Raw genomic sequence first — 57671 nt, forward strand, 5'->3', positions numbered from 1 at the left:
TTGGCTGCTCATCGAGTAATGCTAAACAAGCTTGTGCGTATGCATTACTATCATCGGTGATGATGACACCATCAGATTGCTGGGCATTAATGCCGGCCATCGCCATAGTTGTTACCACAATAGCTTTATTAAGGGACATAGCTTCTAATACTTTATTTTGAATGCCACGAGCAATTTGTAATGGTGCAATAACACATTGAGCTTGCTCTATAAAAGGCCGTACATCATGTACACGACCCGTAACAACAATACCTTTCTTTTTAGCTAAAGCACTCACTTCACTACTTGGGTTACCACCAACAATACAAAAAATAGCATCGGGTTGCTTGGCTAAAACCGATGGCCAAACATATTCAACAAACCACAACACGGCATCAACATTTGCCCAATAATCCATAGCACCAGTAAAACTAATAAAGGGTACCTGAGGGACTAAGCGTTCTTCAGAAAATTTGGCTTTAGGGTTAAAAAAGTTAACATCTACACCATTGAGTAAACCGTGTACTTTGGCTTGCTGCGCTTGTGGCTGACTATCCCTAAAGAGTTGTGCTTCATCCGCTGAAACAAATAAGCTATGAGTAAATTGTGCGCTAATTGAGTTTTCTTCTTTCGCCAATAACTTATATTCACGATTAAAAAACCACTTAGCAATACCGGTTTTTTTATTCGCGTATTGACGCCATTTATCAGAATCGACATCAACAAAGTCAATCACACGCTCTAGTGACTCATATTCATCTCGCTGACCGCCCTTTCCTTGAACGTACTGCGCCATAGAAGATGAGTAAATAAAAACCTTGCTAATGTTATGCTCGGCAAGTGTTCTATTAGTCCATTGCTGCATACGTTTATCAAAATAATAAGGCAGAGTAATTGGCTGGTTCGTTATAAAGCCTGTTAAGCCTTTAATTTTTGCCAATGTTTTATGCTGATCTAAATGAAACACTGCAACACAATATTTAGCTAAGGTTGCCACATATTGCTTATCAAAAGGATCATCGATAAAACAGCCCAAATGCACATCATAATACTCACTTAATTTTTTTAGAATATTAAATGAACGTATCTTATCGCCCTTATTAGGCGGGAAAGGTATGCGATGACAAAGAAAAAGCAATGGCTCTTTTTTACTTGGGCTTACATCGAGTTGAACTGGCTGACTAGCAAGGGTCATGGACATTACCCCAAAAACTTAGATAAAAAAGGGCCTACTATTTGGCTTACTTTTAACGGTAATTTCTGCCAAAGCTGAATAAAGAACTTATATTTTGGATTGTTAGGACTTAAATTAGGTAATTCATCGGCATTAACTAGGTGGTAATAGTAATACAGTGACTTAGGCTGCATGCCCCAGTTTTTCTTATATTTGTAGGGGCCACTATCATTTTTACTGCGACCGAAGTCATACCATCTATAGCCTCTTCCTCTGGCATTACACATCACTTGGTAATACATATAGTCAGCACTTTTAAGGCCGCGGGCGCTATCGTTGCCACCACCATAATAAGGTAACACTTGCTCATTAAAATAAAAATTCATCACTGCACTTGATAGTTGCTTATCTTTATTTTTGATAACAGCGATATCAACATTTTCACCAAAAACATCAACTAAGTTATTAAAATAATCTTTACTAAATATAGGTGTACCTAAGTTGCGATAGCTGGTTGACAGTAGTTGATAAAAATCATGAAAATTCGCTTTTCCTTGTTGTAGGGAGAAACTCAGTTCATTTTTAAGGGAATGACGAATAACGGCACGCTGTTTCTTCTTAATATTTGCCAGGATTTGTTCATTGTCTTCGGCCAATTCACAAGCAAAAATACTATGCGCTTGTTTAAGCAATAACGCTGAATCTTGCTTTTCTTGATATCTTAATTCTAAATAATCAACGGAAAGCTTTTCGGCTAATTGGCAAGCCTCTTGTTCTAACTGACGTACAAGTGCTGGAGTATCGGCAATAGCTCCGCCATAAACACAAAAAGGCGTAGAGATGAGCGCGTGACCAAATAATTTACTTTTAACTTCTACTAATGGTAAAACACCGGCAATATTGCCATCAAGCTCTATAAACAAAAAATAACAATCATGGTTAAAGCTTTTTGAAATAACCTGTTGCCAGCCACTTAAATGAAAAAAGCTACCTTGCGAGTGGTTTTTGACATAGAGATCCCATCGTACAAAGTCAGCGGAGGTTAGCTGTTTAATTGCAACATTAGTAGTAGAAGCGGTATCAGTGCTGGTATTAAAAATAGTATTCAAGTGTCCATTCTCTTGTTATTTAGCTTTATGATTAATACCATAAAAGCCTTATCTCCGTTTAGCGCTTTCGCTATTTATCCAAGTAAACACTTTTCATTGTGTCCCATTGGTAATCCTCTAATAAACGCACGACCTTAGCTTCCATACGGGATAAATTTAAGTAGTGACGTAGTCTTGATTTAACTGAGGCGCCAGCTACCCGAGGTTGCTCTGGGTCTATCTCCCAAGGATGAAAGTAAAAGCTATAAGGCTGCTGCTCTGTACTTAAGTAGTTATCAATTCGCCTTTTAGATAAAAAGTAAGGATAAAGACGGAAATAACCGCCGCCACCTATGCCGGTATTACGATCGTTTTTACGTACTGTCGGTACAGGAATTTCTAAAATCCCTTCCGGACGCTGGTATTTGAAGCGTGGCCAATCAGGCACGCCATATAAATCATGTTCAATAGGATAGGTACTAGAGCTGTAGTCAAAACCCAACTCAGCCAGTATTTCATAAACCCAAATATTACTGTCGTTAAAGGAGAAGCTCGGCGCCCTATAGCCAATAATCCCTTGCCCTGAAGTATCTTCAAGTATTTGTTTGCTTTTACTAACATCAGCACGAAATTCATCGGGTGTCATGATCGTCGCACGTTGATGAGCAAAGCCGTGGCTAGCTAGCTCATGCCCTTGCTCAACAATGGCTTTAATTAAATTAGGACAGCGCTCTGCAACCCAACCTAGCGTAAAAAAAGTACACTTGGCTTGTTTTTGCTCAAATAACTCTAGTAAACGATAGGTATTACGCTCTACGCGCATTTCTAAGCTTTGCCAATCTGACTTATTAATAACCTTTTCAAAGGCAGAGACATGAAAGTAATCTTCTACATCAACAGTTAATACTTGTTTTTCTGGTAATTGACTGGCTTTATTTACTACTGACATCTTAATTAGCGCCCTTTGCCAAATAATACAATTTCAACGGTTCTAATTAATATTAGTAAATCCAACAAAAAACTACGGTGCTTAATGTAATAAAGGTCATACTTTAACTTTTCTAGTGAATCTGCCTCTGTTGCACCGTAAGGATATTTTAATTGTGCCCACCCCGTTAAACCCGGTTTAACATTATGACGTTCGTTATAATAAGGCAGATTTTTAATTAAGCCTTGCACAAATTGTGGCCGTTCAGGCCGTGGTCCAACAAAGCCCATATCGCCATGGAGTACATTCCAAATTTGTGGTAATTCATCAATACGGTATTTGCGCAAATATTGGCCAACTTTGGTAATACGACTATCATTTTCACTAGCCATTTGTGCGCCATGCTTTTCTGCATCTAAACGCATACTGCGAAATTTAATAATATTAAAGGGTTCGCCGTCTAAACCAACCCGCTCTTGCCGATAAAGTACTGGTGCATTAAAGCCTTCGGTGAGTTTCATACATAACACAGCAATAAGCATAATTGGCCAAGTAACTAACAATAAAACCACTGCCATTGCCGCATTAAAAATCCAATCTAAGGTATTGCGCAAGTGATTATTAGAAGCAAAGCCGTTGGAATAAATAACCCAACTTGGATAAATAAGGTTTACCGCTATTTGCCCTGTTTCACGTTCGATAAAATCTAATATTTCGGTTATTTCGATACCACGAATTTTACAAGCAAAAAGTTCATCAACGGGTAAATTATTACGGCGTTCATCATTGGCGACGACAATTTCGTCAATCTCATTGGCTAAGGAGTACTCCACCAATGACTCAGTTAGATTAATACGTGTTTCACGTTTAATTCCGTCAGGTGTATCCCCCACCATAACGATAAAACCATGGACGGTGAAGTCTTGCCTATCGACATCCCGTCGCATACGCTTTTCAATTATTGATGCTCGTTCACCCGTACCCAGCACTAAAATATTTCGTTTGCCAAAGCCAAAAAAATCGACCTTAAAGGTAAAATAGCGGAAGCAACTTATCAGGAAAACACTAACCAATGAGGCGATAGCCAATAATTCAATGGGCAGATGATAAGGCCCATAAAATGGGTTGATTATGGTTGCGGCAAAAAAAGCCACAGATACGCACATCAACATGCGACGGAAAATACCGCGAAAGCTTTCTCTCAGTTTTGAGTTATATAAACCTAATGCTAAAGCACTTAATTGATTAAGTAGCGCGAAGATAACCGCATATAGCAATAAGAAACCATCAGGAATCAACTGAAACTCAACAACTTTAAATAAGCCATTCAAATGAACCGCTAAAAACAGAGATCCTGCGAATAGGATCTGCTCTATGATAATTAAAGACTTACTTCCTGCTGATAAATCACGAAACTTCGAACTAGACATAACCGACTAGATTCCCTTTAATTGATAGCTGCTAAACTGCAAGTACCTTCCAACAAAAACAGCTCTAATTCTAACAAAAAACACACTAAAGTTAACGTTTAATTTACACTTGTGAATTTACGTTGTTAAACTAAGATAAAATATCATACAATTAATCATTGTTTTCTAATTAAATTGTATTTAATAAAAGGTGTAAATTATGGATAATCGCTTTGCCAACAACTTAAAAGTTGGCCTGCTATTGCTAGCAACTTTTCTTTCAGGCTGTAGTTCACACAGTACACTTCCTAGCGCAACCTTGCACTCATCAAATACTATTAATATAAATTCGTATAAATACTTAATCGGCTCAGGTGATGTGCTTAATATTTTTGTTTGGCGAAACCCCGAAGTATCCGGATCTTTTGTTGTTAGACCCGATGGCATGATTACCACATCGTTAGTTGAAGATATCAAGGTATCAGGTAAAACCCCAACTGAACTAGCCCGCTCAATTGAAGAAATATTAGCAACTTACCTGCGCGACCCTATTGTTACGGTTACAGTAGCAAATTTTGTCGGTCCTTTTAGTGAGCAAATCCGTGTTATCGGTGAAGCCGCGCAACCGCGGGCAATTAATTATACTCAGCACATGACTTTACTGGATGTTATGATCCAAGTTGGTGGTTTGACTGAGTTTGCCGATGGTAATGATGCGGTATTGATACGTATTGAAAATGGTAAGCAAAGGCAATATCAAGTTATGATAGATCAATTGCTTAAAGATGGAGAGATAAGTGCAAATGTTGATATGTTACCTGGTGATATTATTATCATTCCTGAGGCATGGTTTTAAAACTGTCATCATTAACAACATCTCAAATTAGCGGACAATTAAAGGGTAGTAATGCAAGAAATATTTGAAGAGATAATTGATTATCTAAAAGGAATTTGGTTAAAACGTCGTTATATCATCATAGCAACTTGGCTTATTTGTCCGCTTGGTTGGTATTTCGTTTCATCTATGCCCGATGTATATGAATCAGAAGCAAGGGTTTATGTTGATACACAATCATTATTACGTCCTTTATTACGTGGTTTAACAGTTGAAACTAATCCGAATACTCAAATTCGCCTAATGGTGAAAACGCTATTAAGCCGCCCTAATTTAGAACGCATATCGCGTATGACTGACCTTGATGTACAAGCGAGTAATAGTGAAGAATATGAGGAAATCATTAAATCGCTAAAAAATAACATAAAAATATCAGGGGTTGGACGAGAAAATATTTATACCCTGAGTATTGAAGATAAAGACCCCGAAATGGCGAGGAATATTGTTCGTGCAGCGTTAACTGTTTTTATTGAAAATACCTTAGGTGAAACTCGTAGTGACTCTGATAGTGCGCAAAAATTTATAAATACTCAAATTAGAGACTATGAAAACAGATTAGGTAATGCTGAAGCTAGACTCACTAGCTTTAAACAAAAGTATAGTGGGATCCTACCTAATCAGTCGGGCGGCTATTACATAAAGTTGAACAGCAGTAGGGAGCAATTAAAGTCTATTGAATTAGATATTCTGGAAAATAAAACGCGTTTAGCATCCGCTAACAAACAACTTACACAGTCGATAGTTACCAATCCCAACAGTGCTAATAAAATAAAAAGTGATAGCTCTATTCAAACCACTTACGATAACCGTATTACTGAGCTCGAAGTACAGCTTGATACCTTAAAACTACGTTATACAGACAGACATCCAGATGTCATTGAAGTAAGTCGAAATTTAGCGCACTTAAATAAATTACGCAGTGCTGAAATAGACAACTACCTCGAGCAAAATAGTGAAAATAGTGGCAGCTTAAACCGATTAAGTGCTAATCCGGTTATTCAAGAAGTACAAATACAAGTTAACCAATTGGAAAACTTGATTGCTTCGCTCAATGTCAGAGCTGATAATTACCGCCAGCGTATTATTGAACTTGAAAGTAGTGTACATACTATACCTGAAATAGAAGCTGAATTAGTAGCCCTCAACCGTGGTTACTCTATTACCAAAGAAAAGTACGAACAATTATTATCACGTAAAGAAACCGCACAACTAGCGCAACAAGCCGATGAAACAACAGATAAGATTCAATTTCGTACCTTAGATCCACCGCGTATTGCAAGTAAACCCTCAGGGCCAAAGCGGTTTGTTTTATTTGGTGTGGTCACAGTGTTAGGCTTTGCGGTTGGTATTGGTTTATCTTTATTAATGAGCCTATTAAACCCAGTAGCAACCTCGACAGCTCAATTATCAAAAGCCACCGGAGTGCCTATTTTTGGGGTAATCTCAGCCAATGAAAACTTAGGTTTACATAAATGGCATCAAAAGAAAACCATGCTTTTTGTCTGTTCTAACCTGTTATTACTATCAATGTTAGTGATTTTTGTTAGTTATTTTTTATTTCCTGACCTCGTACAGGCTCCATTGAAAAGGATCTTTTAGCCATGAGTACCATTGAAAAAGCCCTGGCTAAACAAAAATTAGCTCAGCAAGAAAAAGTTACTAACATCACTGAACATGAAGTGGTAAATGAGGCTCTTGTTCCAAAGACAACTAGCACGTCAGTTCCTGTAACAAGCGAAACAGTGAACAGCAAAGAGAACTGTAATAAAGATAAAATCATTTTAAATGGTGATAGGTTAAATGAGCGCGGATTTATTTATAGTCCCGATAGCGCTCATCATATTCAAGAAGAATTTCGCCATATTAAACGAAAATTGCTAAACAATGCTTTTGGCTTAGCATCAAAAACACTACACAATAGTAACTTGATTATGGTGACCAGCTCTCATCCTAATGAAGGAAAAACCTATATCGCCATTAACTTAGCATTAAGTATTGCCCTAGAGCAGGATAAGACCGTACTGCTAATTGATGCTGATGTACTAAGGCCTAGTTTGCACAGAGAATTAGAATTTGATAGTAAAAAAGGTTTACTCGAATACTTATTAGCTGAGGTGACATCGCTTTCTGATATTATTTACAGTACTAATATTGAAAACTTAAAACTAATTCCTGCCGGTAAGCCACACCATTTAACCAATGAGTTATTGGCCAGTGAGCGTATGGAGAGCTTAGCAAAAGAACTAGCTGAACGTTACCCCGACCGAATAGTTATTTTTGACTGTCCGCCAATCCTCGGCGTTACAGAAACGCCAGTATTATCCGATCTTGTTGGCCAAGCGCTTATAGTGGTTGAAGAATCAAAAACTAAAACAGATGATGTTAAAACAGCGGTGAGTCAATTAAATAACGATATTGCTATAGGCTTAGTAATGAATAAAACCATTAGATCTAAAAAGGATATCTATGGCTATTATGGATATGGCTATGGCAGAAAAAACCAGTAAAATTCTGTCACCAATACATTGCATCTCTCTAGCTGGCTTGTTTTTATCCGCCAACTCATTAGCAGGTGAATGGCGCTTTGATCCCAGTCTAGGACTCACCGAAACCTATACTGATAATATTGAGCTGAATCAGTTAGATAAACAAACGAGTCTAGTGAGTCAGTTCATTATTGCTGCGGATGCTAACTTTAGCTCAAGAAAATTACAATTTTCATTTGCTGGTACAGAAACGCTGGTGGGCTATAGCCATGATAGTGAGCTTAATGATGACTATCAAACCTTATCGACTAGCGCATCCTATGCGCTATGGAATGATCAATTACACGTTAATGGTAGTTCATCCATTACTAACGTCAGTAAAAATGATACTAGTAATAGCTTAGCTGACTTAGTTTCTGGTGATACGGTTCAGCAACTGAGTCACTCAGCAGGCTTGCAGTTTAATAGTGCTAACAGCGATTACTCACTCTTTTCCTCTTTATCCTACAGCATCACCGACACTGAGGATGATATAGGTGAAAGTAATGGTTATTCCGCGTTAATAACTAGTGAAAATGGTAATGCTGCCCGTTATATTTTCTGGCAGGTCGATGGTTCCTTCTCAAATAGAGAAAATGGCGATTTTACCAGTGAAAACTATCAGATAGAAACTAAAATCGGCGCTATTACCCCCTATAAACTAAACCCATTTGTCCGTTTTTATAATGAGCGAGTTACCGGCACGTTAGCAGGTAGTAATCCTGATGCTATCCCGTCTTGGGGGCCTGGCATACGTTACCAAGTAGCCAAGCACTTTCTTATTGACCTATCGTATAACTATGTCCGTGATGACACTCAGGCCAGTGATGATTACGTCGCTGCTGATATTGATTGGCAACTGTCTGCCCGGACATCTCTAAAAGCTGGCTATTCAAAGCGCTTTTTTGGTGATTCTTATACGTTAGACTTTTCACATAGAAGCAAACGGCTAAGTAATAGTATTTCTTACCATGAAACCATTGAAGTGTTCGATCGTAATAACTTTCAAGAAGGAAATAACATACCTTTAGGTGGCACTAGCGAAAAAGAATCAGAGCTTGTTGAAGATAATTCGTTTAGTTTAAATAAACGTCTAGCATGGCAATCTAAATTAACCCTAGCTCGTACTACTTTTAGCCTAGATTTAGCTAACCGCGAGCGAGAAAGTTTAAGTAGCGGTGTGATAGATGACTATCTTGAAGCACGTTTTAGCATTACTCGTCGTATGAGCCCTAGAAGTGACGTTACTGTTTATCTTGATTACAGGAAAAATATTTTTGACAAAGATAGACCTGAAGGTCCTCGACAAGAGGATACCTATAAAACATTTTCGACAACTTATAATAGAAGCTTAGCGTCATCTCTCTATGCATTTATAACCTTACAATACCTTGACAGACAATCAAATTTTGAACGCTACACTTACACTGAAGCCCGTGCTTCCATTAATTTAACAAAAGATTTCTAATATGTATGAAAGTTACTATGGCTTTAGTGAACGGCCTTTCCAGCTAAGTCCTGATCCTCGGTTTTTCTTTGCCACCAGCCATCATCAACGGGCATTATCATATTTACAATACGGCTTAGATCAAGGCGAGGGCTTTATTGTTATCACTGGCCCTATTGGCACAGGGAAAACAACGATTGCCCGTAATTTATTAGCCAATATTGCTGATGAAAATATTGTCGCGGCTCAATTGGTTACCACAAATTTATCTCCTAATGAGTTACTTGAGCTTGTTGCTGCTGAGTTTAAAATCACAGTCACTGGTAACAGTAAGGCTGATACACTACGAAGTATTGAGCAGTTTCTTATCGGCTTAAATAAGCAAGGAAAGCGTGCTTTATTACTTGTTGATGAAGCACAAAACTTGCCGGCAGAAACAGTTGAAGAGCTACGTATGCTCTCTAACTTCCAACTAGATAATAAGCCGCTTATTCAAAGCTTCTTACTGGGTCAAGAAGAATTAAAAACCATCATTTCTGCACCTGACATGGAGCAATTTAGACAGCGTATTATTGCCTCGGCTCATTTAAAACCACTTAGCGCTGAAGAAGTAAAAGATTATATTAATCATAGGTTAGCGCAGGCCAATTGTAATAAAGAAGCTTTATTTTCTGATGATGCCTTTCAGCTTATTTTTGAAAAAACGCTCGGCGTACCGAGAAAAATAAATATTTTTGTTGATAGGCTACTATTATTCGGCTTCCTCGAAGAGTTGAGTCACATTAATTGTAAAGTCATTAATGAGGTAGCGAAGGAAATGTCTGTTGAATTAACTGGCTCCCTTAATGGCGCAACCCTAGAAAATGAAAGTAAGCCCTTTGTCATCAACTCAACTGAACACGTTGAGAATATAAAAAATGTTTTACGAGAAGTAGAAGAAATATTAGAAGGCTCGATTCAACAAAAAGTTAAAATGACCCGCTATATAGATAAGCTTTTAAAACAAAAGAGCCGTGAATTCGCCGAACTACAAAGTAAGGCCACTGATAATAAGTAATTATCCGTGGCTAATTTTATTTCCATAAATATTAATAACTTAAGTATTAATGGCAATTTTGTATTTTTCAATTAATGAATACAGCGTCGGCCTAGTTATTCCCAATAACTCCGACGTTTTAGACATATTTCCTTCCGTCAAAGCATAAGCCTTTTGTATAGCGATAGTTTCTGCTTGCTCACGAACCGCACGTAGATTTAGCGACAGTTCATACTCAGCATTTTCTTTATCAAAAAAGCCTAAATCAAACGCAGTCACTTGGCTACCTGTACTCATGATAACCGATGATTTTACTTTGTTTTGTAATTCTCGAATATTACCCGGCCACTTATGATGTCTCAGACCATATAAGGCGTCATCGGCAAATGATTTAACACTACGCTTATACTCGCCAGCGTATTGCTGTAAAAAGAAGTTAGCTAAAATAAGCACATCTTCTTCTCGATCACGCAGTGGTGGAATATTCAGAGTGATTTCAGTAATACGGTAAAAAAGATCTTCACGAAAGGTTTTCTCCGCCACCATACTTTCTAGGTTTTGGTTGGTTGCACAAATAACACGAACATCAACCGGTATTTCTTTACGACCGCCTAAGCGCTCTATGATTTTTTCTTGTAAAAAACGTAACAATTTAGCTTGTAAGTGATAAGGCATATCACCTATTTCATCTAAAAATAACGTCCCGCCTTGAGCACATTCTATTTTTCCTAAAGTGGTTTTGTGAGCCCCCGTAAAAGCACCTTTTTCAAAGCCAAACAATTCACTTTCTAATAAATTTTCAGGGATAGAAGCACAGTTAATGGCAATAAAAGGTTTATCACTACGATCACTCACTTTATGAATAGCTTTGGCGGCGACCTCTTTACCGGTACCACTTTCACCCAGTAATAACGCGGTGATTTGAGTAGGAGCAATACGTTGCACCATAAGGCGTAATCTATCAATACTTTCACTACTACCAATAATACCTGTGTCACAGCCCACTATTGATTTCATACTGCGGTTATCTGTTTCTATGGTAGCTAAGCTAAAAGCACGTGAAACAATGACATTAATAACATCGCCATCAACAGGTTTTTGATAAAAATCATAAGCGCCCATTTCTATGGCTTTAAGGGCATTGGTTCGGTCATCATTACCGGTAATAACAATAACTTTAGTATGTGGAGCAAGCGCTAGTATCTGTCTTAATGTTGCCAAGCCTTCGCTGGCATTGGCGGGGTCTGGTGGTAAGCCTAAATCTAAAGTGACTACTTTAGGTTCATGGCGTCTCACGGCGGCAATAGCACTCTCACGGGTATCCGCTAATACCACATCGTAATCAGCTAGGCTCCATTTCAATTGTTTTTGTATTCCGAGATCATCATCAACAATCAGTAACTTTTCCATCGCAATGCTATTTCCTTTATTTTTAAATATCTATAATTGTTAAAGCGCTTTACAGGGTATAATTATTTTAAAATTACTACCTTCATTTTCCTGGCTGGTTACCTGCATGGTGCCGTCCACGCTCTCAATGAATTGTTTCGCTTCATAAACACCAATGCCCATACCTGCATTACCCTTAGTAGTATCAAAGGGCTTAAATAGGCGATTAGCGATGAAATCTACTGACATACCACAACCGTTATCAATAATTTCAATATGTAACTCACTTGCCATCATCTGTGCAATTATCTTAACCCAGCCATTATCGTTTGTCGCTTCTTGTGCGTTTTGTAATAGATGATTTAATACTGAAGAAAGTGTCTCTTCATCAATAGAGATCCTACTATCAAGGGATAATTGCACGCTAATATGCGGCATCTGTACATTACGTTGCTCCACTACCGCCATGATTAACGCCTGTATATCGGTATTTTTCTTGCTTGACTCCACCAGTTGTTTATTGCGCAACTGGGTCAGTACTTTATCTAGCCGCCCTGTTGCCGAGGCAACCGTTTCAAAGACATCATCAATAAAAGCAGGGTTATCTCGATGGCGTTTCGCATTACTATTAATTAACGACAGTTGCGCTTGAATATTTTTTAAGTCATGCACTAAAAAAGCTGACATACGATTAAAAGCGTCAAACTGCTTAGACTCAGCTATACGTTCATTGGCTTCATTAAGTGACAGGTAGTTACTTAATTGTCTAGAGATGGAAAAAAGTAAGTCCCGGTCTTCCCAATTTAATAACCCTTGCTCTGCTGGCATGGCCAATAAGAAAAAGCCATACACTGATTTATTCATAAAAATGGGAATAATTATATCAATGTGCTTTTGTCGACATAATTGTGCATCTAACGATAAGTCAGGGTAGCTTTGCTCAACAACAGCTAGCTCTCGGACATCAATAATCCAACCATGTTGTTGACAAAATTCATCAACGGTAACTAAACAGTTTAAATCCTCTTGTTCAAGTCGATAGTTTTGTTGGTAAAGGCACTGATAATTACCACTCGATACTTTTTTAACTAATGCCCCTTGCTCGATATTCAAAGATGAACAAATAATATGAGTAGCGGTATGATAGTAATCATCACTTTCGCCAATTTCGAGCTGCTCTATTGATTTAAGCCACTCAATTCGATAATCATATTTATTAGCAAAAAAGTGTTTGGTGATAAAGACCTTAACTTCTCGACGTAATCTCTCAGTAATTAATAGTGCAGCTAAAACACTACCACCTAAAAGAATAAAGGCGATACTAATTACATCCCCCCAAGTACCACCAAAAAAGTTAATCGCATAGCCAGCTATGGCTAATAACAATAAGTATACCCCTGAAATTAATAACATAGAGCTATAGAAAACCATTTCACGGGAGACAAAAACATCCACTGACCAGTCTTTTATCCGTCGAGTACTGACCAATATTAACGGCATACCTAACGCAGTAATGAAGCCTCGGGCATACCAGTAAGAAAAGTCTAATTGGTTAACCATGGCTGCCTGAGCAAAAAGTACAAAATCAAACACTGTTGCCATACCTAAGGCTATGATCAATGACCATAGAGCCCATTTTACTTTAACTTCGGCATTTCTATATAACTGTTCAAGTAAGACCAGTAGCCACAAATTAAGTAATAAAAATAATGAGAATAAAAGCTTAACGCTATCTGGAATAAATAATGCAGCTCCCCAGCAGAGTGTTGATAAGCCAGCCCAAATTTGTAGGTACTGCTTGATTTTCGGGTCAGTAACAAAGGCTTTAACTGAGGTGATATTGGCTTGTGTGCAAAGAATTAACAGCGACCAAGCCGCTAATTTAAAAGTTTCTATGCCGAGAACAATAAGTAATGAAAAACCTTGTGTGGGTTGTAGTGCGGCGCTGAGCGATGATGAAAAAACTAAAAGTGAGGCTAATAAGACTAAACCACCAGCGAGGATTTTATTTCGTGCCGCTAACAGTAATAAAATAAAAACAGCATAAGCACAAGCTGCTAAAAAATAGCCTGAAGTACCAATTATTTCCATATATATTTACCTGAATTTTTAGCTGCGGTATTAATTAGTCACTGTATTGTATTCGGAGAAAACTAACAACTAGCCATAGTGATGCCTTTGCCGGATTGACAATGATTATATATGAATTTACTTTTTTTTTTAGCTTTCTTAATTACCCTTTAACAACAAAGCAACTTAGCTCTATAGCTTCGGCTCTACCTCCTTGGTAAACAGCTCAGTTAAAATTGGTACCAACAAGAAACTAGAAATAGCAGAAATACATAAACCAGAAATTAACACCACACCGAGTGGTTGCCATAAACCGCCACCAAATAAAGTTAATGGAATTAAACCACCTATAGTCGTTAACGTGGTTAGCAATATAGGCGTAAAACGCACCGCACTAGCCTGTAATATTGCTGAGTGTTTATCTAAACCAGAGCGTAAATTAGCATTGGTGGTATCAATCAAAATAATGGCATTGTTTACCACAATACCAAATAAACTAATCAAACCAACAAAAGCCATCATAGAGAAAGATAATCCGGTTAAATATAAGCCGATAATAGAGCCAGCCATGGCAAATGGAATTGAGCTAAAAATAATCAGCGGCTGTAAAATAGATTTAAACTGCAACACTAATACCGCAAATATCCCCATCGCAGTTATCAGCATGACTTGTGTTAAACCAGCGAAGGTTTTTTGTCGTGATTCTTCTTCTCCGCCTAAAGTAAAGTACATGCCTTTAGGTAAGTCATACAGCTCAAGGTAAGCCACTAATTCATTGGTGATGTCACCGACAGAATATCCAGTTTCAACATCTGCTGATACTTTGGCCATGCGTAACTTTTGGTAATGAAAAAAGTCACTGCCACCTTTTTTTAGCTCCATGGTCGCTAATTGTTCAAGCGGGATAGCTACACCTTGATTATTGCTAATTTCTATTGCCGAAAAACTCTCAATGCTGGGGTTTTCTCGACGAATCATAATAGGGTAGTCTTCACCATTATTATCATTAAACTGACCTATGGCAGTGCCCGATAGAATGGTACTAATGGTATTATCTAATCGTTCAATACTAACGCCACTGAGTGAGGCCTGTTGATAGTCAATAGTAAGCACTAACTCGGTATTTGCCATACCAATAGGATTATCAATATTTACTACTCCTGATAACTGTCGCATTTTCGCCGCTAAATCATTAGCAACTTGCTCTAAATCAGGCAAAGATTCACTTAACAGCCGAATAGCAATAACTTGGTCGGTCACGGGTCCTTGAGTAAACTCTTTAACGGTGATTTCCGCCTGTTGCCAGTAAGAAAAATCATCACGTAGATTTTTTACTAAGGCGGTTACTTCATCCACTTGATAAGCTTTTAACACTAACAATGCTTGGCCAAAACGAATCATGCCTCGTTTCGGCACTTCATTATAATAAATACGCGGGTTAGCATTACCAATATTAAGTGCTACTTTATCAACTAAAGTATACTGCTTAACATGCTGACGTACTTGCTGAAGAACCTCATCGGTATAGGCTAGCGATGAATTTGCCGGTGTTGTGACATTAATTAGCAGCATAGGTTTTTCAGCTTTAGGGAATAAGCTAACACCTACTTGGCCAAACAGAGAAAACATGGCCATTAAAGCAGCCAAACTAACAATAACAACGGCTATTTTGTGCCGTATTAATACCTTTAAAGTATTGCTATAAGTTTTTTCAGCAAATTGATTGGCATAATGTTGTAAGGTTTGTATTTTCAGCGCTTTAGGCTTAGCTCCTTTATCAATAACAACCAGTAGTTTACTGGCTAGAAGAGGCGTTAAGGTTAATGCCACGAATAACGAGGCAAGTAGTACTAACACTACAGTTACCGGCATTGAGCGAATAAAATCGCCGGTATTACTTTGGATCATCAGCATAGGTAAAAAAGCCAACATGGTAGTAATTGTGCCACTGGCTATGGCCCAAGCAACTTTACTGGTGCCACTTGCTGCCGCTTGCTTGATATCTTTACCAAGTTTCTTTTCTCTATGAATACTCTCAGTAACCACGATTGCGTTATCAACCAACAAGCCTAAAGCTATTATTAAACCGACTATGGACATTTGTTGTAAGCCATAACCACTAAAATCCAACCAACCTATAGCCATCAAAAATGAAATGGGGATAGCAAGTATCACCACTAACGCTTCTCGGAAGCCTAAAAACAATAAGGCCATCAAACCTACAATAATTAGCCCTTGTGTTAAGTTATCAAAAAAACCATTTACACGAACGTTAACACTGTCGGCTTGTTGAAATAATTTGGCCAATTTTATTCCACTAGGTAAATTCTGTTGAAACAGCTCTATTTCTTGGTTTATTTGTTCGGTTAAAACAAATATATTGGTTTTCTCTCGCTGCTCCACCGTGATAAATATCGCTGGTATATCATCAAAATAAGCTAAATAGCTCGGCTCTGCGCTAGCAAAACTGACACTAGCAATATCTTTGACTTTTAATATACCATTGGCATTAGCAATATTACTGCTACTAATAATAGTATTTTCAATATCAACCAGTTGGGTGAAATTTCCACTGGCTTTGACATTAAACCGCCGAGTACCCGCATCAACAAAGCCAGGGGTAATGTTCAATGCTCGGCCTTGCAGGATTTGATTAATATCAATAAGCGCTAAGCCATAATATTTCAATAACGCCAGATCAATATCTATTGCCACTATTTGCCGTGGATAGCCCCATATACTTGCCTTACGCACACTGGCTATGGTTTCAAGTCGTTTTTCTAGTAACTTAGCATGCAACTCCATGGTTTTATAATCAGTTGGCTCTGACCACAAAGCCAACTGCATTATGGCCACACTGCTTGGTGTTGCTTTTAAGACTAATAATTCCGCAATACCGCTAGGTAAGTTAGGCCTTACCGTTGATACCGCCTGCTTAACTTTATTAAATGCCGCTTCGGCATCTGTGCCATAAAGAAAGTCTATGGTGATCCTTACCGCGCCATTATGGATTTTGGCTTCAATTTTTTTAATATTTTCAATATCAGCAATTTCTTGTTCCAAAGGATCAACCACTAATGTTTCAATATCACTGGGTGAAGCGCCTGGATAAACCACTTCAATTAAGGTAACCGGTAAATCAAACTGTGGATCTTCTGAGCGAGGCATATTTAAATAGGAAAGCACACCAACCAAAACCAGTAACAATATAATAGTTATAGTGAACGGGGCATTATCTATCGCTAATCTAGGGAGTTTCATCTGCTAATACCCTTATTGATATTGTGCTTCATCTACCGACGGCTCTTTCGCCAAAGTCAGCTGTTGCCAGCCTCGAGTAACAATAGTTAAGGGTAGGGAGCTTTGCTTAGCGGACAAATAGATATATTCATTTGAGAGCTGCTTAATGACAAACGCCTGCTGTTGATAACCTTCAGCTTCAGTCGAATTACTAACTAGCACCATAATTAAGGCCCGACCTTGGCTATCAACACTATTAAGCGCCTCAATAGGTAAACGATAAGCAAGGATGTCGGTAGTAATGTCAGTTATGACATGGGCTAGTTGACCGACAATAATTTGATTGGCGGCTATATCTTCTAACAGTACTTCAATAGTAAACAAATGACTTTTTTGATCGGCAATAGCCGGAATTTTGCTGACAGTGCCCGAGGATACTCCAAATTGCGCTAAATTGACCTTCATATTTTGCTTTAATGTAACTAAATTAACTTCCGCTGCGGTTAGCGCCACACGAACCACTAAGTTGTTTTTTATAGCAGCTATTTGTAATGCACTTTGGTTTGGGTTTTGTAACTCACCTAACTCGGTAAATCGGTTTAATACTACGCCATCAAAAGGAGCTAACAATTGCGCTTTAGCGAGGTTATATAAAGCCACTTTATGGCTGGCACGTGTCGTTATCAATAACGTTTTAGCATCATCTAATGCTTGCTGAGAGCTCAAGTTTTTACTCAGTAAAGTATTTATGCGCTTAACATCTCGCTTTGCTTGTAATAAATGCGCATAACTAGAGTGTTTATCCGCTATTAGCTCAGCAGTATCAAGTTGTGCAAGCAATTGACCTTTACTAAATCTTTCACCTTCATCAATGTTAAGTTCTTCCAAGTAACCACTGCTTTTAAAAGATAGGTTTAGCGTTCGCTTAAAGGCTAACTTACCGGTACGGTTAATATGCTTAACAATAGGCTCAACTTTAAGGGTTTTAGTTTCAATCGCTTGCCCATAAACAGGCGTCATTAATGACGTACTGACGATAAACAAACTTATCAGTAACATTGGGGCTATTCGTGATGAAAGTAACCCGAAAATACGTGGTTTCATTTTGGTAATACAACCGAAAGTTTAATAGGGTATTCATAACTTTAGGCAGTTTTTTAACTAAAGTACATAAGTTTTATAAATATAGGGGATTAGTGATAAGTAAAGCTAACGACTAATGAGATATTTTCGACAACTTAACTAGACAAGCATATTGATAAATTATAGTATTTGCCGCGCATTCCTTGAGGTAATATTAAACTTAGTATATTCCTCAACAAACCACCCGTAGCTCAGCTGGATAGAGCGCGCCCCTCCGGAGGGCGAGGTCACAGGTTCGACTCCTGTCGGGTGGACCATTTATTTAAAGTAAAAACCTTGCTGATTGCTTTAATAGTCAATACTTCATTGAGCTGAAAACTAAATACTTGGCAATGCCCAGCATATATCCCTTATCTTAAAATTGTCCAATTCTAGGTCTATCATCCTAAATTTATTGCTATAAAGGATGACTTAAACGCTTTATATCCACTTTGTAAAAATCTAATTGAGTAAATACTATTTTTTTCATTCGGTATATAAGTCATTGATACCAAGCTTTGTATTGTTCCCATAGGCTACTTTACGATTGGAGTAATAGCTTGAGTGTCAAAGTTATAAAAATGAAATTGGTGTGAGTTAGCGTAATAATGTTGAAAGAAAATTAATAACTAAGATACTCTTTGGCAATAGTCATCATTTTCTTCGACATATATTTGGGCTTGGGCAATAGAGCCAAAATAATAGTTAAGTAATTTGCTACGTTTATCGCGAATAGTGATAGGGATATCGAGTTGTTGAACAACATCAAGCCAGGTTTTAACGAGAGTTAATGGCGGTAGTTCTTGCATAATTTCATCCTTGAAAGTAATAACAATAGATACTTTACGTTAAAAATTTGTTAATTCAAAGCTGGTATCTGCTATTTGTCACTTTTTATACACTTTCATTTTAAAGCACTGTTGAAAATAATATCTTAAACTAGCATAAACACTCAGCTGATAAGCACGAAGCTCAGAGCCAAAAGTATATTCATTATTTGGTACATCCGCGCTAACAGAGATAAGCTGAGAGGCCAACCACGTTAGCACAGTGATAATATAATGCTGACGATAAAGATATACACCAGCCTTCTGATAGGGCGCTTGAGTGGCAAGTTCATGGTAATCATCAGTGTTATTGCTACCAGCACCATTATAGTGGTACTCGATCATCACAATAACATATTCATTTAACGCATAGCCTGAGGGTAGGGTATTAGCCGAAATACCTGCTAGAGTTTTGTGAACGAAATAGTTCATCCATTTTTTCAGTAATACTGCGGCATCGTCATCGGCTAACTAAGTAAAAAAAACAGTGAAGATAGCCCTGATATAAGCAACTTCAACATAGAATAATCCCTAAGAGTATTTACTATACCCATAATACTTCAAGATTCTAGTTTGATGCTCAAGGCGCATTTTTTTTATTAAGAGTGGTTTTCTTAAAAACATATTATACGTTATTGTTTTCTGTATGGAGATAACCATTCTATTCAATCAACGCCTTGCCTAAAGGTGTTTATTAAACAATATATTTAACACAAAAAAAACCAGCACTAGGCTGGTTTCTAATATTGGAAATTTAACGATATAACATTAATTAATTTTAGCTAAAATATCTTCAAGCTTTTCTAAATTAGCATAAGAAATAACTAATTTTCCTTTGCCTTTTTTATTGTGACTAATAGCGACTTTAGCGCCAAGTTTGTCTGCTAAGACTTGTTCCAACTCTACGGTCTCAATGGCTTTTTCAACTTTTTCTTTTATCGCAACTGGATTTTGAATCTTCTTAATTAGGCTCTCGGTTTCTCTTACCGTTAACTCTTTAGTCGCTACTATTTGTGCTGCTGACGTTTGCTCATCACCTTCCAATGCTAATAAAGCACGGGCATGGCCCATATCAATATCACCATTTTCCAAAAAGGTTTTTACTTCTTCGTTTAAGTTATTTAAACGCAATAAGTTACTGACTGTAGTGCGTGATTTACCAATGGCTAAAGCAACTTCCTGATGGGTTAAATCAAACTCAGTTAATAAGCGTTCTAACGCGATAGCTTCTTCCATGGCATTAAGATCTTCACGCTGAATATTCTCAATTAAGGCTATCGCTACTGCTGATTCATCCGGTACGTTTTTAATTAAACAAGGGACAATATCAAGCTGAGCCAATTTAGCGGCACGCCAGCGACGTTCACCAGCAATAATTTCATATTGATCATCTGCAACTAAACGCACAACAATTGGTTGAATAATGCCTTGTGCTTGAATCGATAATGATAATTCTTCTAAGGCCGTATCCGACATATCACGACGCGGTTGATATTTACCGGGAACAAGTGAGGTGATGGCAATTTTTTGAAACTCATTATCGCTGGTGATTACCTTTGGACTTTCTTGCGCTGTATCTGTTGGTGCAGCTGGAATCGCTGTTGATAATAAAGCATCAAGTCCGCGACCTAAGCGACTAACGCCTTTACGTTTTGCTGTACTCATAATTTTCCTTTGCGCTAATTGGCGACACTGGCGGTAGCTTTCTGAGCTTTTTTCGCTGCATCATTTTTACGTAACACTTCACCAGCTAGGGCTAAATAGGCTTTAGCGCCGGTTGATGATTTATCATAATACATAGCTGGCGTTCCAAAACTCGGAGCTTCAGCTAAACGAACATTTCGAGGGATAACACTACGATAAACTTTATCACCAAAATGGCGTTTTAATTGCTCAGATACATCATTTGCTAAACGATTACGTGGATCATACATAGTGCGAAGTATGCCCTCAATATGTAATTTATCATTCACTACGGACGTTAACTTAGTGATGGTATCCATTAGGGCTGTTAAGCCTTCTAACGCATAGTACTCACATTGCATTGGCACTAAAACAGAGTCAGCAGCCGTCATAGCATTAACTGTCAGCATATTTAGTGATGGCGGGCAGTCAATAATAATAAAATCATAGTAGTCTTTTACTGGCGCTAGGGCGCTTTTTAATCGCTGTTCTCGGGCAAAAACACCCATCAATTTGATTTCTGCGGCAGTAACATCGGCATTGGCTGAAATTAAATGATAAAGACCTGAGGTTTCTTTAATGACAACCTGTTCAACACTCTGCTCTTCAACCAGTAATTCATAACAGGTGGCATGAACATTGTACTTATCAACACCACTGGCCATGGTGGCATTGCCTTGCGGATCTAAATCAATTAATAAAACTTTGCGTTTTGTCGCCGCCAACGAGGCAGCCAAATTAACCGCGGTTGTAGTTTTACCCACACCACCTTTTTGGTTTGCAATTGCTATTATTTTTCCCACAAGCGCCTCTATTTATATTTTGTTGCTAGTGCAATTTCTTCAAGACCAGTACATGGCGTTCACCAACCAAGTCAGGTACGATAATTTTATGACTGTCTACTAAAGTAATATTTTCAGGTAATTGGCTGATCTCATCCTGAGGATATTGGCCTTTCAGTGCAAAAAATCGTCCTTGCTCCGTGGTTATTAAATGCTGGCACCAGCTTACCATATCATTAAGAGAAGAAAAGGCGCGACTCAAGACACCATCAAAAGGCTGCTCGCCTTGATAGTCTTCAACTCTTGCCTTCACTGGTGTAACATTAGTGAGCTTTAACTGAAAAACCGCTTGTCTAAGAAAGGTAATACGCTTGCCTAAACTGTCTAATAAGACAAAATTTCTTTCTGGATACAAAATAGCCAGTGGTATGCCCGGTAAACCAGGACCAGTACCAACATCGATAAAGTTTTCACCAATAAGTACTTCACCGACCATTAAGCTATCCATAATATGTTTGATTAACATATCACTAGGATCGCGAACTGAAGTAAGGTTGTAGGCTTTATTCCATTTGTTGAGTAGCTCAACGTATTGAATAAGTAAATCGATTTGCTGTTGAGAGACGACAAGCTGCGTTTTACTGATCAGTGTCGTTAATTGTTGTGTTAAATTCATTTTTATTTAGACCAGCTGACTAATTTAAAAAGTTAGTCAGCTGGCCCCTAGCTATTGCTTTTAGCCTAATTTGCGTAAAAGACCGTGTTTTTTTAAGTAAACTAATAATAACGAAATTGCCGCCGGAGTAATACCAGAAATTCGCGAAGCTTTACCAATAGTTTCCGGACGAGCATCTGTTAGCTTAGCAACAACCTCATTAGAAAGGCCTGAAATTTGCTTATAATCAAAATCTATTGGAATCAAAGTATCTTCATTACGCTTTTTCTTGGCTATTTCGTCTAGTTGACGATCAATATAGCCAGCATATTTTGTTTGAATCTCAATCTGCTCAGACGCTTGTTTATCAGCTGCTGCCGGACCTAAACCTTCAATTTTCATCAGATCGTCATATTTTACTTCTGGACGACGGATCAAATCTTCTAAACTGGCTTCTTTACTCATCGGCGATTTTAACAAGGCATTGATCTGATCAATATTCTGATGATCCTTTTGAATCCAGGTAGATCGTAAACGTTGACGCTCAAGCTCAATATTTTCCATTTTTTCATTAAATCGTTGCCAACGAGCATCATCAACTAAACCGACTTTACGACCTAACTCGGTTAAGCGAATATCAGCATTGTCTTCACGCAACAATAAACGGTATTCAGCACGCGAGGTAAACATGCGATACGGTTCTTTAGTGCCTAAGGTCGCTAAATCATCAATTAATACACCCACGTAAGCTTGGTCACGACCGAGAATAAATTCATCACGCTCTTTCACTCTATTGGCAGCATTGGTTGCGGCAATAAGCCCTTGAGCGGCAGCTTCTTCATAGCCGGTAGTACCATTAATTTGACCGGCAAAATATAAGTTTTGTACAAACTTACTTTCTAAACTCTGTTTTAAATCACGAGGATCGAAGTAGTCATACTCTATGGCGTAACCCGGACGGGTAATAAAAGCGTTTTCAAAGCCCTTAATTGAACGTACTAAATCAATTTGCACGTCAAAAGGTAAGCTGGTTGAAATACCATTTGGGTAGACTTCATGGGTAGTTAAGCCTTCAGGCTCAACAAATATTTGATGTGAGTTTTTATCAGCAAAACGAGTGATCTTGTCTTCAATTGATGGACAGTACCTTGGGCCAACACCTTCAATTACGCCGGTATACATAGGCGATCTATCTAGACCATCTCGAATAATCTGATGTGTTTTCTCGTTGGTATGAGTAATATAACAGGATATTTGCTCAGGATGATCCTCGCGAGATCCCATAAAAGAAAAAACAGGACGTGGTGTATCACCAGGTTGCTCTTCCATCACTGAAAAATCTAATGATCTTGCATCAAGCCTTGGTGGAGTGCCTGTTTTTAAACGATCCATTCTAAACGGCATATCACGCATTTTTTCTGCGAGATTAACACTGGCAGGATCACCTGCTCGACCACCTTGATAATTATTTAAACCAATATGAATCAGTCCTGAAAGGAAAGTACCAACGGTAAGTACCACTGTTTTGGCTTTAAATTTAAGACCCATTTGTGTCGATATACCAACAACACGATCGTTTTCAAGGATCAAGTCATCACAAGGTTGTTGGAAAATAGTTAAATTCTCTTGGTTTTCCAATACGTTTCGAACATATGATCGATATAAAATTCGATCCGCCTGAGCACGAGTGGCTCTCACTGCTGGACCCTTACTTGAATTTAAGGTTCTAAATTGAATGGCGCTATGATCAATGGCCGTTGCCATTAAACCACCGAGAGCATCAATTTCTTTAACAAGATGCCCTTTGCCAATACCACCAATGGCTGGATTACAAGACATTTGGCCTAGAGTGTCAATGTTATGAGTTAACAGCAACGTTTTGCAGCCCATACGTGCTGCCGCAAGTGAGGCTTCGGTTCCCGCATGACCACCACCAACAACGATTACGTCATAAGACTCTTGATACCACATAAAATCACAATCCTGCTTGGTTAAAATTAGTTAAAGTTTTTATTTAAAAGCGCATGGCAAAATTTGCATCACTCAAAAATTATGGAACGTATTTTAACGCTTTTTTCTCTTCATGGATACGATCAAATTCGTAAAAAGATCGGGGTGGATCTTTAATATATATAAAGAGATCTTTATAAAGATCTTATTATTATTACTTATTATGATCATCTTTTTCTGTGGGTAAGTACTTTTTTCTTATATTTATTAATGAGTAACACCAATGATAACCTTGTGATCAAGCTTTGATCAACAGGCAAATAAGCTTTGATCAAAAGTGCTAGTTATCCACAGGTATATTAAAATCCAATTTAATCCACTGAATAATAATAGAAAAATAACCGGTTATTCACTGTTTTATCCACAATGGTAAAAAATAAGATCGTAAACTGTTAATAACTTATGGGTAACTGATCGTACTAGATCGAAAGTAGATCTTTATTTGTACGGATCCACTGCGGAGCAAGCTCTTCTGGATCAATGTCTTCAGACATATCGAAGGTTTTAATGGGTGTTATTTCTATGCAACCTTTTGAAATCATTAGTTTTGATATTTCAATCGCAGCTTTGCAGAAAGTATCATAGCTAGAATCTCCGATCCCTATGGTCAAAAAACTAACCGTGGATAGATCTTGATCACAATTACTTAGATCACTGGCAAATTGCTTGATGTTGTCAGGGTAGTCACCAGCACCATGTGTTGAGGTACAAATGATCCAAAGAGGGTTTTTGTCGGAATTACTGTGTTTTTTTTGTTCGTTAATGCTCGGGAAAGTATTATTGAGGATGCTTTTAAGATCAGGTTTAAGGTGAATATCAACCTTATGATCAAGATCATTTAGGGTTTCTTCACAGGCTTCAGCAACATATTCTGTGCCACCAAGCATACTGCCAACAATGATTTGAATGGAGCTCATAGGGGTCTCTTTATAGCGATAATATATAGGCAGTTATTGTATTACTTCAGCACAGATAAACAATAATCAATGTATAGATAAGCTTAAATAGTAGGGAAAGTAGGGCACTTAAACCGCTATTTTGTGCATTTTTTAGTGTGCTATAGGCTGTTATAACCCGTTATTACTGCCAAAAAGGCCGTAAATAACGGGATAAATCATTATTATTAAGCGCTTCAATAGCGATAATACGGACTATATAATTATTATATATGAAAGAAATTATGTGCAGTTATCGAGTCGCAGGTAAGATCCCAAAGGGCGAATACCTAATAAAAGGTAAAGTCTTACAGACTGCGTTATTGATTTTGATAAGGACGCTGTATGGAAGCAGCTTAAGAGATAATGCAGGAGCATATTCACCTGAATAGCCATGATCAAAATCTATGCCTTGCTTCTAAGCCTTTTAAAGCTCGCTGAATGGGAAGAGACTTATTGAAATTGGTATAAATAACGGACGGTTTATTGCTGGACGGATAGATATTTTGCCATTACTAACAGTAATTAGTTAGTCAGTGAGAACAGGGGGATTGAGTTGCGTTGAAGTCTAGGAGGAGTAGTAGAGGAAAATAATACCTCTACTACTAAACAAATAAGTCCATTATTTACCAATACAAAAAGAGCTGAAAATTTTACCTAGCAAATCATCACTGGTGAATTCACCAGTGATTTGATCCAACTCTTGCTGACAAATACGCAACTCTTCTGCCAATATCTCACCGGCAACGTAAGATTCAAGTTGCTCTAATCCGACAAGTAAATGTTGATGAGTATTCTCTAGCGCTACTAAATGGCGTCTTCTTGCCATAAAGCCACCTTCGGTACTACCTTGGTAACCCATAATCGTTTTTAAGTGCTCTTTTAGGCTGTTAACGCCATCACCAGTTTTAGCTGATAAGGTAATTATGGCGTGCTGCGTGCCATCGGTATCGGTAAACTCGCTAAAACCTGTTTCAGTATTATTCACGTCGGCTTTATTTCTGATCAGCGTAAGCCCCGTGTTTTCTGGTAGTTTGGCAAAAAACTCAGGATAGTAATCTTTTATATCTTGTTCATCTTCTAAGACACTATGATCTTCACTAGCATCAACCATTAATAACACGCGATCAGCTTTTTCTATTTCTTGCCAAGCTCGCTCAATGCCTATTTTCTCAACCACATCATCACTATCTCGTAATCCTGCGGTGTCGATAATATGTAATGGCATGCCATCAATATGAATTTGCTCGGCCAACACATCACGGGTAGTACCGGCAATATCGGTAACTATCGCTGTTTGTTTACCACTTAAGGCATTTAGTAAACTTGATTTACCGGCATTTGGACGACCGGCAATCACTACGCGCATACCCTCACGAATAATACTGCCTTGTTGTGCTTGCTTACGAACATCTTCTACCTTGCTGATAATAGTCTTTAAATCAGTAACTATTTTTTTATCGGCAAGAAAGTCAATTTCTTCTTCCGGAAAGTCTATGGCAGCTTCAACATACATGCGTAGGTGAATAATACTTTCAACCATTTCATGCACTAGTTTTGAAAAATCACCTTGTAAAGAGTGTAGGGCAGAGCGAGCTGCTTGCTCAGAACTAGAGTTAATTAAATCAGCGATGGCTTCAGCTTGAGTTAAATCAAGTTTGTCATTCAAAAAAGCTTGTTCGCTGAACTCTCCAGGCTTAGCCATAATGACTTTCGGAAGTGCAAGAATTGCTTTAAGTAGCATATCTAATATAACCGGACCACCATGACCTTGAAACTCAATAACATCTTCGCCGGTAAATGAATGTGGTGCTTTGAAAAACAGTGCTATACCTTGATCTAATATCTGTGTTGTATCAGATGAATTGCCATCTGTGAAGGGCAGGTATTCAGCTTTTCTGACCTCAGGTACTTTACCTAAAATAGCTTGCGCAACATTTTTGGCTTCCGGCCCAGATACTCTAATTATACCTACGCCACCACGGCCAGGTGCGGTTGCTTGAGCGGCGATTGTCGTTGTGTGAGAAATTGATGTCATGGCTAGGTAATTAATTTGAGCTGTTGAATACGGGTATTTTACTTTATTTCAAAATTAATACCAATTCTTGCTGAGTGGCAATTGATTTTAATGCTCTAAAATAAAAAAGGCGATTACTGTTAAACAGTAATCGCCTTTTTATTTATTAGTTTTTTTTTAAAAATACCGAGGTTAAGCAGCTTTTTCTGCTTTTTTCTTGGCTATGCCAGCAAAGATAATTTTCATTTGCGCAATTGAAATCAAGTTACTTACTAACCAATAAAGTACTAAACCTGATGGGAACCAAGCCATAAATATTGAGAATACTACCGGCATGTATTGCATGATTTTTTGCTGCATTGGATCTTGAATGGTCATCGGCTGCATTTTTTGCATAACATACATACTTGCACCCATTAGCACAGGTAATACAAAGTAAGGGTCCATTGCTGATAAATCTTGTATCCAGAAGAAAAACGGCGCATGACGTAGTTCAACACTTTCTAAGAATACCCAGTAAAGCGCTAAGAAAATTGGCATTTGTAGTAATAATGGTAAGCAACCGCCGGCAGGGTTTACCTTTTCCTTACGATACATTTCCATGGTGGCTTGTGACATCTTTTGTCTGTCATCGCCAAAGCGTTCTTTTAGCTGCGCCATTTTAGGTGCTAAATCGCGCATTTTAGCCATTGAGGTATATTGCGCTTTAGTTAATGGGTACATACCACCTTTTACAATTAAGGTGATGATAATAATAGCCACACCCCAGTTAGTAACAAAGCTCTGGATAGTTAGTAGTAACCAGAATAATGGTTGGCTGATCATAAATAAGAAACCATAATCTATGGTTAAGTCTAAGTTATCTGCTATTTTCTCTAGGACTTCTTGATCTTTAGGACCAACATAAAATATTGCAGAAGTTGAACCTTGTTGACCGGCATCAATAATAACGGCTGGAGCTTTAAAGCCGATTACCGCTTCAAAGTTGTTACTGTAACTGGTATAAATTTGGTTACTCTCTTCAGCCTTAGGCACCCAAGCAGAAACGAAGTAATGTTCAAGCATAGCAACCCAACCACCAACGGTTGCTTTAGTTAAGTTAGCGTCTTGAATATCATCAAAGTCATATTTCTCGTAACGCTCTTCAGTGGTTGAATAAGCAGCGCCACGGTAGGTTGGCAACATGCCACCACCAGTGTCGACCATGGTAGATTGCTTAAGTTGACCATACATTTGTACCGAGAGACTATTTGCTGTGTTGTTATCGATGATGTATTCAACATTAACGCTGTAGCTATTTTTATTAAAGGTAAAACGTTTAGTTACCGTCATACCGCTAACATCGTTAAAAACTAAATCAATGATTAAGCTATCATTGATTAATTCATAATCGGTTTGCGCAGTGGTATAAATTGGGCGACCTTTAATAAGACGGTCAATACCATTAGCACCGGTTAAACCACTTTGAGCAATATATTTTTGATTGCCATTCTGCATAACGGTAAATGGAATACCATTGCCTTGCTCGGTATCGTACTTAAGTAATTTTACTTCTACGATATCACCACCTTGACTATTAATTTTTAAGGTGAATGTGTCTGTGGTCACATTGATTAATTTGGCAGAAGTCTCGCTTGATTTTACCGAACTTATTTGTGCATCTGATGATTCAGGCACGAAGTCTGCGTTAGCATTTTGACCAGACTGATTTTGGCTAATACTTGTTGGTACAGCTATTGGGGCGTTTTGTTCCTGCCATTGACTAAACAGTAAGTAGGTAACAACCATAAGCGCAATAAAAAGTAGACTGCGTTGGGATTCCATAAAATTTACTTCTCTTCTTTGTGATGGCAGGGGAAATTCCCTTGCATAAATTAAATATGATAAGTGTGCGGCATTTTAATATACGTTAGCTTGATAACCAACACTCTTTTAGTCGAGCGGGCTATTTATTCTTTTTATCTAGTGGTACAGGATCTTCGCCGCCTTCATTGAGCGGATGACATCTTAATATACGTTTGCTTGCTAACCAACCACCTTTTATCACACCAAAGCGATTAATTGCTTCAGTAGCGTAGGCAGAGCAGCTTGGAGTGAATCGACAATTAGGACCTAGTAACGGGCTAATAAAGCGTTGATAGCCTTTTATTCCGGTAATTACTAGCTTTTGTGGCGTTGAATTATTTTTCGCCATATCTTCTCTAATTCTTGATTTATCGTATTGTTATCAAGTTGATCAATGCCTGACTTTACCATAACGACTATATCGATAGCAGGTAAATCATGTTGATTAAGACGGAAGCTTTCTCTGATTTGCCTTTTTATGCGATTTCGTTGTACAGCAAGTTTTACGCGTTTTTTGGCAATAGCTAAGCCTAAACGGTTTTTGGCAACTGAATTATTTTTATCAGAGACGAGAGTATGAGGTTTTAGTGTTACTAATAATGTAAAGTGGCGAGAGCCAAAACGGACAGGTTTAGAAAAAACTGTCTGAAAATGACCGGGAGTCAACAAACGTGACTCCCGATTAAATTTGTAAGTAGCCATAGTCTGACTACCTTATATCAAAAATTGTAAACAAGGTTTGATATTATGCGCTAAGGCTTGCACGGCCTTTGGCACGGCGACGAGCTATAACAGCACGGCCGTTTTTAGTTGCCATGCGAGCACGGAATCCGTGGTTACGCTTACGCTTTAGTATGCTAGGTTGAAATGTTCTTTTCATTACGCTAATCCGTCGGTTGTTGTTGCCCTGGCGAAAAAGCCTTTTGAGCACACTGGTCTAAAAAAAGAGGCAGAATAGTAAAGCTTAATAGAGCAATTGTCAATCATTTATGTGAGCTGTTTTCATAATGATCATTGGTTTTAAACTAGAGGATCATCGTGATCTTTATTGCTATTGGCAATTATATTCACAGTTTTATCACATTGCAGTTTAGCCATCTGAATAACTAATTCTGTGAAAAGCTCATTTAAAGAGAAAATCACCAATGAAAAGCATAGTTTTTTTTGTTGGTAATGTTGTATTATACGTAATATTAACAGTCTGTTAGCTGTATGTGAATGAAAAAAGTGTAGAATAGTTAAAAGTCAATATTGCACTTGTGGATAACTCAATAGATAATAGCCCTCAGAAAAATAATTACCTAGTAACTACTGGAGTTTTGGTTGGATCATTCCCCTTGGCAACGATGCCTCTCTGTTCTGCAAGAAGAATTGCCTGCTCAGCAATTTAGTATGTGGATCCGGCCCTTGCAGTGCGTTGTTAATGACAATGTTATGACGCTATATGCTCCTAATCGTTTCGTTCTTGATTGGGTGAGAGATAAATACGTCAATCGAATAAATGAACTTCTCACCATTAATGAAGCTAATAATCCATTATTGCTGCGTTTTGATGTTGGCAGTAAACCTGTTGTTAATAATAGTTCTATAGCCGCAAAAACTACTGGTAACGAAAGTCTGTTTGCTAAATCTGTTCTTGCTCCTCAAGTTGCAGAGCCTGAAAGTAATATACCTAAAAAAACCAATATTCGATTAAATTACACTTTTGATAATTTTGTTGAAGGTAAATCGAATCAACTTGCTCGTGCTGCGGCCTCGCAAGTTGCAGATAATCCTGGCACGGCCTACAACCCTTTATTTATATATGGTGGTACCGGCTTAGGTAAAACACATTTATTACATGCAGTTGGCAACGGTATTTTACTTAAAAATCCCAATGCTAAAATTGCTTATATGCATTCAGAACGTTTTGTCCAAGATATGGTTAGAGCATTACAAAATAATGCGATGGAAAAATTTAAACAATACTACCGATCAGTTGATGCATTACTCATTGACGATATTCAATTTTTTGCTGGTAAAGAGCGTACCCAAGAAGAGTTTTTCCATACGTTTAATGCTTTACTTGAGGGAAATCAACAAGTTATTTTAACTAGTGACCGTTATCCAAAAGAAATTAATGGTGTTGATGACAGGTTGAAATCTCGTTTTGGTTGGGGCTTAACTTTAGCCATTGAACCTCCAGAGCTTGAAACGCGTGTTGCTATTTTAAAACGTAAGGCGCAAGAGAGCCAAATCAATCTAGCAGATGAAGTTGCTTTTTTCATCGCTAAACGCTTACGCTCTAATGTTCGAGAATTGGAAGGGGCATTAAATCGTGTTATTGCGAACGCTAATTTCACTGGGCGTGCTATTACTATCGATTTCGTCCGTGAAGCATTACGTGATTTATTAGCACTACAAGATAAATTAGTGACTATCGATAATATCCAACGCACTGTTGCTGAATATTATAAAATTAAAATTGCGGATCTGTTATCAAAACGACGTAATCGTTCAGTTGCTCGACCTCGCCAAATTGCCATGGCATTATCTAAGGAATTAACTAACCATAGTTTACCTGAAATTGGTGATGCTTTTGGTGGCCGAGATCACACAACTGTTTTACATGCTTGTCGAAAAGTTAAATCTTTACGCGAAGAAACGCATGATATTAAAGAAGATTATTCTAATTTAATCAGAACACTTTCGTCTTAACCTTTGTATAAAATAAAAATACTAGCATTTAAGCAGGTAACAAAATGAAGTTTTCATTGAATAGGGAATTATTACTTAAACCATTATTATTGGTTTCTGGTGCCGTAGAGCGAAAAAGCACTTTACCCATTCTAAGTAATATACTTTTTGAAATAAGTGGTCAATCACTTACTCTGACAGCGACAGACTTAGAGTTAGAAATGGTTGCTTATGCAAATGTTGATAATCAAGGTGAAGATGGCAAACTTACTATCCCGGCCCGGAAATTATTAGATATTTGTAAAAGTTTACCTGATAACTCATTAATTTCTTTTGAGTCCATTGATGAAACGATAAAGTTATCGTCTGGTCGTAGTCGCTATTCGTTGTCAACGTTACCAGCGGTCGACTTTCCTAATATCGAGGAATGGCAGGGCGATGTTGAATTTCACCTGTTAAAGTCTGAATTTTTACGCCTAATTGAAAGTACACATTTCTCTATGGCCAACCAAGATGTGCGTTACTATTTGAATGGTATGTCCATTGAATGTGAAGGCAATGAAATTCGTTCAGTGGCTACCGACGGTCATCGCTTGGCTATCTGTAAAATTTCAAACGACACGCTCGCTTTACCTGCCAGACAAGTTATCGTACCGCGTAAAGGTATTTTAGAAATTATTCGTTTACTCGCTCCGGTTGATGAGTCAGTAAAAATATTCTTAGGCACTAACCATATACGTATTATTGATACTGAATTTTCTTTTACCAGTAAATTAGTCGATGGTCGTTTTCCTGATTATCGTCGTGTACTACCTCGTAATGGTGATAAGGTTTTTGAAACTAATAAGGATGCGTTACGCCAGGTACTTTCTCGTGCATCAATATTATCGAATGAAAAATTTAAAGGTGTACGTTTAAATTTCTCAGATACCAATTTGAAAATTACCGCCAATAATCCAGAACAAGAACAAGCCGAAGAAGAAATTGAAATTAACTTTCCTTACGGTGAATTAGAGATTGGCTTTAACGTGAGTTATGTACTTGATGTATTGAGTGCCATTAAAGATGAGAATGTGAAATTTACTTTAGCGGATGCAAACAGTAGTGTAGTTATCGAAGGTAGTAACAATGGCGAAGCGCTTTATGTTGTTATGCCGATGCGTTTATAGTTTTCAATAAAGTTATTATATCTACAGATGAGTGTTGCCAAACTTACAACTTATAATTTTAGGAATTTATCATCGGTAGCTATAGAACTTCACCCTAAGCTTAATTTCTTTGTTGGAGATAATGGCAGCGGTAAAAGTAGTTTACTTGAAGCTATCTTTTTTATTGGTCACGGAAAATCTTTTCGTACCACTAAGCTCGAGCATCTAGCAAGTTACGAGAGCGATAACTTTGTTGTCAGTATTAAAGATGATAATGATTTACAACTTGGTCTTAGTAAAAATATTGATTCAGGTGTTACGTTAATAAAGATTAACGGTGAGCGACATGCTAGATTATCTGAGCTAGCCAAAAATATAGCCGTACAAATAGTTACCCCTGAAAGTTTTAAGCTTTTTTTTGGTGGACCAAAAGAACGTCGGCGCTTTATTGATTTAGGTATGTTTCACGTGAAACATGACTTTTCCAAACAGTGGCGTGAATTTAACCGAGTGCTTAAGCAGAGAAATGCTTGTTTAAGAAATCACTTAGATAATTCGACCTTAAATTACTGGACAACTATTTTTTGTCAGTTGTCGGAAAGTGTTGCCCAGATAAGATCTAAATATGTAGCAGATTTAATTGCTGAACTGCCTTATTGGTTGGCTATATTATTACCTAATATAGCTGATAAAGTGACAGTGCAATATTTACAGGGTTGGCCACAAAAAAAGATTTTAACCGAAGCTCTACATGATAGTCATGAAAGAGAACAAACTTATGGTTACACCTTATATGGTGCACATAAGTTTGATGTGAAATTTCTTATTGCTAAACAAGCATTAGAAAGCCAACTTTCACGAGGACAACAGAAGTTGTTTTTATTGGCGTTAACATTTGCTCAAGCCAAATTGATTGCAAGAGTTAAGCGAGTAAAACCAATTTTACTTATTGATGATATAGGTGCTGAATTAGATAGTAAATCAAGGCATGCTTTATCAAATGCAACGAGTAAATTAGATTGCCAAGTGGTAATCACGGCAATAGAGGAAAGTGTTCTACAACCTTTTTTAAATGACCTTAGTGTTATTAATAACAAGGGTAGCGACAATAATAATTATCATATGTTTCACGTGAAACATGGTGTTATATTACCTGTGAATAATTCAGTAATGATTGAGTAGGCTAAAACTATGACAGTAGAAAATGAATATGGTTCGTCCAGTATTAAAGTACTAAAAGGACTTGATGCAGTACGAAAAAGACCTGGTATGTATATAGGTGACACGGATGATGGCACTGGTTTACATCATATGGTTTTTGAGGTTCTAGATAACTCAATCGATGAAGCATTAGCAGGGCATTGCTCTGAAATTGTGGTAACCATTCATTTAGATGGTTCAGTATCAGTGCTAGATGATGGCCGTGGTATTCCGACTGATATTCATCCAGAGGAAGGTATCTCTGCCGCTGAAGTTATTATGACTGTTTTACATGCCGGTGGTAAGTTCGGTGGTGAAGATTCAGGTTATAAAGTTTCCGGTGGTCTTCATGGTGTCGGTATTTCAGTGGTAAATGCCTTAAGCTCAAAACTTAAGTTAAACATTCGTCGTGGCGGTAAGTTGTATGAACAGTTTTATCATATAGGTGTAGCGGAAGCGCCACTGGCTGAAGTTGGTGTAAGTGATAAAACGGGTACTGAAGTTCGTTTCTGGCCAAGTACCGATACCTTTACTGATGTGTTATTTCACTATGATATTTTAGTTAAACGTATTCGTGAGTTATCTTTTTTAAATTCAGGTATTTCAATACGCTTAATTGATGAGCGAGAAGAAGGTAAAGAAGAGTTATTTTGCTACGAAGGTGGAATACAAGCCTTTGTTAATTATTTAAATACCAATAAAACAGCCGTTAACGACGAGATATTTTATTTTGATTTAGAGCGTGAAGACGGTATTATTGTTGAAGTAGCAATGCAATGGAATGATGGCTTTCAAGAAAGTATTCACTGTTTTACCAATAACATTCCTCAACGTGATGGTGGTACTCATCTAAGTGGCTTTAGAACGGCACTAACCAGAACACTTAACTCTTATATGTCTAAAGAAGGCCTTAATAAGAGTAAAAAAGGTGGTAATGAAATGAATGCTACGGGTGATGATGCCCGTGAAGGTTTAACTGCTGTTATTTCGGTTAAGGCTCCAGATCCAAAATTCTCGTCACAAACTAAAGATAAACTTGTTTCATCTGAAGTGAAAACTGCAGTAGAGCAAGCTATGGGTGAAAAACTAGGTGAATACCTATTAGAAAACCCTTCAATTGCACGTACCATCATTATGAAAATAGTTGATGCATCAAGAGCTCGTGAAGCTGCTCGTAAAGCTCGTGAAATGACCCGCCGTAAAGGCGTGTTAGATATTGCCGGTTTACCAGGTAAGCTAGCCGATTGTCAGGAAAAAGATCCAGCCTTATCCGAAATCTATATTGTGGAAGGAGACTCTGCTGGTGGCTCAGCCAAGCAGGGACGTAATCGTAAAAACCAAGCAATATTACCGTTGAAAGGTAAAATTCTTAACGTTGAGAAAGCGCGTTTTGATAAGATGATATCTTCTCAGGAAGTTGGCACGTTAATAACAGCACTAGGCTGTGGTATTGGCCGTGATGAATATAACCCTGAAAAATTACGCTATCACAGTATTATCATCATGACCGATGCCGATGTCGATGGCTCGCACATTCGTACTTTGTTATTAACATTCTTCTATCGTCAAATGCCAGAAATTATGGAACGTGGCCATATTTTTATTGCCCAGCCTCCGCTTTATAAAGTGAAAAAAGGTAAGCAAGAACGTTACATTAAAGATGATGAAGGTCTAACCGAGTACTTAACAACACTAGCACTCGACCATGCCTCAATTCATGTTAATGAAGATGCACCCGCTATATCTGGTGCTGGCTTAGAACAGTTAGTAAATCAATATCGCAAGACTATGGATATAGTTAAGCGCGTATCTAGACAGATGCCTGCTGATATTTTAGAAAAAATGATTTATAGCAGCACTATCACAGCGGAAGACTTCACTGACGAAGCTAAAGTGCAAGCGTGGACCAAAGATTTAATTACTCAACTAGAAAATCAAGATGGTAACGGCTCAATCTATAAAGCTGAAGTAAAGCATAATCTAGAGCGTAATATATATTATCCGAACTTTATTGTCAGACAGCATGGTATTGATAAAGAATACCATTGTAGTTATGAATTTTTACAATCAAAAGAGTTTGCTGCAATTATGTCACTAAACTCGGCAATTAATGGCTTGATGGAAGAAGGGGCTTACGTTAAACGTGGCGATAAAGTTAACCCTGTAGAAAGCTTTGATGAAGCTTTGACTTGGTTGATGGCAGAGTCTAAACGTGGTCAATACATACAACGTTATAAAGGGCTAGGGGAAATGAACCCTGAACAGCTTTGGGAAACTACCATGGATCCTGATACACGCCGTATGTTACAGGTAACTATCGAAGATGCCATTGCTGCGGATCAACTGTTTACTACTTTGATGGGTGATCATGTAGAACCGCGTAGGAAATTTATAGAAGATAATGCCTTAAGAGTTTCAAACTTAGATGTATAGTTATTGTTAAAGGTAAAACCAGATGCCCGGTCTTCATGTCCGGGCATTTTTGTAGGATAAATACTCTAAAAAAGCTATAATCGTCACAAGTAAAAAACGCAAGATAATTTCCCGCAAATATTATTTGCTCAATTAATCCGTTTGGCATTAAATAAGACAAAAGTGAATTAGAACACCATGACAACTTACAATAGTAAAACTTTTCAAGGCTTAATTTTGCAATTGCAAGATTACTGGTCACGTCAGGGTTGTGTATTAGTGCAACCTCTTGATATAGAAGTTGGGGCAGGTACCTTCCACCCAATGACTTTCTTACGCTCAATTGGTCCAGAGCCAATCAGCAGTGCCTATGTACAACCTTGCCGTCGCCCAACGGATGGTCGTTATGGTGAAAATCCAAATCGCTTACAGCATTACTATCAATTTCAAGTGATGTTAAAACCGTCTCCTAAGAACATACAAGAGCTTTATCTCAACTCATTAAAAGAGTTGGGTGTAGATCCGCTAGTACATGATATTCGCTTTGTCGAAGATAACTGGGAATCTCCGACATTAGGTGCTTGGGGCTTAGGCTGGGAAATTTGGCTTAATGGTATGGAGATCTCTCAATTTACTTACTTCCAGCAAGTGGGTGGCTTAGAGTGTACGCCTGTTACCGGCGAAATTACTTACGGCCTTGAACGCTTAGCTATGTACATTCAAAATGTCGATAGCATATATGATCTTGTTTGGACTGATGGCCCATTAGGGACTATCTATTACCGTGATATTTTCCATCAAAATGAAGTGGAGCAATCTACTTATAACTTTGAGCACGCAGATGTTGATGCGTTATTTAAGCAGTTTGATCAGTGTGAGAAAGACAGCCAAAAACTAATTGAAGCTAACTTACCATTGCCTGCTTATGAGCAAGTTATGAAGGCATCACATGCCTTTAACTTACTTGATGCTCGTCATGCAATATCTGTGACCGAACGTCAGCGTTATATCCTACGTGTACGTACGTTATCGAAAGCAGTTGCACAAGCTTACTACCAAAAGCGTGAAGAACTTGGCTTCCCACTATGTAAAAATAATGAAGCCAGTGCTAACAAAGCAGCAGCTAAAGGAGATAAATAATGACTACTGAAACACTCCTTATTGAACTTGGCACAGAAGAGTTACCACCAAAATCATTAAAAACATTAGCGACAGCTTTCTATGACAATATTAAAAGCCAGCTTGATAGCCATGATTTAGCCTATAGCGATATTAAATGGTTTGCTACCCCGCGCCGTTTAGCGGTACAAGTTTTTGATTTAGTTGACAAACAACAAGACAAAACCGTAGAGAAACGTGGGCCAGCAGTGAATGTTGCTTTTGATGAGGCCGGTAATGCGAGTAGAGCCGCACAAGGTTGGGCAAAATCTAATGGTATTGAAGTTGAGCAAGCTGAGCGTCTAGTAACAGATAAAGGTGAGTGGTTACTTCACCGCGCCACCGTAGCCGGTAAATCGGTTACCGAATTAGTACCTGCCATGGTAACTACAGCATTAAATAAACTGCCAATTGCTAAGCCAATGCGTTGGGGAGCTGAGCGTATTCAGTTTATTCGTCCTGTGCACACCTTAACTATGCTTTTTGGTAGTGAAATAATTGCCGGAGAAGCGCTTGGTGTCAGTTCAAGTAATCAAGTACAAGGTCATCGCTTTCATCATGAAGGTTTAGTAACCCTTAATCACGCCAATGATTACCAAACTGAGCTAGCCAAAGCTTATGTAGAAGTAGACTTTGAGCAAAGACAAAGCAAAATTGTTGCACAAATAAAACAAGTTGCTAAAGACATTGATGCTGTTGCCCTTATTGATGAAGAGTTACTAAACGAAGTCACAGCACTGGTTGAATGGCCTGTTACCTTAGTAGGCACATTTGATGAAGGTTTCTTAAATGTTCCTGCTGAGCCGTTAATATACTCGATGAAAGATCATCAGAAGTATTTCCCAGTAACCGATAAAAAAGGTCAATTGGTTAATAAGTTTATATTTGTTGCTAACATTGAATCTAAAGAGCCAAATACAGTGGTATTTGGTAATGAAAAAGTTATTCGTCCACGCTTAGCTGATGCTGAATTCTTCTTTAAAACAGATAAAAAGCAAAGCTTAGAATCAAGACTAGACAGCCTTGAGTCAGTATTGTTTCAAAAACAACTTGGTACATTGAAAGCAAAGTCTGAACGAATTGCGACATTATCTCAGTTCATTGCCGAGCAATTAAACGAGAATGCCCAAGATGCGTATCGTGCTGGTTTACTCAGTAAAACCGATTTGATGACCGATATGGTTTTAGAGTTTCCACAAGTGCAAGGCACTATGGGTAAGTACTATGCATTACATGATGGTGAAAATGAAAATATTGCCCAAGCATTGGAAGATCAATACCGTCCACGCTTTGCTGGTGATACTTTACCTGAAGCTAATATTGGCTGTGCAGTTGCCATCAGTGACAAGATTGATACCTTAGTAGGCATCTTTGGCATTAATCAGGCACCTAAGGGGGATAAAGACCCATTTGCGCTACGAAGAGCTGCCATAGGTAGTATCCGTATCATTATCGAAAAGCAGCTGGATTTAGACCTATCTACATTGATTAACAAAAGTATCGAATTATTCGGTGATAAATTAGTTAATGATAATACCGCCAGCGATGTGCTTGATTTTATTATGGGTCGCTTCCGCGCCTTCTATCAAGAGCAGGGCATCAGTGTTGATGTTATCCAAGCGGTATTAGCGAAAAAGCCAAGTGCGCCACTTGATTTTGATAAACGCATTAAAGCGGTAACCTTCTTTAGGGAATTACCAGAAGCGGCAACACTTGCTGCGGCAAATAAGCGTGTTGGTAATATCTTAGCTAAATTTGATGGTAAGCTTTACGATGCCTTCAATACAGATTTAGCAAGCGAACAAGCTGAGCAATATCTAGCAAACATCTTCCAAGAGATAAGTTTGCAAGTAACGCCGTTAATGGCTGATAAAAACTACCAAGCAGCACTTAGCGAGTTAGCACAGCTTAAGGCGCCAATAGACACCTTCTTTGATAACGTAATGGTGATGAGTGATGATGAAGCGGTTAAAATTAACCGTTTAACTTTGCTGAATGAAATTAGAAATAGTTTCTTTGCTATCGCTGATATATCAGTGCTCCAGTAATGAGGTAAGCTAAAAATAGTGATAAAAGGTCATGGCAACATGGCCTTTTTTTATGCCTAAAATTTGATATCGACTAATATTAACAAATGGCAGTTAAAATTTGAGCTAGATCAACAACAAGAATACAGATAGGCGTAAGGTGAATATAAGAGCTGATATAAAGACAGACCAATAAGGAGCTACTAATGCCAAGCAAAGAGATATCGATATTATTGGAAAACAAAAAAACACAGCTAACCAAGCGAATTGCTGCTATAGAAGCTGATTTTCATAAGGGCAGATCACAGGACTTTTCCGAACAAGCAACTGAAACCGAAAATGATGGTGTCCTCGATGAAATACATCATGAAGCTAAGTTAGAACTAAGCTTGGTTAAATCCGCATTACAACGCATAGAGGAAGGTTTATATGGCCATTGTGCCGAGTGTGATGAACTTATTAACCCTGACAGGTTATCGGCATTACCCTATACAACTAAGTGTATTAACTGTGCACTTTAAACCGATTTTTTAAATAACTTTTGGAGCAGAGAAACATGATTTATACCACGAAGTTAACCGCATAGAGCAAGGTGTTGAGAACACCAGTGATCTTTATTTAGATGGAAGAAAGAAGCAAAGGCTTAAACTAAAAGATGAACTATTTGTTATGCTGAAAAAAGTCCAAGTTCCCGCATAGCGGTAGTTAAACAAGTAAAATAGCTTCATAAAGAAATCCCCATGCCTTAAACGAGATTGGGGATTTCTTTTATGAAACTTTTACTAAATATTATAAAGGTCTTGGAAGAAGCGTTGTGCGCGGGGCATATAATAATTATCGTAATCAACAGAAAAGGCAATTGCTGTGGCCTTGCCTCGTAACTCATGATGAGGGACAAAGCCATAAACACGAGAGTCTGCACTATGACGACGATTGTCACCTAACACCAAATAATGTCCTGCAGGTACTTTTATTGCGGTAAAGTTACTCAGCCTATTACTGGCGTTGTTATCAATACTTACCCGATGTTGGATGGCTCCTAAGTTTTCTGTTGCTGTGATTACTGCTGGTGAGCCTTGCGGTAATTTGATTTTACGCGAAGGTTTAAAAGCTAGCTGCTGGCCGTTGATTTTAAGTACTTCATCAGTCATTGAGACGATATCACCAGGTAGACCCACGACACGTTTAATTAATCTAAGATCAGCCGCTTTCGATTCAAATACTACTATCTCACCACGTTGTGGAGTATTAATAGAAATTAATGTTATATCAGTGAACGGTAGCCGTAAGTCGTAAGCCATTTTATTCACCACTATGCGGTCACCGACTTGAATGGTGGGTTGCATTGAGCCGCTAGGCACTGAATACCAGTCAGCAACCGCACTACGAAATACCGACATTAATAAAATAAACAGCAGAAGCTGCTTATTGCTTTGTAGCAGGGAAAGAAACTTATTATTACTAGGTTTTACCATTTTGTTTTACTCCATGTATGTATTAGCTGTCCCGTTTAAGGCAGTACAGTTAAGAGAAAGTTCCGTGTGGAAATACTTACTTACAACTTGGTAATAAAAAGTTAAGTGCTTGTTAGTTTTTTTTTATAACATAGAGAAAAGGCAGAGTATCGGTCTGCTTGGCCAGCAGTTCATGTTCCATAAAACGACAAAAGCTTGGAATATCTCTAGCGGTAGAAGGGTCATCACATTTTATTAATAAAGTTTCGCCGCTAGCAATTTTTCTAATATTCATACGTACCATCATTACGGGCTCTGGGCAGCGTAGTCCGATAGCATCGAGGGTATGATCCGTTTGTTGAAAAATAGTTAGAGGCATAACACATACATTATTAAAATTAGTTAAAAAAGAATTATACCTTATTCAACCAATTCGACATAAGAAATAAAGTAAATACGACTTTGAAAAGTTTAGCTTCAACTATACTCAAACTATCGTAATAAGTTAGAAAAACGATGAAAGTTTTCCGCATAAATTTAAATGCCGACTCCTGAGGTGCCAGTGAAAAATACAGTTAAAATTTTACTCTTGTCTGCTTTTACCTTTGCCTCGATAAATATGTCTAAAGCAAATGACAGCCTGAAAATAATGACAGATATCGGCCAGCAAAAAACCTTTCTAAAAGCCGAGAAACTCTTAGCAATAAGCTATTCTCAGCAATATAAAAATCTCTATAACCAATTGTATTACTACCCATTGCAACCTTACTTAGACCAACAACGCCTAAGAGAAACCATGCAGTTGTCATCTGCAGATGAAATTGCGATTTTTTTAGAAAAATATAGAGATTCACCATTAGATTGGCCACTTAGAAAGGCGTGGTTAAGGTATTTAGCAAAAAAAAATAAAGGTACACTCTTTCTCGAGTTTTACAAAAAAACTAGTAATACCGCGTTGACCTGTCAAAAGCTACAATTCTCATTAGCGGCGGGTATGCCAGCAAGTGTGGTGCTACCCCAAGTAACAAAATTATGGCTAGTGGGTAAGTCGTTAGATAAAGTTTGTGACCCACTAATTAAGCAGTGGCAACAAGCTGGCTATAGAACCGATGATATTGTCTGGCAGCGGATAACTTTAGCGGCTGATGGCGGTAAACATTCATTAATCCCTTATTTAACCGGGCTTCTTCCTAAAGAGCAGCAATACTTGGGGCTATTATGGCATCAAGTAAGGCGTGATCCGGCAAAAGTGGCACGCCAAGATAAGTTTATTAAAAAATCGGCCAAAGAGAGTCAAATTTATACTTATGGTATTAGGCGTTTAGTGTGGCGCGATCCCAATAAAGCATTGGCGAGTTATAAACAGGCGCAGCAAGATTTTAGCTTTTCAGCAAGCCAAAGCCAGAAAATAACAGAGAAGTTTGCAGTTGCTTTAGCCAGTAAAAACCACCCTCTAGCACGAGTTTGGTTGGAAAAATTAGATCCGGTAAATGTAGAGCCTAGTATTATGCAATGGCAGTTAACAGAGGTATTGAAGCAGCAAAATTGGTATTTAGTATTGCAAGAGCTAGCAATAATGGCGGGAAAATATAAAACAAAGCTACAGTGGCAGTATTGGTATGCAAGGGCGCTGATAGGTACTGGTGAATTGGAACGTGGTCAAGACGTTATGAGTGAGCTAGCCACTAAACGTCATTATTATGGTTTCCTAGCGGCAAGTTATTTAGAAACACCGGTCAGTTTACAAAATAGTCCATTAGCGATCACTAGCCAGGAAAAAAATGGTGTATTGTTGCACCCAGCAGCGAAGCGGGCTTTTGAATTTTACTACTTAGGTCGTTATGTTGAGGCGCGTAGAGAATGGCGTTATTGGCTTAGGCAGCTAAATTATCGGGAAAAGCTGGTTGCAGCAAAATTAGCTAATGAAAATGGCTGGTTTGACCGCGCTATTTTTACTTTAGCTCAGGTCGGTTATTTAAATGATGTCGAGTTACGCTTCCCAAAAGCCTTTGACAAGAAAATTAACCAACATGCACAACTGCAGGAAATAAACCCTGCTTGGGCTTTTGCTATAGCCAGACGTGAAAGTTCGTTTATGACCGATGCTCGCTCACCCGTAGGAGCGAAGGGCTTGATGCAATTAATGCCTAATACCGCCAAACAACTTAAGCGCGGCAGTCTCAGTCGACAATATCTTTACAATGCCGAGAACAATATCCAACTTGGGACAAAATATTTACGCAAGTTACTTGATAAAAACAAAGGAAATCAAATTCTTGCAACTGCATCTTATAATGCAGGTCCTTATAGGGTTAAAAAATGGCTAAAAAATACTAGTGCCATGCCCGCCGATATTTGGATAGAAACGATCCCGTTTAAAGAAACACGAAACTATGTAAAAAGCGTATTAGCATATCAAGAGATTTATCAGCACCAGCCGGGGCAGGTTAGTCGCGTTTTTGAGCAAGTGATTAATATGAATATTGGTGATTAATTAACGCATAGCTTTCAGCTAAAAATTGCAAAGTTTTATCCACAAATTGGGAATATTTAGCTAGAGTGTTTCTTCTGTCAATAACCAGGCCTACTAGGGATATGCTATCATGAGGTAAATTTCTTGATGGCCGTCTTTCGGAGACCGAATATATGACAACACTTAATACTAAGTTGGCTAGCCAATATCCAGCTCATATTACCCAATTACAACAGATGACTAAAGCCGTACTGGCACGTGAAAACTTAGAAGGTTTAGTTATTCATTCAGGGCAAGAAATTAAGGCTTTTCTCGATGATAACTGTTATCCATTTAAGGTAAATCCACACTTTAAATATTGGTTACCATTAATTGATATTGCAAACTCTTGGTTGGTGGTTAATGGTGAAGATAAACCGACACTGATCTATTATCAACCCGTGGACTTTTGGCATAAAATAACTCCGTTAAATGAAAGCTATTGGGATGAATATTTTAATATTAAGATTTTAACCAACGCCAGTGAAGTTGATAAGTTACTGCCTTATGACAAAAAGGGCTTTGCCTATATTGGTAGTCATGTTGAAGTTGCCACGGCATTAGGCTTTGAAGCTATTAATCCGGAACCGTTACTTAACTACATCCATTATCATCGTGGTTATAAAAGTAAATATGAACACGAGTGTCTGCGTCAATCTAATGTTTTAGCGGTAAAGGCACATCAGGCAGCGCGTAATGCTTTTTTCCAAGGTGATAGTGAGTATGATATTCAGCAGGCTTACCTTAAGTCTATCGGTTATGGTACTAACGATACGCCATACGGAAATATTGTCGCGCTAAATAAAAACTGCTCAATTTTGCACTATATGTCTTTAGATAAAGTGACTCCACAAGTACATCAATCATTTCTTATTGATGCTGGTGCAAACTTTAACGGTTATGCAGCAGATATTACCCGTACCTATTCATATAAAAATGATAAGTTTGCCGAGCTAATTGCTCGTATGGATCAATTGATGCTTAATGCCGTATCAGGATTAAAACCTGGCGTAAGTTATGTTGACCTTCATATTGAAACACACAGAGCCATTGGCCAAGTTTTACGTGATTTTAACTTTATCAATGTTGATGCTGATACAGCCGTTGAGTCGGGCATTATTTCTACCTTCTTTCCACATGGCTTGGGCCATCATTTAGGCCTACAAGTTCATGATGTTGGTGGTTTTATGGCTGATGAACGAGGCACTCATGTTAATACACCCGCTAGCCATCCATTCTTACGTACTTCTCGTACGATCGAAGCCAATCAGGTGTTTACCATTGAACCAGGTCTATATTTTATTGATTCATTGTTGGCAGATTTAAAAGCGTCGGCTAATGCTGATCAAATTAATTGGCAAAATGTTGATGAAATGCGCTGTTTTGGTGGTATTCGTATTGAAGATAATATTATTGTCCACCAGTCTCACAATGAAAATATGACTAGAGATTTAGACTTAAGCTAGGCTTAATTAAAGCAAATCAATCTTAGATAAGTAACAAGCTATTGTGACTCCGTCCTTTCCTATCGCGATTAATAATGTCGAAGATGAACTCATTGTTAATCGCAGTCGTTTTATCTGCTATTTACGCCCCTGTGGGGATATAGCCGAAGCAAAAGCCATGCTCAAAGAGCTACAAAAACTTCATCCGCAAGCTAGCCATCATTGCCATGCATTTTTAACTAAAGCGGCGGATGATAGCCAAGGCTATGGCTTTTCGGATGACGGTGAACCGAGCGGAACGGCTGGAAAACCTATGTTATTAGCCTTGCAAGGTGGTGGTATAGGTCAAGTTTGTGCGGTTGTTGTCCGGTATTTTGGTGGCACTAAATTAGGTACGGGTGGATTACAAAGGGCATATGGTGGCAGTGTTCGCCAAGCCATAGCATTTTTGCAGTCAAAAATTAAAATAGCTATGGTGCACAAAACCTTAGCATGTCAATATAGCCAAGTAGATGATGTTTTGCATTTACTTAGGCAAGTTGAGGGTCAAGTAATCACTCAAGACTACCAACAAACAGTCATTTTTACACTCGCCATTCCAAACCAAAAATTGGCTTTAATGCAGGATAAGTTACACACATTGTCATCCGGACAATTACAGTTATACAAAACGGATTAATAAATTAGTCCGATTGGTATTAACCACTCTCGAACAATAAAGCGAACAAGAAAAATAAAACGTGCAATATAAAAATATTATCCGAATTCTAGGCTTATTGGTTGCGTTACTGAGTGTGACCATGCTGCCGCCGGCATTAATTTCATTAGTCTATCGCGATGGCGGTGGCTTATCTTTTCTTCTGGCTTTTCTTTGGTGTCTCGGCACCGGGTTCTTGGCTTGGTATCCTTACCGTTATGAAAAAACCGATCTTAAAGCGAGGGAGGGATTTTTAATTGTCGTGCTCTTTTGGTTAGTCTTAGCCAGTTTCTCCGCTATTCCGCTGATGCTGTTAGATCAACCTAACCTGTCGATCACTGATGCTTTCTTTGAATCCTTTTCCGGGTTGACGACCACAGGGGCAACTATTTTAAATCACATTGATGATTTACCCCACGCGGTTTTATGGTATCGCCAGCAATTACAGTGGTTAGGAGGTATGGGGATAATCGTTTTAGCTGTTGCCGTATTACCCATGCTCGGTATTGGTGGTATGCAGTTATATCGCGCTGAAACACCAGGACCAGTGAAAGATTCAAAAATGACGCCTCGTATTGCCGATACCGCAAAGCACTTGTGGTATATTTATCTAGGCTTAACTATTGCTTGTGCGTTTGCTTATTGGCTTGCCGGTATGTCGGGCTTTGATGCAATTTGCCATGCTTTTTCCACAATTGCTATTGGTGGATTTTCTACTCATGATGCCAGTATGGGTTACTTTAATAGCCCTGCGATCAATTTAGTCTGTGTTAGCTTCTTACTTATTGCCGGGGTGAACTTTGCCTTGCACTATGCGGCAGTACAAAATAGATCACTGAAAAACTACTTCTTTGACCCTGAGTTTAAAGTATTTATCGGCATTCAAGTGGTGTTGGTTTTGATTTGTTTTACTGTGTTAATAAGCACTGGCACCTATCAAGATGCCGACCAAGCACTCGACCAAGCACTGTTTCAATCAGTCTCTATTAGTACCACGGCGGGATTTACCACAACCTCATTTGCTGATTGGCCAACGTTATTACCTATGTTACTTATTTTTTCGAGTTTCATTGGTGGCTGTGCCGGTAGTACCGGTGGCGGTATGAAGGTTGTACGTGTGGTACTACTTTATTTACAAGGTCTTCGAGAGTTAAACAAGTTGGTTCATCCTAGAGCAATCTTCAGTATTAAGTTAGGTCGAAAAGTTTTACCTGATCGCGTAGTTGAGGCAGTATGGGGGTTCTTTTCTGCTTATGCTGCAGTGTTTGTCATTTGTATGTTATTGCTACTTGCGGCTGGCATGGATAACGTCACCGCCTTTACCGCTGTTGCCGCTTGTATCAATAATCTTGGTCCAGGACTTGGGGAAGTGGCTGCTAACTTCTCAACGATTAATGATATGAGTAAATGGGTATTAATCATGGCAATGTTGTTTGGCCGCTTAGAGATATTTACCCTATTAGTTTTATTTACCCCTGCATTTTGGCGCACATAACGTTCAGGCGTCCATCAGTAAAGTGGTTGTATATACATATTTAGAATACGTATATACAAGCTTAAATATTTACCTGAAATTACTACCACTTATAACTAAAAGCAATCCAGCCTTGGGTGTCTGAACTATCATTCTCTGGGTTTACCTGGGCTACTCCATAATTAATAGCTAAATTAGTTAAACCAGTAAAACCAAAGTTATTACTGAAAGAGCCTTTAACCCCATAGCTATCGATAACGGCTTGTTCAGCCATTTTATGTCGAGTATAAAACACTTCAACAATGCCTAATGGCAAGTAAGCTTGATAAGCTTGATAGTCATTGGCCGCTTGGCGATAAAAGGCTAATTCAGGGGATAATTGCTTATTTAAGTGAGCTTTTTCTTGAATTAAGGTTGAAGAGTAACCGCCTAAACTGAGTATATCGCCGGCATCCTCAGAGCGTTGTGCCCACAAGTAATTAAACCCTAGGCCAAAACCATGTATATGCGCGCTTAAGTTAACTAGGCCATTACTACCGTTATAACTGCCATCATTACCATTGATTTCGGCTAGCTCATCCTGAGCGATGATTAGCTGGGCATTTATTGCTTGTGATATGCCCCAGCTTTGTTGCTCATGCGACCAGCTTTGTTCAATTCCGAGTGAAATTGATTGGCTAGAAAAGTTAACATGCTGGCTGTTTTCAAAGCTTGAAGCTTGCACTTGGGCAAAGATATCAACCGCAAATGTTTCTACGCTATACGGGTAACGCGCTTCGAGAAACAAGCCTTTTTCAGTGGTTTTACCTAGGGCTAATGCTTGGCTATCTTGTTGATCTGTTTTTAAGTTAATTAGGTAGCTGTGGGCAAGTAATTTAACAGGCCAGCCTTGCCAGCGTATTGCGGTCGAGGCTCCAGAGATAATATTGCTAAAAACATCTTGGCTAGCGTTTACTTGCCAATCAAATCGCGACAGCACATCGCCAGATTTATAACCTACTTCAAGCATACTACTACTGGCAGAATAAATGCTCTCAGCCAGGGTTATTGTTCCTTGTTGAGGGCCTATGCCATAAGTTGATTGTTCGCCAATGCTTTCATCTATAACAGTACTTGCCTCAGCTAGCTTTATGTTGCCGGCTAAATCATTGGTGATTGCTGAGCTTATGGTAGTGTTGATGATTACTTGTTTATTGGCTTTGCTTAAATCAAGTTGATAAACATCGGGCCCTTGAGCATTAATGGCTAAATGCAGTAATTCATTATCGCCTTTTATCATAGGCCATGTTATGACTTGTTCACCAGAAGTGACAGCAGATAAGGTTTGCTTAGAAAAATCATATTGATATAAGCGGGTTGCACTATCTAAACCGGCAACAAAATATAGCAATTGTCCATCTGTAGACCATTCAGGGAAAGAAAGAAATTGGTAATTTTCAGGTAAGGGTACTATTTTCTCTTGAGCGCTATCAAGTTGGCGAACTTTTAATTGCCATTTATTGTTTAAACTTGAACTGACATAAGCAAAGCTTTTAGACGGTGAGCCATCAATAGTTGGTCTAAGTCGCGGAAAATCATAGACTTGCTCGAGGCTTTTTGCTGTTAATTCAGCGGTTACTTCGCCTAATGAATCAGGATCTAAACTTACTTTTACTAATTGTGAATAGCCAGCACGGCTTCGCTCAGCAATGATAAATTGACCATTTTTGCTAATATCGAAGCGACGTATGTTAGCGCTAGTTGTTAACTGCTTTATGGTATTGCTCGGTAAATGCCAAGAAAAAATATCTTGATGGTAGCTATATTTATCCGCTAAGCTGCTTGCCCCATAAACTAGCGTGTCATTATCGAGCCAGCGTGGATTTTTAATGCCACGGTTATTTCTTTGGTTTAAGGTATAGGCAACTTCTCTCTTAAAAACACTCGGTGCTTTATCGGCAATATCTTGCGGATCGTCGGCTAATAGCTCCTTAGTATTTTTGCTGAATTTCTCAGCGGCTTCGGTATTGTCACTGGTTTTATATACTTCTAGTTTAGTGGTTTTACCTTCATCGTTCCTTTGCGTTTCAACGATGGCGAGGTAATCACCTTGCGGGCTTAAACTTGCATCACTGACATAGCCAGATAAGTCTAACCATAACTTCGAACGACTATCCTCGCTACTGCAAGCACTTAATTGCGCCTCATGTTGCATGGCTTTATAGGTGTATTCAGCAACAAAGCGCTGATAGAGGTTTTTGGCTGTGTCAGGAAATACGCCTTTAAAGGCTTGTTCGAAATCACGTTGTTCAACGGCAGACCAACGCGTCCAAACAGCATCAAGAGTTTCTTCACCGTAATTTTCTTCTAACCACTGTAAATAACGGACACCGACTAAATAAGCCATAGAGCCAGACATGAAGCTATCATCGCCTTCATTGAGTTGCTTATAGCTGGGTAAGGCGCCTTGGCGAGCAAACTGTTGAATGATAGCTTCAACATGGTTGTTGAATAAGCGACCTCGGCCGGTGAGCTTGGACTCCAGTAAAGTGGCGTAACCTTCACTAACCCAGCGCTCACCATTAATTTGCGACGCATCAAAAAGATCGTACCAATTAGCTAGGCTGTTACGCCATTTACTGCGACTTTTTTGCGCCAAATGCACTAGATGCACATATTCATGTAATACCAGTAATTGCTGCCAACCGCTAGAATTGGCAATAATGCTGTCTGATTGTGCGGGAGTGGTAAACAAAGCCATATAAGGTCGATGACTTAACGGCAGGGCAAAGCCATTGGCTGCATTATAGGGATCGATAATATAAGCATCTACTTTTTCCGTTAATACTCGACCTTGTTGGTCTTTGATTAATTGGCGGACAACTTCCATTTCTCTGGCACTTGATAAAGCCCATTGGCGATACTCTGGAGTGAAGTGCACACGAAAGTTTGTAGTTTCAAATGTTTGCCAATCTTGAGCACTATCAACTAATTCAGCTTGGCTAGTAAAGGCTGTACTGGTTAAAGCTAAGGTAATAGCTGCGAGTACTTTAGATACTTTCATAAAAATCCTTTTAAATTTGAGTTTTGTCTGATGTTTTTCTATAGGGTGAGAATGGGAAAGTAATATGTTCAGGTTATATAAGGGGATTATTACAGCTAATCAAGCTAAGGATAAGTGATTAGCTGTAAGTAATTATGTCAAAAAAGAGAGGCTTAAAAATAAATAGCACTGACTTGAAATAGTTTTTCAATATCATAGATATAACGCTTGTTAACTAAAAACAGTATTACGTGGTCTTCTTCGTGTATTAAGGTATTTGAGTGGGCTATAAGTACTTCACTACCGCGAACAACCGCGCCGATAGTCGCTCCGGGAGGTAGCTTAATATTTTTAATGGCTCTGCCAACAACTTTAGAAGACTTTTCATCCCCTTTGGCAACTATCTCTATCGCTTCTGCCGCACCACCGCGTAGGCTATAAACATTATCGATTGCGCCACGTCTTACATGGGTTAACAGCGCCGAGATGGTTGCTTGCTGTGGTGAAATGGCAATATCAATAGTGCTGCCATGGACTAAGTCTATGTATGCATCGCGCTGAATAAGCACCATGGTTTTACGTACACCAAGTCGTTTAGCCAACAATGATGACATGATATTGGCTTCATCATCATTGGTAACTGCAATAAAAATATCAAATTGGTCAATATTTTCTTCCATAAGTAGTTCTTGATCAGAAGAGTCACCATGAAAAACCAAAGTATCATTGAGTTCAGACGTTAATTGTTCGGCACGTTTTTGTGAGCGTTCAATAAGTTTTACTTGATGATCTTTTTCTAGAATCCTTGCTAATCCTGCGCCAATGTTACCGCCACCGGCAATCATAATGCGCTTATAGGCAGGTTCTAGCTTTTGTAATTCATTCATCACCGCTCTAATATGAATACTAGCGGCAATAAAAAACACTTCGTCATCTGCTTCAATAACTGTTGTGCCAAGCGGACGAATAGGCTTACCGTTGCGATAAATTGCTGCTACTCGAGTATCAACATTAGGAATGTGATCTCTTAATGCTGACAGCGCATGGCCAACCAGTAAACCACCATAGTAGGCTTTTACCGCAACTAGACTTACTTTTCCATCAGCAAATTCTAATACTTGCAGTGCACCTGGGTAATCAATTAAGCGGGCAATATCTCGAGTCACCAGTTGTTCAGGCGCAATAATATGATCAACAGGAATGTGTTTTTTATGAAAAAGTTGCTCAGAGTATTTTAATATATCATTAGAGCGGATACGGGCAATTTTTTTCGGTGTGTTAAATAATGACGAGCAAATTTGGCAAGTGATCATATTAGTGGCATCGTCACTGGTAACCGCAATGACCATATCGGCATCTTCAGCGCCGGCTTGTTTTAATACATCAGGATGGCAACCTTGGCCAATAACAACTTGCAAGTCCATTTTATCCTGTAACTCGCGTAATTTCTCACCATCAATATCAACAATCGATATTTCATTATTCTCGCCAACAAGGTTTGCAGCTAAAGTACCGCCAACTTGTCCTGCACCCACTATGATTATTTTCATGTGTTACTTTTCTGCTTGTATTATATGTATTAATTGAGTTTCAATAATTTGGCGTAATAAAAACCATCCATATTTTCAGTATCAGGTAATAATTGCCAGCCGATTATATTTTTATCAGTATCAAGGTTATTACGGGTAATGGCAATTAGTTGTGCATCTTCATTTTGCTCAATAAAGCGAGAAATTTGTTGGCTGTTTTCTTCAGGTAAAACACTGCAGGTGGCATAAAGTAGTGTGCCGCCCGGTTTGAGTAACGACCAAATATTGTCAAGAATTTGCTGCTGTAATATAACTAACTTATCAATATCGTCGGCTTTACGTAACCATTTAATATCAGGGTGGCGACGAATAACGCCAGTACCAGAACAAGGAGCGTCGAGTAATATGCGATCAAATTGTTCACCGGACCACCAATCTTTACTGGCTGCATCTCCAGTAATAACTTTCGCGCTTAGGCCTAAACGTTCTAAGTTTTCATGAACGCGTGTTAGGCGAACTTCTTCAATATCTATTGCTGTCATTGAGGCAATATCAGGTGTTTGCTCAATGATATGACATGTTTTACCGCCAGGGGCTGCGCAACAATCTAATACCACGTCATTTGGCTGACAGTCTAGTAAGCGGGCCGCTTGCTGTGCCGCTCCATCTTGTACTGAAACCCAGCCTTGATCAAAGCCCGGTAATTTAGCTACATCGAGTGGTTTAGCAAGGGCAATGGCTTGGGATTTTGCTTCAACGCTAGCTATTTCAATTCCAGCCTCAATGAGTAAGGCTTGATATTCTTCACTAGTATGGTGCTGTTGATTGACACGTAACCACATTGGCGGCCTTTGTTGGTTAGCATCTAGGATAGCTTGCCATTGCTCAGGATAACCTTGTTGTACTTTTTTAATAAACCAACCTGGGTGGTTATATTTTATTGGATCCGGTAAGTTTTTAGTTGTCTTATTTTCTAGTTTACTTTCGGCCTCGAGGGTACGAAGAAAACCTCTAAGCACAGCATTAACAAGCCCTTTCATGTGGTTGTTTTTTAATGTCTTGGTAGCCGCAACGGTTTCACTAACCGATGCGTGATCTGGTATTCGCATGTATCTTATTTGATAAACGCCTACTAACAGTAAAAAGTGAAATACTCGCTGCTTACCCTTAATTGGTTTTTGCACTAAGTGACGAACATCGTTTTCTAATTCTGGTAGATAACGCAGTACGCCATAACAAATTTCTTGCAGTAAACCTTTATCTTTACCCATCAACTTGTCTTGCTGTCTAGGTAGTTCGTCACTTAAGCTACGCCCTTGATCTATAACGGCGTAACAACACTTAGCTGCTAGAGCTCTTATATTAATTATCATTGTTTCTATTCACCAAGCTTATTTATAGGGCTGCCAACAGTGAACCACTCGCTGCGACCATTAAGGATATCTTTCACTGCCAATGCCTTTTTACCTGGCAGTTGCATTATTTCTAGGCGTAAGGCACCATCGATGGTAGCAACTTCTATGCCTTCTTTATCGGCTTTTATTATAGTGCCCGGAGCAGAATTTCCATGATATTCCTGAACAGAGGCTTGCCATACTCTCAATCTATGCTGCTTACTTTCTGATTCAGTGAAGGTAAATTGAGATACAGGCCAAGGGATATAGGCACGGATTTTTCTGTGCAGTTGCTCCGCACTTAGTTGCCAGTTAAGCTCTGCTTCTGTTTTGTCTAGTTTATGTGCATATGTTGCCAGCTCATTATCTTGGGCAACATTGTGCTCGCTTGCTTGATAATTAGGCTGTGCCATAAGTGCCAGTGTTTCTACTAAAGCACCTGGACCTAAATTGGCGAGTTTTTCATAAAGGCTGGCACTGGTGTCAGTATTCTCTATTGCGCACTCGGCCGTTAATATCATATCGCCAGTATCTAGCCCTTTATCCATTTGCATTATAGTGACACCGGTTTTTTTATCACCCGCTTCAAGTGAACGTTGAATTGGCGCAGCACCACGCCACTTAGGTAAAATTGAACCGTGGACATTAATACAGCCCAAGCGTGGCGCATTTAAAATGACTTCAGGTAATATCAAACCATAAGCGACCACTACCATAATATCGGCATCATATTGAGATAATTGTTGTTGGTCTGCTGTACTTTTAAAGTTAATAGGTTGTTCAACAATGATGTTGTGCTCTAGCGCTAGCAACTTTGTTGCACAAGCGGTTAGCTTTTTGCCACGACCTGCGGGTTTATCTGGCGGACAATAAACGGCAACAACATTATGTTCAGAGTTAATTAATGCTGCTAAATGTTGAGCAGCAAAGTCAGGAGTGCCAGCAAAAATTATATTTAATGGGGTAGCCAAGGGAGTATCCTATAATGGTAAGTATGTACTTACTTAGTTGTTGCTATTTATCTAAACGAGCTTCTTTTTCAAGCTTCTTTTGAATGCGTTGACGCTTTAACGGTGATAAGTAATCAACAAATAAAATGCCATTCAAATGATCTATTTCATGTTGGATACAGATGCTTTGTAAGCCTGTGGCGTTTAAAGTGAATTCTTTACCCTGACGGTCAAGTGCTTTTACGGTGCAAGCATCATGGCGATCTACTTTGGCATAAGTCCCTGGTACGGATAAGCAGCCTTCTTCGTTGATCGATGTTTCCTCACTGCGGGCAATAATTTCAGGGTTGATAAGTATCATCGGCTCATCGCTATCTTCGGAGGTATCCATAACAACAATACGTTGATGGATATTGACTTGCGTAGCGGCAAGGCCGACGCCTTTCTCTTCGTACATAGTTGCCAGCATATCGTCTATAATTGTTGCTGTCGCATCAGTAACAGCGGTAACCGGTTGCGCTTTTGTTCTTAAACGCGGATCGGGGAAACGTAAAACAGTTAAAATAGTCATATTTTGTTAAAAGAATTAGCGATAATTCACCTAGAATGTTATGTTTTAATTATATACTCAAGTAACTGTAACTGAAACCTGCATTTTAAAGTCACTCGATATAACTAATAATTATAGTGCGTTATAGCAGTAAGTACGCAAAAGGAATGAGCTCAATGCTTAAAAAAATAATACTCTCGCTATCTTTAATGTCATGTCCATTGATTGCACTTGCTGATCAGATAAAACTTAATGATGACGCACCTAAAACACATGTGGTCGTGAAGGGTGATACGTTATGGGATATTTCAGCTCTGTTTCTTGAGCAACCTTGGTTATGGCCCAAATTATGGCGCTTAAATCCAGAAATTAATAACCCACATTTAATTTACCCCGGTGATATTTTAAAGCTAGTTTTTGATGAGAACGGTGAGCCTATGTTAGTGGTTGAACCGGCTAAACCTAGTTATAAATGGTCACCTAAGATTCGCCAAGAGAAGAAAAAAGATTCTGCCATTACTTTATTACCGCTAGAAGTTATTGCGCCATTTATTCGCTATGATCACTTATTTACCGAAGATGAGCTAGAAAACTTACCTTATATTATTGGTAGTGATGAAGGTTATAGAATGAGCATCAATGACTTTAAGGTTTATGTTAATGCTGATCTAGATGTAGCGCAAAGCTACGCTATTTACGATAAAGGTGAAGAGCTTTTTGATCCAGAAACCGATGATTCTTTAGGTTTTTATGTCAACTTAGTAGGTACCGGGCAGGTGTTAAAGCGTGGCGATATTGAAAATGATGTGCCATCTACCATGAATATTGGCTCGGTAAAAAGAGAAATTCATGCGGGCAACTATGTTGTACCTATTAATGAAGGACAACTATTCCCTGCTGTTTTTTCAATGAAAGCGGCGAATGAATCACTTCGGGGTTCAATTGTTAAAGCGACTAGTAATGGTCGTGAATTTGCCAAGCTGGAAGTTGTTATGATTAACCGTGGTTTGGATCATGATGTGAACGTTGGTGATGTTATGGCCATAAAACGTACTAGTCCTGCAGTAGTTGATACTGGCGATGGCCCTGCTTATGTTGCTGAAACATCCACTTGGAATCGAATTACTGGTGGTGATTATAAAATGCCAACAGAGAAATTAGGTGAATTAATGGTTTTTAAAGTCTATCAAAAAGCCAGTATGGCACTTATTTTACACACAGAAAAACCAGCCAGAATTAATGATTTAATTACTGCACCAGAATAACCCACTGTTAAATTTTTTACTTTCCTCTTTTGTATAAGAGATAGTTAAGCAGACCACTTGTTCTTAGGGAGAAGACAAGTAATGAATAATAACAGTAAAAGTAACAATGAATATTGGTTAGCTTTAAGGCTTGTTCCTCGGTTAGCCACTCACAAAAAAATAGCGCTGGTTGAAACCTTTGGTTTAACCGCGCTTTTTTCGTTTAATGATAAGCCTTCAGTGCTTACTTCTGCCAATGGCTTAAGTGTTAAACAACTTTGTGCTTTCTATCAGCCTAACTGGCAACAAATAAGCCAAATTATACAAGACAGTGCAAGCTGTAATAGTGAGTTAATTTGCTTTGATCATGCTTACTACCCGCAGTTATTAAAGCAAATTTATGATCCACCTTTAGTAATATTCCTTCAGGGCAATCCATTATTACTCAATGCACGACAGCTTGCCGTGGTTGGCAGTCGTGCTGCTAGCGCAGGAGGTCGAGATACCGCCTTTTTATTATGCCAACAACTCGCTCAATACAGCTTTGTTATCACTAGCGGCTTGGCACTTGGTATCGATGCTGCAGCTCACCGTGGCGCCTTGAGTGAGTCTACTGGCACAGTTGCAGTAGTTGCTACTGGCTTAGATCAAGTCTATCCAGCAAGACACCGTAGCTTAGCCGAACAAATAATTAAATCTGGTGGTACTATTATTAGTGAGTTTGTTCCTGGCACGCCAGCTAGAGCAGGGCACTTTCCAAAAAGAAACCGCCTTATTAGCGGCTTGAGCTTAGGAGTCTTAGTGGTAGAGGCTGAATTAAAAAGTGGCTCTTTGATTACCGCGCGCTGTGCACTAGAACAAAATAGAGACGTTTTTGCTATACCAAGTTCTATTGAAAACCCGCAGGCTAAAGGTTGTCATTGGTTAATTAAACAAGGCGCTAAACTAGTTGAGCAATGTGCCGATATAATAGATGAGTTCGCTTTTGCCGATAAACCTAGTCTACACTTAAAGAGTGATGAACCGCCGTTAAAACCAGTTGAACAAGGCATTAACAAAGGAGCAAATGAAATAAATCAAAAAGGCTTGTGTAACGATGCATTGTTGGCTAGTGTGGGATTTGAAATTACTCCCGTTGATAAAGTAGTTTTACGAAGCGAACTTCCCGTAGAGGAAGTGTTAACTCGATTAATAATGCTTGAGCTAAGTGGTCTGGTAACTGCGGTGCCTGGTGGCTATATTAGAACACAAAGTATATAAGGGGCTAATTATGTTCGATATCTTAATGTATCTTTTTGAAACCTATATCCAAAATGAAGCAGAAGCTATGGTGGATCATGAGCTGTTAACCGATGAGTTAACACGAGCTGGATTTCACCAGGATGAAATATATAAAGCATTAAATTGGCTAGAAAAACTGACCGCGTTGCAAGACAGCGACGCTTATCCTTACCTTACCCGTGTTGGCAGCAAATCGGTACGCATTTATACCAGCGAAGAAATGCAGCTGCTTGATACACCAAGCCGTGGTTTTATTTTATTTTTAGAGCAAGTGAATGTACTTGATTTTACTACCCGCGAAATGGTTATTGATAGGGTGATGGAGCTTGATACTAAGTACTTCTCTATGGATGACCTTAAATGGGTAATTCTTATGGTGTTATTCAATGTACCAGGCAAAGAGTCTGCTTACTCCCAATTAGAAGATTTAATCTTTGAAGAA

47 protein-coding genes and 1 tRNA gene (1 of these 48 running past the window's edge) are annotated in these 57671 nt (G+C 38.6%); 21 read left to right on the plus strand and 27 right to left on the minus strand.

Translation table 11 applies throughout. The annotated features are described in order from the left end of the window. The 4 genes from HRT50_RS03015 to HRT50_RS03030 form a co-directional block, all read right to left on the minus strand. Nucleotides 1–1174: TIGR03087 family PEP-CTERM/XrtA system glycosyltransferase (locus tag HRT50_RS03015; protein ID WP_291611201.1), on the minus strand; the 1174-nt coding region annotated here is incomplete at its 3' end. A 5-nt stretch (nucleotides 1175–1179) separates the two neighbouring features. Continuing rightward, complete coding sequence (locus HRT50_RS03020) at nucleotides 1180–2262, minus strand: FemAB family XrtA/PEP-CTERM system-associated protein (RefSeq protein ID WP_291611202.1); 1083 nt, start codon at nucleotides 2260–2262, stop codon at nucleotides 1180–1182. Nucleotides 2263–2332: 70 nt separating this feature from the next. Then, nucleotides 2333–3190 carry an XrtA system polysaccharide deacetylase gene (locus HRT50_RS03025; protein ID WP_291611203.1) on the minus strand — a complete coding sequence of 286 codons (858 nt, stop codon included), beginning with the start codon at nucleotides 3188–3190 and terminating at the stop codon, nucleotides 2333–2335. A gap of 5 nt (nucleotides 3191–3195) precedes the next feature. Continuing rightward, nucleotides 3196–4599: a TIGR03013 family XrtA/PEP-CTERM system glycosyltransferase gene (locus tag HRT50_RS03030; protein ID WP_291611204.1), complete on the minus strand. Its 1404-nt coding sequence runs from the start codon at nucleotides 4597–4599 to the stop codon at nucleotides 3196–3198. Between the two features lie 199 nt (nucleotides 4600–4798). Here HRT50_RS03030 and HRT50_RS03035 point away from each other — a divergent pair, with 199 nt between their 5' ends. From HRT50_RS03035 to HRT50_RS03055, 5 genes are read left to right on the plus strand one after another with little or no spacing between them, the layout of a single operon-like run. After that, nucleotides 4799–5434, plus strand: a complete 636-nt coding sequence (locus tag HRT50_RS03035) for an XrtA/PEP-CTERM system exopolysaccharide export protein (protein WP_291611205.1) — start codon at nucleotides 4799–4801, stop codon at nucleotides 5432–5434. A gap of 51 nt (nucleotides 5435–5485) precedes the next feature. Beyond that, nucleotides 5486–7072 carry an XrtA system polysaccharide chain length determinant gene (locus tag HRT50_RS03040; RefSeq protein ID WP_291611206.1) on the plus strand — a complete coding sequence of 529 codons (1587 nt, stop codon included), beginning with the start codon at nucleotides 5486–5488 and terminating at the stop codon, nucleotides 7070–7072. 2 nt (nucleotides 7073–7074) lie between these two features. Further along, nucleotides 7075–7980, plus strand: coding sequence for an XrtA-associated tyrosine autokinase (locus HRT50_RS03045; RefSeq protein WP_291611207.1), 906 nt, complete (start codon nucleotides 7075–7077; stop codon nucleotides 7978–7980). Further along, nucleotides 7940–9466, plus strand: coding sequence for a TIGR03016 family PEP-CTERM system-associated outer membrane protein (locus HRT50_RS03050; RefSeq protein WP_291611208.1), 1527 nt, complete (start codon nucleotides 7940–7942; stop codon nucleotides 9464–9466). Before HRT50_RS03045 ends, HRT50_RS03050 begins: the two co-directional genes overlap by 41 nt. A 1-nt stretch (nucleotide 9467) precedes the next feature. Next, nucleotides 9468–10502 (plus strand): XrtA/PEP-CTERM system-associated ATPase, encoded by a 1035-nt coding sequence (locus tag HRT50_RS03055; protein WP_291611209.1) that lies wholly within the window; start codon nucleotides 9468–9470, stop codon nucleotides 10500–10502. 39 nt (nucleotides 10503–10541) lie between these two features. Here the strand turns inward: HRT50_RS03055 and prsR are convergent, their stop codons facing one another. From prsR to HRT50_RS03075, 4 genes are all read right to left on the minus strand, one after another. Beyond that, the gene (prsR, locus tag HRT50_RS03060; RefSeq protein ID WP_291611210.1) at nucleotides 10542–11891 is read right to left on the minus strand and encodes a PEP-CTERM-box response regulator transcription factor; all 1350 of its coding nucleotides are present in this window, start codon (nucleotides 11889–11891) and stop codon (nucleotides 10542–10544) included. Nucleotides 11892–11930: 39 nt separating this feature from the next. Continuing rightward, nucleotides 11931–13961: an XrtA/PEP-CTERM system histidine kinase PrsK gene (prsK, locus tag HRT50_RS03065; protein ID WP_291611211.1), complete on the minus strand. Its 2031-nt coding sequence runs from the start codon at nucleotides 13959–13961 to the stop codon at nucleotides 11931–11933. A 171-nt stretch (nucleotides 13962–14132) separates the two neighbouring features. Then, nucleotides 14133–17201 (minus strand): efflux RND transporter permease subunit, encoded by a 3069-nt coding sequence (locus tag HRT50_RS03070; RefSeq protein ID WP_291611212.1) that lies wholly within the window; start codon nucleotides 17199–17201, stop codon nucleotides 14133–14135. Between the two features lie 12 nt (nucleotides 17202–17213). After that, nucleotides 17214–18239, minus strand: coding sequence for an efflux RND transporter periplasmic adaptor subunit (locus tag HRT50_RS03075; RefSeq protein ID WP_291611213.1), 1026 nt, complete (start codon nucleotides 18237–18239; stop codon nucleotides 17214–17216). 264 nt (nucleotides 18240–18503) lie between these two features. Between HRT50_RS03075 and HRT50_RS03080 the strand changes: the two genes are divergently transcribed. Further along, nucleotides 18504–18580 (plus strand) — tRNA-Arg (locus HRT50_RS03080). Nucleotides 18581–18931: 351 nt separating this feature from the next. Here HRT50_RS03080 and HRT50_RS03085 read toward each other — a convergent pair. The 12 genes from HRT50_RS03085 to rpmH form a co-directional block, all read right to left on the minus strand. Continuing rightward, on the minus strand, nucleotides 18932–19111 hold the full coding sequence (locus HRT50_RS03085) for a hypothetical protein (RefSeq protein WP_291611214.1): 180 nt from the start codon (nucleotides 19109–19111) through the stop codon (nucleotides 18932–18934). Between the two features lie 78 nt (nucleotides 19112–19189). Then, the gene (locus tag HRT50_RS03090) at nucleotides 19190–19561 is read right to left on the minus strand and encodes a hypothetical protein (RefSeq protein WP_291611216.1); all 372 of its coding nucleotides are present in this window, start codon (nucleotides 19559–19561) and stop codon (nucleotides 19190–19192) included. A 336-nt stretch (nucleotides 19562–19897) separates the two neighbouring features. Further along, nucleotides 19898–20794 (minus strand): ParB/RepB/Spo0J family partition protein, encoded by an 897-nt coding sequence (locus tag HRT50_RS03095; protein ID WP_291611218.1) that lies wholly within the window; start codon nucleotides 20792–20794, stop codon nucleotides 19898–19900. 14 nt (nucleotides 20795–20808) lie between these two features. Further along, a complete protein-coding gene (locus tag HRT50_RS03100) occupies nucleotides 20809–21615 on the minus strand; it encodes a ParA family protein (RefSeq protein WP_291611220.1) in 807 nt (268 codons plus the stop codon). A 25-nt stretch (nucleotides 21616–21640) separates the two neighbouring features. Then, entirely contained in the window at nucleotides 21641–22270 is a 630-nt protein-coding gene (gene rsmG / locus HRT50_RS03105; RefSeq protein ID WP_291611222.1) for a 16S rRNA (guanine(527)-N(7))-methyltransferase RsmG, read from the minus strand. Between the two features lie 60 nt (nucleotides 22271–22330). Continuing rightward, nucleotides 22331–24220, minus strand: coding sequence for a tRNA uridine-5-carboxymethylaminomethyl(34) synthesis enzyme MnmG (gene mnmG / locus HRT50_RS03110; RefSeq protein WP_291611224.1), 1890 nt, complete (start codon nucleotides 24218–24220; stop codon nucleotides 22331–22333). A gap of 458 nt (nucleotides 24221–24678) precedes the next feature. Further along, complete coding sequence (locus tag HRT50_RS03115) at nucleotides 24679–25176, minus strand: flavodoxin domain-containing protein (protein ID WP_291611226.1); 498 nt, start codon at nucleotides 25174–25176, stop codon at nucleotides 24679–24681. A gap of 640 nt (nucleotides 25177–25816) precedes the next feature. After that, a complete protein-coding gene (gene mnmE, locus HRT50_RS03120; RefSeq protein WP_291611228.1) occupies nucleotides 25817–27232 on the minus strand; it encodes a tRNA uridine-5-carboxymethylaminomethyl(34) synthesis GTPase MnmE in 1416 nt (471 codons plus the stop codon). A 171-nt stretch (nucleotides 27233–27403) separates the two neighbouring features. Further along, nucleotides 27404–29035 carry a membrane protein insertase YidC gene (yidC, locus tag HRT50_RS03125; protein WP_291611230.1) on the minus strand — a complete coding sequence of 544 codons (1632 nt, stop codon included), beginning with the start codon at nucleotides 29033–29035 and terminating at the stop codon, nucleotides 27404–27406. Nucleotides 29036–29156: 121 nt separating this feature from the next. After that, a complete protein-coding gene (gene yidD / locus HRT50_RS03130; RefSeq protein WP_291611232.1) occupies nucleotides 29157–29405 on the minus strand; it encodes a membrane protein insertion efficiency factor YidD in 249 nt (82 codons plus the stop codon). Beyond that, a complete protein-coding gene (rnpA, locus tag HRT50_RS03135) occupies nucleotides 29372–29758 on the minus strand; it encodes a ribonuclease P protein component (protein ID WP_291611234.1) in 387 nt (128 codons plus the stop codon). The genes yidD and rnpA overlap by 34 nt, the downstream gene beginning before the upstream one ends. A 43-nt stretch (nucleotides 29759–29801) precedes the next feature. Further along, a complete protein-coding gene (rpmH, locus tag HRT50_RS03140; RefSeq protein WP_019028786.1) occupies nucleotides 29802–29936 on the minus strand; it encodes a 50S ribosomal protein L34 in 135 nt (44 codons plus the stop codon). A 443-nt stretch (nucleotides 29937–30379) separates the two neighbouring features. Between rpmH and dnaA the strand changes: the two genes are divergently transcribed. From dnaA to HRT50_RS03180, 8 genes are all read left to right on the plus strand, one after another. Continuing rightward, on the plus strand, nucleotides 30380–31753 hold the full coding sequence (dnaA, locus tag HRT50_RS03145) for a chromosomal replication initiator protein DnaA (protein WP_291611239.1): 1374 nt from the start codon (nucleotides 30380–30382) through the stop codon (nucleotides 31751–31753). A 44-nt stretch (nucleotides 31754–31797) separates the two neighbouring features. After that, nucleotides 31798–32901: a DNA polymerase III subunit beta gene (gene dnaN / locus HRT50_RS03150; protein ID WP_291611241.1), complete on the plus strand. Its 1104-nt coding sequence runs from the start codon at nucleotides 31798–31800 to the stop codon at nucleotides 32899–32901. A gap of 27 nt (nucleotides 32902–32928) precedes the next feature. Further along, a complete protein-coding gene (gene recF, locus HRT50_RS03155) occupies nucleotides 32929–34062 on the plus strand; it encodes a DNA replication/repair protein RecF (protein WP_291611243.1) in 1134 nt (377 codons plus the stop codon). A gap of 9 nt (nucleotides 34063–34071) precedes the next feature. Beyond that, the gene (gyrB, locus tag HRT50_RS03160; protein WP_291611245.1) at nucleotides 34072–36513 is read left to right on the plus strand and encodes a DNA topoisomerase (ATP-hydrolyzing) subunit B; all 2442 of its coding nucleotides are present in this window, start codon (nucleotides 34072–34074) and stop codon (nucleotides 36511–36513) included. Nucleotides 36514–36690: 177 nt separating this feature from the next. Next, a complete protein-coding gene (gene glyQ / locus HRT50_RS03165) occupies nucleotides 36691–37632 on the plus strand; it encodes a glycine--tRNA ligase subunit alpha (protein ID WP_291611247.1) in 942 nt (313 codons plus the stop codon). Then, on the plus strand, nucleotides 37632–39698 hold the full coding sequence (gene glyS, locus HRT50_RS03170; protein ID WP_291611249.1) for a glycine--tRNA ligase subunit beta: 2067 nt from the start codon (nucleotides 37632–37634) through the stop codon (nucleotides 39696–39698). Before glyQ ends, glyS begins: the two co-directional genes overlap by 1 nt. Before the next feature lie 185 nt (nucleotides 39699–39883). After that, the gene (locus tag HRT50_RS03175; protein WP_291611252.1) at nucleotides 39884–40198 is read left to right on the plus strand and encodes a TraR/DksA C4-type zinc finger protein; all 315 of its coding nucleotides are present in this window, start codon (nucleotides 39884–39886) and stop codon (nucleotides 40196–40198) included. A 13-nt stretch (nucleotides 40199–40211) separates the two neighbouring features. Then, nucleotides 40212–40376, plus strand: coding sequence for a DUF465 domain-containing protein (locus HRT50_RS03180; protein WP_291611299.1), 165 nt, complete (start codon nucleotides 40212–40214; stop codon nucleotides 40374–40376). A gap of 83 nt (nucleotides 40377–40459) precedes the next feature. On the opposite strand, the gene lepB is transcribed toward HRT50_RS03180, so the two are convergent. Together lepB and tusA are read right to left on the minus strand one after the other, a co-directional pair. Then, entirely contained in the window at nucleotides 40460–41152 is a 693-nt protein-coding gene (lepB, locus tag HRT50_RS03185; protein WP_291611253.1) for a signal peptidase I, read from the minus strand. A gap of 112 nt (nucleotides 41153–41264) precedes the next feature. After that, nucleotides 41265–41510 carry a sulfurtransferase TusA gene (gene tusA, locus HRT50_RS03190; protein WP_291611255.1) on the minus strand — a complete coding sequence of 82 codons (246 nt, stop codon included), beginning with the start codon at nucleotides 41508–41510 and terminating at the stop codon, nucleotides 41265–41267. A 183-nt stretch (nucleotides 41511–41693) separates the two neighbouring features. Here tusA and HRT50_RS03195 point away from each other — a divergent pair, with 183 nt between their 5' ends. The 4 genes from HRT50_RS03195 (at nucleotide 41694) to HRT50_RS03210 (ending at nucleotide 47280) form a co-directional block, all read left to right on the plus strand. Further along, on the plus strand, nucleotides 41694–43625 hold the full coding sequence (locus HRT50_RS03195; RefSeq protein WP_291611257.1) for a lytic transglycosylase domain-containing protein: 1932 nt from the start codon (nucleotides 41694–41696) through the stop codon (nucleotides 43623–43625). Nucleotides 43626–43777: 152 nt separating this feature from the next. Continuing rightward, a complete protein-coding gene (gene pepQ / locus HRT50_RS03200; RefSeq protein WP_291611259.1) occupies nucleotides 43778–45109 on the plus strand; it encodes a Xaa-Pro dipeptidase in 1332 nt (443 codons plus the stop codon). 43 nt (nucleotides 45110–45152) lie between these two features. Continuing rightward, the gene (locus HRT50_RS03205) at nucleotides 45153–45767 is read left to right on the plus strand and encodes a YigZ family protein (RefSeq protein ID WP_291611261.1); all 615 of its coding nucleotides are present in this window, start codon (nucleotides 45153–45155) and stop codon (nucleotides 45765–45767) included. A gap of 61 nt (nucleotides 45768–45828) precedes the next feature. Continuing rightward, nucleotides 45829–47280 carry a TrkH family potassium uptake protein gene (locus HRT50_RS03210; protein WP_291611263.1) on the plus strand — a complete coding sequence of 484 codons (1452 nt, stop codon included), beginning with the start codon at nucleotides 45829–45831 and terminating at the stop codon, nucleotides 47278–47280. A gap of 82 nt (nucleotides 47281–47362) precedes the next feature. Here HRT50_RS03210 and HRT50_RS03215 read toward each other — a convergent pair whose 3' ends face one another. The 5 genes from HRT50_RS03215 to def form a co-directional block, all read right to left on the minus strand. After that, nucleotides 47363–50302 carry a hypothetical protein gene (locus HRT50_RS03215; protein WP_291611265.1) on the minus strand — a complete coding sequence of 980 codons (2940 nt, stop codon included), beginning with the start codon at nucleotides 50300–50302 and terminating at the stop codon, nucleotides 47363–47365. 152 nt (nucleotides 50303–50454) lie between these two features. Then, a complete protein-coding gene (trkA, locus tag HRT50_RS03220) occupies nucleotides 50455–51831 on the minus strand; it encodes a Trk system potassium transporter TrkA (RefSeq protein ID WP_291611267.1) in 1377 nt (458 codons plus the stop codon). A 29-nt stretch (nucleotides 51832–51860) separates the two neighbouring features. Further along, nucleotides 51861–53183, minus strand: coding sequence for a 16S rRNA (cytosine(967)-C(5))-methyltransferase RsmB (rsmB, locus tag HRT50_RS03225; RefSeq protein ID WP_291611270.1), 1323 nt, complete (start codon nucleotides 53181–53183; stop codon nucleotides 51861–51863). A 5-nt stretch (nucleotides 53184–53188) separates the two neighbouring features. Continuing rightward, on the minus strand, nucleotides 53189–54175 hold the full coding sequence (gene fmt, locus HRT50_RS03230; protein ID WP_291611272.1) for a methionyl-tRNA formyltransferase: 987 nt from the start codon (nucleotides 54173–54175) through the stop codon (nucleotides 53189–53191). Nucleotides 54176–54218: 43 nt separating this feature from the next. Beyond that, entirely contained in the window at nucleotides 54219–54725 is a 507-nt protein-coding gene (def, locus tag HRT50_RS03235) for a peptide deformylase (RefSeq protein WP_291611274.1), read from the minus strand. 155 nt (nucleotides 54726–54880) lie between these two features. Between def and HRT50_RS03240 the strand changes: the two genes are divergently transcribed. From HRT50_RS03240 to HRT50_RS03250, 3 genes are all read left to right on the plus strand, one after another. Then, nucleotides 54881–55969 carry a LysM peptidoglycan-binding domain-containing protein gene (locus HRT50_RS03240; protein WP_291611276.1) on the plus strand — a complete coding sequence of 363 codons (1089 nt, stop codon included), beginning with the start codon at nucleotides 54881–54883 and terminating at the stop codon, nucleotides 55967–55969. A gap of 81 nt (nucleotides 55970–56050) precedes the next feature. Further along, the gene (gene dprA / locus HRT50_RS03245; protein ID WP_291611278.1) at nucleotides 56051–57208 is read left to right on the plus strand and encodes a DNA-processing protein DprA; all 1158 of its coding nucleotides are present in this window, start codon (nucleotides 56051–56053) and stop codon (nucleotides 57206–57208) included. A 10-nt stretch (nucleotides 57209–57218) separates the two neighbouring features. Beyond that, nucleotides 57219–57671, plus strand: partial view of a DUF494 family protein gene (locus HRT50_RS03250; RefSeq protein WP_291611280.1) — the 5' portion only. It continues 21 nt past the right edge of the window; the window shows 453 of its 474 coding nt (coding positions 1–453); its start codon is at nucleotides 57219–57221; its stop codon lies off the right edge, out of view.

It is taken from the genome of Colwellia sp., assembly GCF_013215345.1.
Taxonomy (GTDB): domain Bacteria; phylum Pseudomonadota; class Gammaproteobacteria; order Enterobacterales; family Alteromonadaceae; genus Colwellia.

Coding starts and splice junctions, on each gene's coding strand:
- HRT50_RS03025 (WP_291611203.1), bottom strand. CDS start 3,190: ATGTCAGTAGTAAATAAAGCCAGTCAATTACCAGAAAAACAAGTATTA.
- HRT50_RS03030 (WP_291611204.1), bottom strand. CDS start 4,599: ATGTCTAGTTCGAAGTTTCGTGATTTATCAGCAGGAAGTAAGTCTTTA.
- HRT50_RS03035 (WP_291611205.1), top strand. CDS start 4,799: ATGGATAATCGCTTTGCCAACAACTTAAAAGTTGGCCTGCTATTGCTA.
- HRT50_RS03040 (WP_291611206.1), top strand. CDS start 5,486: ATGCAAGAAATATTTGAAGAGATAATTGATTATCTAAAAGGAATTTGG.
- HRT50_RS03045 (WP_291611207.1), top strand. CDS start 7,075: ATGAGTACCATTGAAAAAGCCCTGGCTAAACAAAAATTAGCTCAGCAA.
- HRT50_RS03050 (WP_291611208.1), top strand. CDS start 7,940: ATGGCTATTATGGATATGGCTATGGCAGAAAAAACCAGTAAAATTCTG.
- HRT50_RS03055 (WP_291611209.1), top strand. CDS start 9,468: ATGTATGAAAGTTACTATGGCTTTAGTGAACGGCCTTTCCAGCTAAGT.
- prsR (WP_291611210.1), bottom strand. CDS start 11,891: ATGGAAAAGTTACTGATTGTTGATGATGATCTCGGAATACAAAAACAA.
- prsK (WP_291611211.1), bottom strand. CDS start 13,961: ATGGAAATAATTGGTACTTCAGGCTATTTTTTAGCAGCTTGTGCTTAT.
- HRT50_RS03070 (WP_291611212.1), bottom strand. CDS start 17,201: ATGAAACTCCCTAGATTAGCGATAGATAATGCCCCGTTCACTATAACT.
- HRT50_RS03075 (WP_291611213.1), bottom strand. CDS start 18,239: ATGTTACTGATAAGTTTGTTTATCGTCAGTACGTCATTAATGACGCCT.
- HRT50_RS03085 (WP_291611214.1), bottom strand. CDS start 19,111: ATGCAAGAACTACCGCCATTAACTCTCGTTAAAACCTGGCTTGATGTT.
- HRT50_RS03090 (WP_291611216.1), bottom strand. CDS start 19,561: ATGAACTATTTCGTTCACAAAACTCTAGCAGGTATTTCGGCTAATACC.
- HRT50_RS03095 (WP_291611218.1), bottom strand. CDS start 20,794: ATGAGTACAGCAAAACGTAAAGGCGTTAGTCGCTTAGGTCGCGGACTT.
- rsmG (WP_291611222.1), bottom strand. CDS start 22,270: ATGAATTTAACACAACAATTAACGACACTGATCAGTAAAACGCAGCTT.
- mnmG (WP_291611224.1), bottom strand. CDS start 24,220: ATGTGGTATCAAGAGTCTTATGACGTAATCGTTGTTGGTGGTGGTCAT.
- HRT50_RS03115 (WP_291611226.1), bottom strand. CDS start 25,176: ATGAGCTCCATTCAAATCATTGTTGGCAGTATGCTTGGTGGCACAGAA.
- mnmE (WP_291611228.1), bottom strand. CDS start 27,232: ATGACATCAATTTCTCACACAACGACAATCGCCGCTCAAGCAACCGCA.
- yidC (WP_291611230.1), bottom strand. CDS start 29,035: ATGGAATCCCAACGCAGTCTACTTTTTATTGCGCTTATGGTTGTTACC.
- yidD (WP_291611232.1), bottom strand. CDS start 29,405: ATGGCGAAAAATAATTCAACGCCACAAAAGCTAGTAATTACCGGAATA.
- rnpA (WP_291611234.1), bottom strand. CDS start 29,758: ATGGCTACTTACAAATTTAATCGGGAGTCACGTTTGTTGACTCCCGGT.
- rpmH (WP_019028786.1), bottom strand. CDS start 29,936: ATGAAAAGAACATTTCAACCTAGCATACTAAAGCGTAAGCGTAACCAC.
- dnaN (WP_291611241.1), top strand. CDS start 31,798: ATGAAGTTTTCATTGAATAGGGAATTATTACTTAAACCATTATTATTG.
- recF (WP_291611243.1), top strand. CDS start 32,929: ATGAGTGTTGCCAAACTTACAACTTATAATTTTAGGAATTTATCATCG.
- gyrB (WP_291611245.1), top strand. CDS start 34,072: ATGACAGTAGAAAATGAATATGGTTCGTCCAGTATTAAAGTACTAAAA.
- glyQ (WP_291611247.1), top strand. CDS start 36,691: ATGACAACTTACAATAGTAAAACTTTTCAAGGCTTAATTTTGCAATTG.
- glyS (WP_291611249.1), top strand. CDS start 37,632: ATGACTACTGAAACACTCCTTATTGAACTTGGCACAGAAGAGTTACCA.
- HRT50_RS03175 (WP_291611252.1), top strand. CDS start 39,884: ATGCCAAGCAAAGAGATATCGATATTATTGGAAAACAAAAAAACACAG.
- lepB (WP_291611253.1), bottom strand. CDS start 41,152: ATGGTAAAACCTAGTAATAATAAGTTTCTTTCCCTGCTACAAAGCAAT.
- tusA (WP_291611255.1), bottom strand. CDS start 41,510: ATGCCTCTAACTATTTTTCAACAAACGGATCATACCCTCGATGCTATC.
- pepQ (WP_291611259.1), top strand. CDS start 43,778: ATGACAACACTTAATACTAAGTTGGCTAGCCAATATCCAGCTCATATT.
- HRT50_RS03215 (WP_291611265.1), bottom strand. CDS start 50,302: ATGAAAGTATCTAAAGTACTCGCAGCTATTACCTTAGCTTTAACCAGT.
- trkA (WP_291611267.1), bottom strand. CDS start 51,831: ATGAAAATAATCATAGTGGGTGCAGGACAAGTTGGCGGTACTTTAGCT.
- rsmB (WP_291611270.1), bottom strand. CDS start 53,183: ATGATAATTAATATAAGAGCTCTAGCAGCTAAGTGTTGTTACGCCGTT.
- def (WP_291611274.1), bottom strand. CDS start 54,725: ATGACTATTTTAACTGTTTTACGTTTCCCCGATCCGCGTTTAAGAACA.
- HRT50_RS03240 (WP_291611276.1), top strand. CDS start 54,881: ATGCTTAAAAAAATAATACTCTCGCTATCTTTAATGTCATGTCCATTG.
- dprA (WP_291611278.1), top strand. CDS start 56,051: ATGAATAATAACAGTAAAAGTAACAATGAATATTGGTTAGCTTTAAGG.